General features: G+C 70.8%; 40 protein-coding genes and 1 tRNA gene. 22 read left to right on the top strand and 19 right to left on the bottom strand.

Annotation, left to right across the window (positions count from 1 at the left end):
• The first annotated feature begins 58 nt into the window (after window positions 1-58).
• Entirely contained in the window at window positions 59-850 is a 792-nt protein-coding gene (locus tag AB0D18_RS35325) for an SGNH/GDSL hydrolase family protein (RefSeq protein WP_362428298.1), read from the top strand.
• A 76-nt stretch (window positions 851-926) separates the two neighbouring features.
• Here the strand turns inward: AB0D18_RS35325 and AB0D18_RS35320 are convergent, their stop codons facing one another.
• Window positions 927-1,820, bottom strand: coding sequence for a PfkB family carbohydrate kinase (locus AB0D18_RS35320; RefSeq protein WP_362428392.1), 894 nt, complete (start codon window positions 1,818-1,820; stop codon window positions 927-929).
• 345 nt (window positions 1,821-2,165) lie between these two features.
• Between AB0D18_RS35320 and AB0D18_RS35315 the strand changes: the two genes are divergently transcribed.
• Both AB0D18_RS35315 and AB0D18_RS35310 read left to right on the top strand, forming a co-directional pair.
• Entirely contained in the window at window positions 2,166-2,948 is a 783-nt protein-coding gene (locus AB0D18_RS35315) for an SIMPL domain-containing protein (protein WP_362428295.1), read from the top strand.
• Window positions 2,949-3,178: 230 nt separating this feature from the next.
• Entirely contained in the window at window positions 3,179-4,429 is a 1,251-nt protein-coding gene (locus AB0D18_RS35310; protein WP_362428292.1) for an MBL fold metallo-hydrolase, read from the top strand.
• 219 nt (window positions 4,430-4,648) lie between these two features.
• On the opposite strand, the gene map is transcribed toward AB0D18_RS35310, so the two are convergent.
• Window positions 4,649-5,419 carry a type I methionyl aminopeptidase gene (gene map / locus AB0D18_RS35305; protein WP_362428289.1) on the bottom strand — a complete coding sequence of 257 codons (771 nt, stop codon included), beginning with the start codon at window positions 5,417-5,419 and terminating at the stop codon, window positions 4,649-4,651.
• 368 nt (window positions 5,420-5,787) lie between these two features.
• On the opposite strand from map, the gene AB0D18_RS35300 reads away from it, so the two are divergent.
• Window positions 5,788-9,606: a S8 family serine peptidase gene (locus AB0D18_RS35300; RefSeq protein ID WP_362428286.1), complete on the top strand. Its 3,819-nt coding sequence runs from the start codon at window positions 5,788-5,790 to the stop codon at window positions 9,604-9,606.
• 68 nt (window positions 9,607-9,674) lie between these two features.
• Here AB0D18_RS35300 and AB0D18_RS35295 read toward each other — a convergent pair whose 3' ends face one another.
• Window positions 9,675-10,685: a helix-turn-helix domain-containing protein gene (locus AB0D18_RS35295; RefSeq protein ID WP_362428283.1), complete on the bottom strand. Its 1,011-nt coding sequence runs from the start codon at window positions 10,683-10,685 to the stop codon at window positions 9,675-9,677.
• 337 nt (window positions 10,686-11,022) lie between these two features.
• Between AB0D18_RS35295 and AB0D18_RS35290 the strand changes: the two genes are divergently transcribed.
• From AB0D18_RS35290 to AB0D18_RS35255, 8 genes are all read left to right on the top strand, one after another.
• The gene (locus tag AB0D18_RS35290; protein WP_362428280.1) at window positions 11,023-12,918 is read left to right on the top strand and encodes an ATP-binding protein; all 1,896 of its coding nucleotides are present in this window, start codon (window positions 11,023-11,025) and stop codon (window positions 12,916-12,918) included.
• A 4-nt stretch (window positions 12,919-12,922) separates the two neighbouring features.
• A complete protein-coding gene (locus AB0D18_RS35285) occupies window positions 12,923-13,360 on the top strand; it encodes a roadblock/LC7 domain-containing protein (RefSeq protein WP_362428277.1) in 438 nt (145 codons plus the stop codon).
• A gap of 2 nt (window positions 13,361-13,362) precedes the next feature.
• On the top strand, window positions 13,363-13,734 hold the full coding sequence (locus AB0D18_RS35280) for a DUF742 domain-containing protein (RefSeq protein ID WP_362428274.1): 372 nt from the start codon (window positions 13,363-13,365) through the stop codon (window positions 13,732-13,734).
• The gene (locus AB0D18_RS35275) at window positions 13,712-14,371 is read left to right on the top strand and encodes an ATP/GTP-binding protein (protein WP_362428271.1); all 660 of its coding nucleotides are present in this window, start codon (window positions 13,712-13,714) and stop codon (window positions 14,369-14,371) included. Before AB0D18_RS35280 ends, AB0D18_RS35275 begins: the two co-directional genes overlap by 23 nt.
• Window positions 14,372-14,384: 13 nt before the next feature.
• A complete protein-coding gene (locus tag AB0D18_RS35270) occupies window positions 14,385-14,954 on the top strand; it encodes a GAF domain-containing protein (RefSeq protein WP_362428268.1) in 570 nt (189 codons plus the stop codon).
• A gap of 82 nt (window positions 14,955-15,036) precedes the next feature.
• On the top strand, window positions 15,037-16,242 hold the full coding sequence (locus tag AB0D18_RS35265; RefSeq protein WP_362428265.1) for a Gfo/Idh/MocA family oxidoreductase: 1,206 nt from the start codon (window positions 15,037-15,039) through the stop codon (window positions 16,240-16,242).
• A gap of 81 nt (window positions 16,243-16,323) precedes the next feature.
• The gene (locus AB0D18_RS35260) at window positions 16,324-17,241 is read left to right on the top strand and encodes an alpha/beta hydrolase (protein ID WP_362428262.1); all 918 of its coding nucleotides are present in this window, start codon (window positions 16,324-16,326) and stop codon (window positions 17,239-17,241) included.
• A 74-nt stretch (window positions 17,242-17,315) separates the two neighbouring features.
• The gene (locus AB0D18_RS35255) at window positions 17,316-17,675 is read left to right on the top strand and encodes an MmcQ/YjbR family DNA-binding protein (protein WP_362428259.1); all 360 of its coding nucleotides are present in this window, start codon (window positions 17,316-17,318) and stop codon (window positions 17,673-17,675) included.
• 96 nt (window positions 17,676-17,771) lie between these two features.
• Here AB0D18_RS35255 and AB0D18_RS35250 read toward each other — a convergent pair whose 3' ends face one another.
• Together AB0D18_RS35250 and AB0D18_RS35245 are read right to left on the bottom strand one after the other, a co-directional pair.
• Window positions 17,772-18,668 carry a transketolase gene (locus AB0D18_RS35250; protein ID WP_362428256.1) on the bottom strand — a complete coding sequence of 299 codons (897 nt, stop codon included), beginning with the start codon at window positions 18,666-18,668 and terminating at the stop codon, window positions 17,772-17,774.
• 43 nt (window positions 18,669-18,711) lie between these two features.
• Entirely contained in the window at window positions 18,712-19,359 is a 648-nt protein-coding gene (locus tag AB0D18_RS35245) for a transketolase (protein ID WP_362428390.1), read from the bottom strand.
• 226 nt (window positions 19,360-19,585) lie between these two features.
• On the opposite strand from AB0D18_RS35245, the gene AB0D18_RS35240 reads away from it, so the two are divergent.
• A tRNA-Pro gene (locus AB0D18_RS35240) sits at window positions 19,586-19,659 on the top strand.
• Between the two features lie 192 nt (window positions 19,660-19,851).
• Window positions 19,852-21,042: an acetyl-CoA C-acetyltransferase gene (locus AB0D18_RS35235; protein WP_362428253.1), complete on the top strand. Its 1,191-nt coding sequence runs from the start codon at window positions 19,852-19,854 to the stop codon at window positions 21,040-21,042.
• 39 nt (window positions 21,043-21,081) lie between these two features.
• On the opposite strand, the gene AB0D18_RS35230 is transcribed toward AB0D18_RS35235, so the two are convergent.
• Entirely contained in the window at window positions 21,082-22,557 is a 1,476-nt protein-coding gene (locus AB0D18_RS35230) for an MFS transporter (RefSeq protein WP_362428250.1), read from the bottom strand.
• A gap of 661 nt (window positions 22,558-23,218) precedes the next feature.
• Between AB0D18_RS35230 and AB0D18_RS35225 the strand changes: the two genes are divergently transcribed.
• From AB0D18_RS35225 to AB0D18_RS35205, 5 genes are all read left to right on the top strand, one after another.
• Window positions 23,219-35,350, top strand: a complete 12,132-nt coding sequence (locus AB0D18_RS35225) for an amino acid adenylation domain-containing protein (protein WP_362428247.1) — start codon at window positions 23,219-23,221, stop codon at window positions 35,348-35,350.
• A 6-nt stretch (window positions 35,351-35,356) separates the two neighbouring features.
• Window positions 35,357-36,670 carry a hypothetical protein gene (locus AB0D18_RS35220; protein ID WP_362428244.1) on the top strand — a complete coding sequence of 438 codons (1,314 nt, stop codon included), beginning with the start codon at window positions 35,357-35,359 and terminating at the stop codon, window positions 36,668-36,670.
• A gap of 25 nt (window positions 36,671-36,695) precedes the next feature.
• Window positions 36,696-37,478: an alpha/beta fold hydrolase gene (locus AB0D18_RS35215; protein ID WP_362428241.1), complete on the top strand. Its 783-nt coding sequence runs from the start codon at window positions 36,696-36,698 to the stop codon at window positions 37,476-37,478.
• Window positions 37,479-37,596: 118 nt separating this feature from the next.
• A complete protein-coding gene (locus tag AB0D18_RS35210; RefSeq protein WP_362428238.1) occupies window positions 37,597-38,385 on the top strand; it encodes an alpha/beta hydrolase in 789 nt (262 codons plus the stop codon).
• Window positions 38,382-39,689, top strand: coding sequence for a cation:proton antiporter (locus tag AB0D18_RS35205; RefSeq protein WP_362428236.1), 1,308 nt, complete (start codon window positions 38,382-38,384; stop codon window positions 39,687-39,689). Before AB0D18_RS35210 ends, AB0D18_RS35205 begins: the two co-directional genes overlap by 4 nt.
• Window positions 39,690-39,728: 39 nt before the next feature.
• On the opposite strand, the gene AB0D18_RS35200 is transcribed toward AB0D18_RS35205, so the two are convergent.
• The 8 genes from AB0D18_RS35200 to AB0D18_RS35165 form a co-directional block, all read right to left on the bottom strand.
• Window positions 39,729-41,477 carry an allantoin permease gene (locus AB0D18_RS35200; RefSeq protein WP_362428233.1) on the bottom strand — a complete coding sequence of 583 codons (1,749 nt, stop codon included), beginning with the start codon at window positions 41,475-41,477 and terminating at the stop codon, window positions 39,729-39,731.
• A gap of 153 nt (window positions 41,478-41,630) precedes the next feature.
• Entirely contained in the window at window positions 41,631-42,794 is a 1,164-nt protein-coding gene (locus AB0D18_RS35195; protein ID WP_362428231.1) for an anhydro-N-acetylmuramic acid kinase, read from the bottom strand.
• Window positions 42,791-44,077 carry an MFS transporter gene (locus AB0D18_RS35190; protein WP_362428387.1) on the bottom strand — a complete coding sequence of 429 codons (1,287 nt, stop codon included), beginning with the start codon at window positions 44,075-44,077 and terminating at the stop codon, window positions 42,791-42,793. Before AB0D18_RS35190 ends, AB0D18_RS35195 begins: the two co-directional genes overlap by 4 nt.
• A gap of 198 nt (window positions 44,078-44,275) precedes the next feature.
• Window positions 44,276-45,886 carry an ABC transporter substrate-binding protein gene (locus AB0D18_RS35185; protein ID WP_362428228.1) on the bottom strand — a complete coding sequence of 537 codons (1,611 nt, stop codon included), beginning with the start codon at window positions 45,884-45,886 and terminating at the stop codon, window positions 44,276-44,278.
• Between the two features lie 45 nt (window positions 45,887-45,931).
• A complete protein-coding gene (locus AB0D18_RS35180; protein WP_362428225.1) occupies window positions 45,932-48,034 on the bottom strand; it encodes an ATP-binding protein in 2,103 nt (700 codons plus the stop codon).
• Between the two features lie 95 nt (window positions 48,035-48,129).
• Entirely contained in the window at window positions 48,130-49,092 is a 963-nt protein-coding gene (locus tag AB0D18_RS35175) for a carbohydrate kinase (protein WP_362428223.1), read from the bottom strand.
• 127 nt (window positions 49,093-49,219) lie between these two features.
• Window positions 49,220-50,251, bottom strand: a complete 1,032-nt coding sequence (locus AB0D18_RS35170) for an MBL fold metallo-hydrolase (protein WP_362428384.1) — start codon at window positions 50,249-50,251, stop codon at window positions 49,220-49,222.
• 158 nt (window positions 50,252-50,409) lie between these two features.
• Window positions 50,410-50,802, bottom strand: a complete 393-nt coding sequence (locus AB0D18_RS35165; protein WP_362428220.1) for a hypothetical protein — start codon at window positions 50,800-50,802, stop codon at window positions 50,410-50,412.
• A gap of 209 nt (window positions 50,803-51,011) precedes the next feature.
• Here AB0D18_RS35165 and AB0D18_RS35160 point away from each other — a divergent pair, with 209 nt between their 5' ends.
• From AB0D18_RS35160 to AB0D18_RS35150, 3 genes are all read left to right on the top strand, one after another.
• On the top strand, window positions 51,012-52,727 hold the full coding sequence (locus tag AB0D18_RS35160) for a histidine kinase (RefSeq protein ID WP_362428217.1): 1,716 nt from the start codon (window positions 51,012-51,014) through the stop codon (window positions 52,725-52,727).
• Window positions 52,724-53,374, top strand: a complete 651-nt coding sequence (locus AB0D18_RS35155; RefSeq protein WP_362428381.1) for a response regulator transcription factor — start codon at window positions 52,724-52,726, stop codon at window positions 53,372-53,374. Before AB0D18_RS35160 ends, AB0D18_RS35155 begins: the two co-directional genes overlap by 4 nt.
• Window positions 53,375-53,449: 75 nt before the next feature.
• Window positions 53,450-53,809, top strand: coding sequence for a hypothetical protein (locus tag AB0D18_RS35150; RefSeq protein ID WP_362428214.1), 360 nt, complete (start codon window positions 53,450-53,452; stop codon window positions 53,807-53,809).
• A gap of 117 nt (window positions 53,810-53,926) precedes the next feature.
• Here the strand turns inward: AB0D18_RS35150 and AB0D18_RS35145 are convergent, their stop codons facing one another.
• The 5 genes from AB0D18_RS35145 to AB0D18_RS35125 form a co-directional block, all read right to left on the bottom strand.
• A complete protein-coding gene (locus tag AB0D18_RS35145) occupies window positions 53,927-54,238 on the bottom strand; it encodes an SCO5918 family protein (RefSeq protein WP_362428212.1) in 312 nt (103 codons plus the stop codon).
• A 52-nt stretch (window positions 54,239-54,290) separates the two neighbouring features.
• On the bottom strand, window positions 54,291-54,695 hold the full coding sequence (locus tag AB0D18_RS35140; protein WP_362428209.1) for a CBS domain-containing protein: 405 nt from the start codon (window positions 54,693-54,695) through the stop codon (window positions 54,291-54,293).
• A gap of 45 nt (window positions 54,696-54,740) precedes the next feature.
• Window positions 54,741-56,252, bottom strand: a complete 1,512-nt coding sequence (locus AB0D18_RS35135) for a DEAD/DEAH box helicase (protein WP_362428206.1) — start codon at window positions 56,250-56,252, stop codon at window positions 54,741-54,743.
• A gap of 322 nt (window positions 56,253-56,574) precedes the next feature.
• Window positions 56,575-56,778, bottom strand: a complete 204-nt coding sequence (locus AB0D18_RS35130) for a cold-shock protein (protein ID WP_328398200.1) — start codon at window positions 56,776-56,778, stop codon at window positions 56,575-56,577.
• Window positions 56,779-57,177: 399 nt separating this feature from the next.
• Window positions 57,178-57,516, bottom strand: coding sequence for a MerR family transcriptional regulator (locus AB0D18_RS35125; protein ID WP_362428203.1), 339 nt, complete (start codon window positions 57,514-57,516; stop codon window positions 57,178-57,180).
• Window positions 57,517-57,671: the final 155 nt, after the last annotated feature.

Here is a 57,671-nt window from a genome sequence, read left to right as displayed (position 1 = left end):
CCGTCAACCCCTCCCTACGGTGGCGTAGGTCACTTGCCGAAGTGGAGGATGTGTCGACGTGGCAGACGATTCGAGATCAATCAGCGCAGGCACCATCGGGTCGTACGCGGCGATCGGGGACAGCTTCACCGAAGGGGTCGGAGACCCTGGCCCCGACGGTGCGTTCACCGGGTGGGCCGACCGCCTGGCCGTCCTCCTGGACGACCGGGTACCCGAGCACACCTTCCGATACGCGAACCTCGCCGTACGCGGCAAGCTCCTCGACCAGATCGTGGCCGAGCAGGTCCCGCGGGCCAGGGAACTCGCCCCCGACCTGGTCAGCTTCTGCGCCGGCGGCAACGACATCATCCGGCCGGGCACCGACCCCGACGACGTCGCCGAACGCTTCGAGAAGGCCGTCGCCGACCTCACCTCGGCGGTCGGCACGGTCATGGTGACCACCGGCTTCGACACCCGCGGCGTCCCCGTACTGCGCCACTTGCGCGGCAAGGTCGCCACGTACTCGGCGCACGTACGGGCCATCGCCGACCGCTACGAGTGCCCGGTCCTGGACCTGTGGTCGCTGAAGTCCGTGCAGGACCGGCGGGCTTGGGACTCCGACCGGCTGCACCTCTCGCCCGAGGGGCACACCCGGGTCGCGCTGCGGGCCGGCCAGGTGCTCGGCCTGGACATCCCGGCCGACCCCGACCAGCCGTGGCCGCCGATGGCGCCGCGCGGCAGGCTCGAAGCGCGCCGGGACAACATCGACTGGGCCCGCGAGCACCTGGTGCCGTGGATCGGACGGCGGCTGCGCGGCGAGAGCTCGGGGGACCATGTCGAGGCCAAGAGGCCGGATCTGCTGCCTCTCTGACGGGGCGTCGGGCCTACGGCAGTCTTTGACGGAGGGGCGGGCCGCGTTGACGGAGAGGCGGGCCCGCTGTGACCAGTCAGTTCTGCGGCCCGGCGGCGGGTTCGGCGAGCAGTGCCTCCGGGCCGATCAGGGACGTGTTGCCCGCGACCGTGCAGGCGTACGCCCCGGCCAGTGCGCCGAGACGGGCGCACTCCTCCAGGCTCCGGCCGGCGAGGCGTCCGTACAGGAACCCGGAGACGTACGCGTCGCCCGCGCCGTTGGAGTCCACCACCGGGGCGGGCGGGACGGTGGCCGGGACCGGGCGCGGGGTGCTGCCGCCGTCGCGGGTCAGCAGGTACGAGCCGCCCGCGCCGGCCGTCGCCACGACGGCCCCGGCCCGGCCCTCGCGCAGGATCTCCCGCATCACCTCGCCGATCCGCGTCCCCGCACCGGCCGCGCTGAGGAACACCAGGTCGGCGCGGAGCGCGAAGGCGCGGTGGTGCTCGTCGACCCCGTCCCAGTCGTGCAGATCGGTGGAGAACGGGACGCCGGACGCCACGACGTCGTCCAGGAGGTGGCGGGCGAAGCCCATGATCGAGACGTGCACGTGCCGGGCGCGCCGCACGTGCGGCAGGAAGAAGTCGGCCGGCATCCGCAGGTCCTCGGGGTCACGGGCGTCGTAGAACGACATCCGGCGGCCCGTCGAGTCCACCAGATTGACGGCCCGGCGGGTGCCCGCGGGCGAGATCAGCGGCTCGAAGTCCACACCGCCCTTGGCCAGCCGTTCCCGGACCTGGCCGCCGATCCAGTCGTCGCCGATGACGTCCAGGAACTTCACACCGAGCCCCAGGGCCTGACAGCCCAGTGCCACGTTGCCGCCCGTGTGGCCGGGCCACTCGCCGATGGGGGAGACCCCGACCGAATCCGCGAGGGGCACCGGCAGCGCGTCCACCCGCACCACCGTGTCGACGCCGCTGCCGCCGATCACCAGGACGTCGTACGCGTGGTCCCCGGCCGGGCTCTCCCCGCCGGGACCGTCCTGCTGCTGCCCGTGCTGTCCCTGCTGCCCGTGCTGCCCCTGCTGTGACACCGCGTGCCCCTTCCCGTGGCCCGAATCACGTCGACGCGCCCCAGTATGGCGGCTGGGCCGAACGGGGGAACGGGGTCCGCGCACGCGCGCGGTCGGGCGGTATGAGGTGAATGGGGGCGGCGTGAGGTGAATTTCGGAGCGTCCCAGAGTGGCGCGGCCTGCCGGAGGCCGGGCGGTGCTGGGATGTCCCCGCACTGTCCAGCCGGGCTACCTCGTGCGTCCGGCCTCCGGAAGGATCCCTGCCGCATGTCCGCACTCCCGACCGCAGCACCGTCCCGTACGACACGGCCGTCCGTCACCGCACGGGTCCTCGTCACCACCGCCCTCGCCGGCGGGCTCCTGGTGGCGGGCGCACTGCCCGCCGCCGCACAGAGCTCCGCCCCGGCAGCGGTGGGCGTCGCGCGCCCCGTGCCCTCCACGGTGACCGTCACCGGATCGGGAGCGGCCACCTCGGCTCCCGACATCGCCGTCATCAGCCTCGGCGTCGAGGCGACCAGGCCCACCGCGAAGGCGGCCCTCGCCGCCCAGTCGGCCGCGGCCAAGGCACTGCTCGCCGCGGTCCGGGCCCAGGGCGTCGCGGACCGCGACATCCGCACCGAGAGCCTCTCCCTCAACCCCGTCCACTCCTACGAGAACGGCACAGCCAAGCTGACCGGCTACCAGGCGTCGCAGGGCTTCTCCGTCAAGGTGCGCGTTCTGTCCCGCACCGGCGCCGTCATCCAGGCCGCCATGGACGCGGCGGGCGAAGCGGGCCGTATCAGCGGCGTGACCTTCGACGTCGAGGACTACACCGCGCTGCGCAAGGTGGCGCGCAAGGCGGCCTTCGAGGACGCCCGCAACAAGGCCGCCCAGCACGCGAGGCTCAGCGGCCGCGAGCTCGGCAGGCTGGTCTCGCTCGTGGAGTCCGACGCAGGCCGGCCGACCCCGGTACCCATGCCCCCGGGGGCGGCCGCCGACGAGCCGGTGCCCGTCGCCCCCGGCGAGATCCAGGACCAGGTCACGGTCACCGCGGTCTACGAACTGGACTGACCACACCCCACGGCTCGTACGCCACGTACAGCTCCTACGCCACGTGGGGCCCGTTCGCCACGCACGTCACGCCGCGTCACGACAGAACGGTCCGGGCATACCACCGGGCCCGCGACCGTTCTGTGAGGACCGGAGTCGCCCCGTGCCGTGCGACCCTCCGTAACGGCCCCGTTCCCCGGCCGTCGAACACGGTGCACATAATGGAATGAAGCCGACCCCTTGGAGGTGCCGTGACCAGTGCGGATTCCCCGCAGAAGCCGCTGCGTGCGAAGTTGCGCGGGCTGAGGACCGCGGCGTTCGGAGCCGATCCGGCAGGGGAGCGCATGGAGCGCATCCGCCGTTCGCCGAACTTCGCCGACGGCGTCTTCCAGAATCCCGAGGGCACCGGGGCCGCCCGGCCCTCGTCCGGATCCATGGCCGGCCTCATGAAGACGTACTTCCGCAAGGAGGAGCGCGTCCTGCGCGCCCCGGCGGGGACCGTCCCGGTGTACGCGACCACGCTCGCCGACATCGCCGAGCCACCCGCCTCCGGGCTCCGCCTGACCTGGATGGGCCACTCCACCGTCCTCGCCCAGATCGACGGGCGGCGGGTGCTCTTCGACCCGGTCTGGGGCGAGCGCTGCTCCCCGTTCGACTTCGCGGGCCCCAAACGGCTGCACCCCGTGCCCTTTCCGCTGCGCTCGCTCGGCGAGGTCGACGTCGTCGTCATCTCGCACGACCATTACGACCATCTCGACATGCCCACCATCCGCGCACTGACCGCCGCCGGCACCGTCTTCGCGGTCCCGCTCGGCGTCGGCGCCCACCTGGAGCACTGGGGCGTACCGCAGAGCCGGATCCGCGAACTGGACTGGAACGAGACCACCGAGGTCGCCGGAATCAGCCTCACCGCCACCCCCGCCCGGCACTTCTGCGGCCGGGGACTGCGCAACCAGCAGCACACCCTCTGGGCATCCTGGGCGGTCGCGGGACCCGAACACCGGATCTACCACAGCGGCGACACCGGGTACTTCGACGGCTTCAAGGACATCGGCGCCGCACACGGCCCGTTCGACGCGACCATGATCCAGATCGGTGCGTACAGCCCGTACTGGCCGGAGAGCCACACGGATACCACGCCGCTGCCGGGTGCGTGGCCAGACATTCACATGACGCCTGCCGAGGGGCTTCGTGCCCATCTTGACCTGCAGGGACAGCAGGCCACGGGGGTGCTGCTGCCGATTCACTGGGGCACGTTCAACCTGGCGATGCACGCGTGGGCGGAGCCGGCGGAGTGGACGCGTGATGTTGCCGAGGAGGCGGGGCAGGCGGTTGCTTTCCCGTGCCCGGGCCAGCCTTTTGAGCCTGCAGGCACGCTTCCGGTGGATCCCTGGTGGCGTGGTGTGTCGAGGCCGATCGCGCGGCCGTGGCGTGGTCCTGACGGGGCGCGGGCGGTGGTGCGGGAGGCTCGGGAAGAGCTTGGGCTTGTGGCCGAGCGGTGACGTCGGACGAGGATGATCTGGCCAGGGGGCCGAAGTTTCGCCTGTCGGGTCGGCCGTCTGAACTCCGGGCAGTGGCGGACAGGCCTTCGACCTGGCCGCCACTGCCCCGGGCCTGGGCTCCTTCCAGAGCGCGGCTTTCGACGACACCGCCGTCGACGGTCCAACAACTGACCCAGTGGATCTGCGCGGGAGAGCCCGTGTTGCTGCGCCCACTTGTGTTCAGTTGGGCATGGTGAGGATTTCTGCTCCGTCGTCCGTGATGGCGATGGTGTGTTCGCTGTGTGCCGTCCGGCAGCCTGTCGCGCTTCGGAGTGTCCACCCGTCGGGGTCGGTGACGAGTTCCGCGGTGTCCGCCATGACCCACGGCTCCAGTGCCAGCAACAGCCCGGGGCGCAGCTTGTAGCCGCGGCCGGGCCGTCCGGTGTTCACCACGTGCGGGTCCTGGTGCATCGTTGATCCGATGCCATGGCCGCCGAACTCGGTGTTGATCGGGTACCCCGCCTCGCTGAGGACGGTGCCGATGGCGTGGGAGAGGTCGCCGATGCGGGCTCCGGGTCCGGCGGCGGCGATTCCAGCGGCCAGCGCGCGTTCGGTCGTGCTGATCATCGCGACGCTCTCCGGGGGCTTTGCGTTGCCCACGATGAAGCTGATGGCGGCGTCGGCAGCGATTCCGGCCTGGGAGACCGCGAGGTCGAGGGTCAGCAGATCGCCGTCGGCGAGCGTGTAGTCGTACGGCAGCCCGTGGAGCACGGCGTCGTTGACGGCCGTGCAGATGTAGTGGCCGAACGGGCCGCGTCCGAAGGACGGCGCGTAGTCGACGTAGCAGGACGTCGCTCCCGCCTCGACGATCATCTTCTGGGCCCACCGGTCGATGTCCAGCAGGTTCGTGCCGATGGTGCTGCGGCTCTTCAGCGTCTGCAGGATGTGACCGACCAGGGCGCCGGTGGTCTTTGCCCGGCCCAGCAGGGTGGGGTTGAGGATCTCGATCATGGGGCGTCCTTCTCGTGCAGCCAATAACAATACCGGCATTACTATACCGGTACTTGAATGGGGGTCATGGCCGACCTGCCGCTCACTCCCGCAGAAGCCCCACGCGGTCAGCCCGCGGTGTGCTCCGGGGGGAAGTCGGCGCTGTACGCGACGGCTCAGCGGTGCCGACCCTTCATGCCCGCAGGGCGAGTCCGGGTACCTCCACGTACACGAGCAACTTCTCGAACACGGCCGGGGTGCGGCAAGTCGCGTGTCGTAGAAGCGACATGTCGTAAGCGCGGCACCGAAAAGGCTGGTGCGGCGATCATGGGGGCCCGAGTCTGGAGCCGCACCGCGTGTCCGTTTCCTTGCCCCCTGGAAAGGTTCCGATGCACATACGGCTCAGACCTGCCGCCGTTCTGGCGACAGGCGTCCTCATCGCCACCCTGACCCCCACCTCCTCCGGCGCGAGCGCCGCCCCAGCACCTGCCGCCCCTGGCGGGAGCGCCGCCGACCGCCCGCAGGTCACCTCCGTCACGCTCGTGACCGGTGACCGGGTGCGGCTGGAGACCTTCCGCGGCGGCCAAAAGGCCGTCTCCGTCGAGCCGGCCCCGGGCGCTTCGGAGGCCGACTTCACCCAGCTGGAAATCGACAAGCAGTTGTACGTGCTGCCCCGCGCGGCGCTCCCGTACATCTCCTCGGGCAAGCTGGACCGGCAGCTGTTCAATATCACCTCCCTGGTCAAGCAGGGGTACGACGACGCCCACACCTCCGCCATCCCGCTGATCGCCCGCTACACCGGCGGTACGGACCCCACGTCCAAGACGGCGCCCACCGGTTCGCGCAAGGGCCTGGTCATCAAGAGCCTGCGCGGCTCGGCGCTGAAGGCGGACAAGAAGCAGGCCGGGCGCTTCTGGAAGGCCATCGACGACGACGCGCTCGCCAGCAGCGGCGCCGGGGGCTCTGCGAAGGACGCTGCCAAGAACTCCTCCTTCAAGAACGCCGCCTTCGAAGGTGGCGTCGAGAAGCTGTGGCTGGACGCGAAGGTCTATGCCTCCCTCGATCGCAGCACCGCGCAGATCGGTGCGCCCGAGGCGTGGCAGGCCGGCTACAACGGACAGGGTGCGACCGTCGCCGTCCTGGACACCGGCGTCGACGCCACCCACCCCGACCTGGCCGGGAAACTCGGCGAAGTACGCAACTTCACCGCCGACCCCACCGCGAACGACGGGCACGGCCACGGCACCCACGTCGCCTCCACCATCGCCGGCAGCGGCGCCGCCTCGGGCGGCTCGCGCAAGGGCGTGGCACCGGGAGCGAAGCTGCTGATCGGCAAGGTGCTCGACGACAAGGGCTCCGGCCCGTCCTCCGCCATCATCAGCGGCATGGAGTGGGCCGCCCGCTCGGGCGCCGACATCGTCAGCATGAGCCTGGGCGGCACTCCCACGGACGGCACGGACATACTCAGCCTCGTCCTCGACGGCCTCAGCGAGGAGACCGGCACCCTCTTCGTCGTCGCGGCGGGCAACACGGGCTCCGACTACTCCGTGGGCACCCCGGGCACCGCGGAGCGAGCACTGACCGTGGGCGCCGTCGACCGCAACGACAAGCTGGCCCCCTTCTCCAGCCGCGGCCCGCGCGTCGGGGACAACGGGGCCAAGCCCGACCTCACCGCTCCCGGCGTCGCCATCGCCGCCGCCCGCGCAGCCGGTACGTCCATGGGCAACCCGGTGGACGCGTCCTACACCGCCGCTTCGGGTACGTCCATGGCGACCCCGCACGTAGCGGGCGCGGCGGCGATCCTGGCCGGGCGCCACCCCGGCTGGAGCGCCCAGCAGTTCAAGGACGCGTTGATGAGCACGACGCGCACCGCCCCCGACCAGACGGTCTACGAGCAGGGCACAGGACGGGTGGACGTGGCCCGCTCGGTGCGCCAGCAGGTGCGCGCCACCGGCACCACCACCTTTGGCACCCTGGCGTCGGACACGGGCCCGCGGCAGGTGAAGGTCACCTACACCAACGACGGCGACGCGCCCGTCCCGCTCACCCTGAACACCACCTTCGACAAGCTCTACGGCTCCCCGGCCCCGGCAGGCGCCATAGGCACCCCTCAGCAGGTCACCGTGCCCGCCCACGGCGCTGCCGACGTGGCCGTGACCCTCGACGCGCCCGCGCTGGCGGAGGGCGTCTACGGCGGACGCCTCACCGCCACCTCGGCCGACGGGCAGGCCGCCCTGCACACCGTTCTCTCCGCGACGAAGGACCCCGTCAAGCACAAGGTCACTGTGCGCGGCGTCGACCGCGCCGGGCAGTCGGCGACCGTCTCCCCGCTGATCCTGCTGGGTCCCACGGGCCGCTTCGACGTCATTCAGGACGTGCCGGCGGGGCAGAGCGTGACGGTGGACCTGCCCGAGGGCAACTACTACCTCCACGGCGTCATCACGCAGCACTCGCAGGACAACGTCGTCAACAGCCTGGTGGTCGACCCCCACCTGCGGGTGAGCGGCGCCACGGACCTGGTGCTCGACGCACGCAAGGCGGTCCCCGTGGAGATCCGGACCCCCCAGCGGGCCGAGCAGCGGGGTCCGCTGGTCTTCTCCACCCGCTGGAAGAGGGACGACCGGGAGTTCGTCAGCTACTTCACCAGCGCGCACAGCGGCGGACAGCTCCTCTACGTCACGCCCACCAAGGAGTTCACCGAGGGAACCTTCGAGTTCTCCTCCCGCTGGCAGCTGGCCGCACCGATGCTCGGCGCACGTGCCCTCTCCGCCACCGCCGCGGCCGGTGTCCCCGTCCGTCTGCTCCACAACTCTCCCGCCGTGGAAGGGGTGCGACGCCTGCGGGTGGTGGACGCCGGTCACGGACGCACCGAGGACTACGAGGCGTTGCGCGCACGGGGCGTGGACGTCCGCGGAGCGGCGGTCCTCGTGGAACTGGAAGGCATCGAGTACGACGAGGCGGTGACCGCGGCCGCCCGAGCCGGAGCCGCGGCCGCCGTCACCACCGCCGGAGGCGACAGGTACGCGGCCACGCCCTGGCAGCCGGTGAGCCGGCGGCTGCCGGCGATCGGGCTGTACGCCTCCAGCGCCGCCATGCAGCGGCTGCGCGTGCCGGGCACCAAGTTGGAGTTGAAGGGGACCCCGGAAAGCCCCTACCTCTACGACGTCGTGCAGCTCTCCGAACAGCGCGTCCCCGAGCACGTGGTCCACAAGGTCGAGCCGAAGAACACGGCCACCGTGGCCTCGCGCTACCCGGACACGGGCGGGGCACGCTACGTCGCGGAGAACCGCGAGTCCTGGCGTCCGTGGGAGCAAGTGGCCCTCTCCCTGCGGTCCCGGTACGTCCGCACCGGGCAGGTGCGGACGGAGTACCTGAGCGGTCCCGCCGACACCCGGTGGCTGCACTGGGTCAACCCCCGCAACACCTGGGCGATGCAGGCACTGGGGACGGGCATGTTCGGCCCCCTGCGCACCTACCGGCCCGGTGAGCACACCACGGAGAGCTGGTACGCCCCCGTGGTGCGCCCGGCGATCCCCCGTGGTGTCGAAGGGCTTGCCCAGCGCAAGGGCGACCAACTGACCATCGGGATACTCGAGTTCACCGATACCGGCGCCGGACACTACGGCTACGCCCTGCCCCGTAAGGACGCCGCCACCCCCTACCCCGACGAGACCCGCGCCGTACTGCGTCGCGACGGCAAGGTCCTCGCCGAAGGCCCCCGGGCGTGGGGCACCTTCCCCGCGGGCGGGGACGGCGGCCGCTACCAGCTGGACCTCGACGTGAAGCGCACCAGCCCCGAGGGGACCCTGTCGCGGGCCACCGGCACCCGCTGGTCGTTCACCGCCCCTCGCCCCGCCGAGGGCAAGGAGTCCCTGCTTCCCCTCCTCCAGCTCGACTACGACGTGGCCACCGACCTCCGGGGCTCCGCCCCCGGCTCCAGGTCCTTCGCCTTCGGAGTGAGCGCCCGCCACCAGGACGGTCTGACGGGCCGTTCCGTGAAGGGCATGGAGGTGGCCGTCTCGTACGACGACGGCGTGCACTGGCGGGCGGCGAAAACCTCCGGCCGGGGCGACGGCGCCTACCGTGTCCAGGTCACCCACCCCTCGACCGCCCGCACCAGTGGGTACGTCACGCTCCGGGTCCGTGCCTGGGACGACGCGGGCAATGAGGTGACGCAGGAGATCGAGCGGGCGTACGCGCTGAGGTAGAACGCGAGACCCGGAAGCCGCGACCGGCCCCGGTCGCGGCTTCCGCACGTCCTACGACAAGCAGTCCGCTACGAAAGCCAGTTGCGCCGCGCCGCCTGCCACACCAGCTGCGTACGCGTCGTCGCGCCCGCCCGCTGCATCAGCACGTTGATCCGGCGCTGCACCGTGCGGTGACTGAAGCCCAACTGGGTGGCGATCGCCTTGTCCGCCACGCCCGCGACGATCAGGGAGAGCAGGTAGCGCTCGTCGTCGGCGAGACTGCCACCCGACCCCGTGCCGCCGGCGAAGTCGGCAAGCTCGCCCTCCTCCGTGACGTGCAGCGGGGTCCCCGCCGCCCACTGGATGTCGAACAGGGCGACGAGGGCGTCCAGGAGACTGCTGCTGCGGATGAGGGCGGCGGTCGGTTCGCCCCGGGCGGCGCTCGTGACACCTGGCATCAGCGGGCAGACGGCGACAGAGCTGTCCACGATGACCATGCGCACGGGCAGTGTGCTGGTGGCGCGGGCCGATTCACCGGCGCGGATGCCCTGGGCAACGTTGTCGACCATGCCGGGCTGCTCCAGGCAGGCCCGTTCGTAGATCGCCTCGTAGCGGATGCCCTGGGCGAGCAGCTCGAACTCCTCGTCGTTGTCCTGGGCGCGCAGCGCCACGGGATCGGCCTTGCAGAACCACCGCAGGTCGCTGCGGGCCCCGTAGGCGAGTTGGCGCAGTTGCTGACGGATGGCGCCACTTCCAGTGATCACCTCGACCAGTTGCCCGGCGTCATGGCGCCGGCCACCCGCCCGGTACTCCTCGGCCAGCTGTTCCATGCCGCGCCGCGCCCACTCCAGCGCCTCTTGGCCGCGCGCCAGCAGGGGCTGCAGCGCCACGTCCGGCGGGACGGGTACGTACCGCGTGCCGCCGTCGCCCGGCAGCCGCCCCACCAGACCCTTGTCATGCAGGGTGGACAGAAGTAACGCCGCCTCGCGCTCCGGGATGTGGAGCCGTCGGACGATCTCGTCCAGGCCCGCGTCCCGTACCTCCACCAGGAAGCGGTAGACCCGTTCCTCCGCCGTCCCGATCCCCGCCATCTCCAGCATGCGCCCTCTCCCTCACCACAGCCCACCCCCAGCGGACGCCCACTGTGCCATCCATGATCGCCCAGCGGCAGATCACCGCTTCCCCGATCCAGGGGCGGCCGGTTTTCGTCCGTCCGTACGAAGCCTCATACCAGAGCGGGACCCGGGGCGGGGAAGTTTGGCAACAGCCCCTCACCCGTCGAATGTTGCCGACTACTGTGAGTGCCCGGTGATCAACAGGGGCCCACATCACCCGAGTTGAATTCAGCCCTGCGCGAGTGCTCGGAGAGGTACGCGAGCGCTCAGGCATGGAGAAGGCACACCGAAATCCCGGGGGCCCCACATACCGAGGACGCTGATGTCTCATCTTCGCGCACCTGGCGCGCGAGCAGACCGCCGCGAAGGCGGGCGGCACGGCCGGCCGGGGGCACGTACCCCCGTGGCGTCCACCCCCGAAGCGCACCTGCGCTCCCAGCTGCTGCGCGCCGCCGTGCTTCCGGCGGTCGTCGTCGCACTGAGCGGGGCGGGAGCCGTGCTCCACACGGTCCGTACCACCGGCGCCCGGCCCTCGCAGAGCTTGTGGGCGGGTCTCGCCGTGGCCGCCGCGCTCGCCGCCTTCGCGGTTCTCGTGGCTGCCTTCGCCGCCCACCGCGCCGCCGGTTCGGTGTACGTACGGTGCAACGAACTGCGCCGCACCAGCGCCCGCAGCCAGGACGAACTGCGGGCCGTCGTGGACGGACTGCGGCGTGGCGAGAACCCCGACATACGGCGTACCGTCCCGCCCGGCGTCCCTCGTACGGGTGATGAATTCGACCTCCTGGCGCAGGAAATGGGGCGCGCACACGACACCGCGGTGGCCGCCGTCGTGCAGGCGTCGCAGTTCTCCAGCAGCGCGGGCACCGACCAGAAGGTCGAGGTCTTCGTCAACCTGGCCAGGCGGCTGCAGTCGCTGGTGCACCGCGAGATCCAGCTCCTCGACGAGCTGGAGAACGAGGTCGAGGACCCCGACCTGCTCAAGGGCCTCTTCCATGTCGACCACCTGGCCACCCGCATCCGCCGGCACGCCGAGAACCTCGCCGTGCTCGGCGGGGCGATCTCGCGCCGGCAGTGGAGCAACCCGGTCAGCATGAGCGAGGTGATGCGCTCCTCGATCGCCGAGGTCGAGCAGTACTCGCGGGTCAAGCTCGTGCCGCCGATCGACGGCACCCTGCGCGGCCACGCGGTCGCCGACATCATCCACCTCCTCGCCGAACTCGTCGAGAACGCGACGGTGTTCAGCGCCCCGCACACGACGGTGCTGCTGCGCGCCCAGTTCGTGACCGCAGGGCTCGCCATCGAGGTCGAGGACCGCGGCCTCGGCATGCCGGTCACCGAGCAGAACAAGATGAACTCACTGCTGGCCGACCCCGACCAGGTCAATGTGCAGCATCTGCTGCAGGACGGCCGGATCGGGCTGTTCGTGGTGTCCGCGCTGGCCCGCAGGCACGGTATCGCGGTCCGGCTGCAGAACAACATCTACGGCGGAGTGCAGGCCGTACTTGTGCTCCCCGAGGGCCTGTTGGGCGACGACCACGAGTCCGCGGCCGCCGGTACGGCCACGTCGCGCCGGCCGGCCCCGGTGCCCGCGCAGCAGCGGGGCGACCGGGTGCCGATATCCGGGGCGCCCGCGGCCCCGGAGCCCGAACCGGCGCCCTCGTACGTACGCGAACAGCAGACCGCCCCCAGGCCCGCGGCCCCCGCCGGGACCGTCGGGACAGTCAGGACTGCTGGAACTGCTGGGACCACCGGCAATCATCCGCTCCCCGTCCGCGGCGAGCGCGGCGAACGGCCCAACCCCGCGGCCGCGGTCCCCGGGGTCACCCACGGACTCGCCGCGCCCCCGGAGTTCATCGTTCCGGCCGAGCCGGTGCACAGCACCGCCCGGCCCGCCGCCGAAGGTTCCGTACGCGGGCGGGTCAGTCGTCCCCGGCTGCCCGTGCGGCGCAGCCAGGAGAACCTCGTACCGCAGCTCAAGGACGTTCCGGCGCCCCGCAAGGAGGACGACCAGCCGGTCCTGCACGACCCCGGGCTTATGGCCGCCTTCCAGCGCGGCATCGGCCTGGCCGAGGCGGCGGACGCGCGCACCGAGGACCTTCCCCCGGAAGGACCCCGTACGGAAGCCGCAGAAGGCCGCGCCCTGACCGATCGCCCCGAAGACGCCCGTTCCGACGACGCCCGTTCCGACGACGTGGACTTTCCCACCCCCAAGGAGTAACCCCATGGTGAGCGATGCGCCGACCGGCCAAGCGACCGACCTGGACTGGCTGTTGAGCGGACTGGTCCAACGGGTCCCGTACACCCGCAGTGCCGTGCTGCTCTCCTCCGACGGACTCGTCAAGTCCGTCCACGGCCTCGACACCGACAGCGCCGACCACATGGCGGCCCTCGCCTCCGGCCTCTACTCGCTGGGCCGCAGCGCCGGGATGCGGTTCGGTGACGGCGGCGAGGTCCGGCAGGTGGTGGTCGAGCTCGACTCGACGCTGCTGTTCGTCTCGACGGCCGGGTCCGGCACCTTCCTCGCCGTACTGGCAGGGCGGGAGGCCGACGCCGCCGTCCTCGGGTACGAGATGGCGATGCTGGTCAAGAGCGTACGGCCGTACCTGGCGACGCCCGCGCGGCAGCGGGCGGGCAGCGCGGCGAACGCCCCGGGGTACTGAACGTGGCGGCCCCGCAGGACGGGCCTTGGCTCGACGACGCGGCAGGCCGGCTGATCCGCCCGTACACGGTGAGCAACGGCCGCACCCGCCCCAGCACCGAACTCGACCTGCTGACCATGGTGATGGCCACCGGCGCCGCACTCCCCATGCACCTCGGCCCCGAGCACCTCACGGCGCTCGGCCTGTGCGACGACCCCATGTCGGTGGCGGAGATCGCAGCCCATCTGCGGCTCCCCGCCGTCGTCACCAAGGTCGTGCTGTCCGACCTGGTGGACTGCGGCGCGGTCCTCACGCACGCACCGATCCTCCAACACCCACCGACCGACCGCGACTTGCTGGAGGCAGTGCTCGATGGTCTACGACGACAACTCTGACTACGGCTCCGACGGCTACGAGGGATACGGCGGCGGAGGAACGGGCCCCGGGCCCGAGGTGTTCCCCACCGCGCTCAAGATCCTCGTCGCGGGCGGCTTCGGCGTCGGCAAGACGACCTTCGTCGGAGCGGTCAGCGAGATCGACCCGCTCAGTACGGAGGAACTCCTCACCCAGGCCGGAGTCGCCACCGACAGCCTGGAGGGCGTCGAGAACAAGACCATGACGACCGTCGCCATGGACTTCGGCCGCATGACCCTCGACGAACACCACGTCCTGTACCTCTTCGGCACCCCCGGCCAGGAGCGGTTCTGGTTCATGTGGGACGAGCTCTCCAAAGGAGCGCTCGGCGCGGTCGTCCTCGCCGACACCCGCCGCCTGGAGGACTGCTTCGCCGCCGTCGACTTCTTCGAGACGCGCGGCATCGGATTCGTCGTCGCCGTCAACGAGTTCGACGGCGCCTTCCGGTACGAACCCGAGGAGGTGCGCGGCGCCCTCGACCTCAACCCGGACATCCCGGTGGTGATCTGCGACGCCCGGCTCGCCAGCTCCGGCATCGCCACCCTGGTCACCCTCGTCAAGCACCTCCTCAGCAGCACACCCGTTGTCCCGCCCACGACCCACGGAGCCCACCCATGACGGGAGCCCACATATGACGTACGACAGGATCGGCCATCTGCTGCTCACCCCCGCCGACCGGGAGGGACCCGAACGAGCCCACCGGCTACGGGAGTTGGGCCTCGGTGGGCGGCCCGACCCGGTGCTCGACGCGTTCGCGGTACGGCTCGCGGAGGCGACCGGCGCACCGTACTCCATGGTCAACTTCATTGACGAGAACCGGCAGTTCTTCGCCGGTCTGCACACCCCGCACGGCACCCTCTCCGGCAGCGACCTCGGGGCCGCCGCGGCGGCCGGGCGGATCGGGCGCGCCATGGCCCGCGACCACGGGTACTGCCCGCACGTGGTGGCCCGCAGGAAGGCCCTCGTCCTGGAGGACGTCTGCGACTACCCGCGCTTCGCGGGCAACCCGGTCGTCGACGAGATCGGCATCCGCTCGTACCTGGGCGCCCCGCTCATCGACCGCTCGGGCATCGCACTGGGCGCGATCTGCGTCGTCGACACCCGGCCCCGGCAGTGGGGGAAGGAGGGCCTGGAGACCATCAAGGCGATGGCGGCCGAGCTGATGGCAGAGATAGAGCGCCGGGAGGACGGCGGAATCTGAGCCCATTCCTCGCCGCTTCCCACGTGGGCGTTAACGTCACCTTCCGTACCGCACAGACGACTCTGCCAAGGGAGTACGAACGATGACCGACCTGCCCGAACCGCCCGACCTTCGCATCGGCGTCCTGGGCTACGGGCTGCGCGGCAGCCTCGCCCGTACCGCCCACCGGCCCGGCGCCGGAGCGCGCGTCGTCACCCTCGCCGACCCCGACGACCGTGCCCGCGCGCTTGCGGCGGAGGCCTTTCCCGACGCGGTGATGGCGGCCGGCCCTCGCAAGGTGATCGAGGATCCGTCGGTCGACGCGGTGCTGGTCCTTACTCCTGATCACACGCATGCGGACCTGGCGTGTCAGGCGTTGGTGGCGGGGAAGCCGGTGTGCGTCGAGAAGCCTCTGGAGACGACGGTCGAGGACTGCGACCGGATTCTGCGGGCGGCGTTCGAGTCGGGGACCCGGTTGTACGTGGGGCACAACATGCGGCACATGCCGGTGGTGCGTCTGATGCGTGAGCTGGTCGCGGGTGGTGCGATCGGTGAGGTGAAGACGGTGTGGGTGCGGCACTTCGTCGGTTACGGGGGTGACTGGTACTTCAAGGACTGGCATGCCGAGCGGGAGCACACCACCGGGCTGCTGCTGCAGAAGGCGGCTCATGACATTGACGTTTTGCACTGGCTGGCGGGTGGTTACGCGCGTGAGGTGCAGGCGATGGGTGACCTGATGGTCTACGGCGATATTCCGCACCGTCGTGCGCCGGGGGAGCCGAAGGCGGAGGACTGGTACACGAAGGACGGTCACTGGCCGCCGCACACCCAGCGCGCCCTGAACCCGGTGATCGACGTGGAGGACGTGTCCCTCCTCAACATGCGCCTCGACAACGGGGTGTTGGCCGCTTACCAGCAGTGCCACTTCACCCCCGACTACTGGCGGAACTACACCGTCATCGGTGACGCGGGCCGTCTGGAGAACTTCGGCGACGGACCCGGAGCGGAGGTCAGGGTCTGGAACACCCGCCGCTCCGGATACCGTGCCGACGCCGACGAGATCCATCCGGTGCCCGAGGTGCAGGACAACGCGGGGCACGGCGGCGCCGACCCGCTCCTGGTCGACGAGTTCCTGCGCTTCGTACGGGACGGGGGTACGACCGACACCTCACCGGTAGCCGCCCGGATGGCCGTCGCGGCGGGCTGCCGGGCGACGGACTCGCTGCGCGACGGCGGGACGCCGCGCCGGGTGCCGGAGTTGGACGCGGAGCTGGTGGCGTACTTCGAGCGGGGGCAGACTCCGGCATAACCGTCCGGCACCGGGGGAGGGTCAGCACCGTACGTACCCAAGTCCACGTACCCCCGCCACGGAGAGAGGCAGGCCGACCCCATGACCACCCCCGGCACGGCGACCGCGCACGACGGCGTCCAGATCGCGACGTACACCTGGCTGCCGGAAAGCGGCCGCCCGCGCGCCCTCGTCCAGTTGGCGCACGGCGCCGCCGAACACGCCCTGCGCTACGACCGGTTCGCCCGCCACCTCGTCGCCCACGGCTACGGAGTGATCGCCTCCGACCACCGCGGCCACGGTGCTACCGCCACGGGCACCGGAGGGTTCGGTGTGGCGGGCGACGACGGCTGGCGTTCCACGGTCGCCGACCTGCGCACGGTCGGCGACCAGGCGCGGGCCCTCCACCCGGGTGTCCCCGTGGTGCTGCTCGGCCACAGCCTCGGCGCGATGCTGGCCCGCGATTATGCGCAGGAGTACCCGGACGACCTGGCCGGAGTGATCCTCTCCGGGGTCTTCCGGACGCTGCCCGGCACGGACCTCGAAGCGGCGGTGGCCGAACTGGAGCGAAAGATCGAGGCGGACGGGCGGGACGCGCCCGCCTCGTTCACGGGGGCCCGGTTCGCCTCCTTCAACGACGCGTTCCCCCACCGCACCGGCTTCGAATGGCTCTCCCGGGACGAGGCCGAGGTCGACGCCTACACCGCCGACGAACGCTGCGGCTTCCCCTTCAGCGCGGGCCTTTCCCTCGACTGGGTGCACGGCATCCGCAAGCTCAACGACCCGCGCAACCTCGCCCGCATCCCCGCCGACCTGCCCTTCCACCTCGCGGTCGGCACCGAGGACCCCTGCAACCAGGGCATGACGCTCGTCCACGAACTCCTGGAGGACCTGCGCTACGCGGGCGTCGAGGACCTCACCTGGAAGGGGTACGAGGGGGCCCGCCACGAAATCCTCAACGAGATCAACCGGGACGAGGTCCAGGCCGACCTGACGGCCTGGCTGGACAAGCACGTCTGAGGCGTTCGTACGGGACGTGCGCACGGGGCGGTCGGGCCGAGGCGATTGTCAGTGGTGGCCCGTACGGTTTTCCCATGACCACTTCCGAGGATGTGCGCAGGGTGGCGCTCGCTCTGCCGGACACCGCGGAGAAGCTCGCCTGGGGCAGCCCGACCTTCCGGGTCGCCGGGAAGATCTTCGCCGCGCTGAGTGACGACGACAAGTCGATGGCCTTCAAGTGCCCGAAGGAGGAAAGGCCCGAGCTGATCGAGGCGGAACCGGACAAGTTCTTCGTCCGCGCGGGCCACGACGACAACTACGACTGGCTGCGCGCGCACCTGGCAGCACTGGAGGGCGAAGAGGAACTCCGTGCCATCCTCCTCGACTCCTGGCGCCAGGTCGCGCCGCGCAAACTGCTCGCCCTCCATCCGGACCCGGCCGACCCCGAACCGTAGATGCGGGGCGCTCTCACCGGGCCGGATCCGGGGAGCTCCCACCAGTGGGGCCGGATCCGGGGAGCTCTCACCACCGGGGCCGGATCCGGGGCTCTCTCACCGGTGTCCCAGAAACCCGCCGATCCGGTTCCGCAGTGAGGCCGCGTCGAGGCCGTGCGCCGCCAGGTGCTCGGTCATGTCCCCGTACCGCCGCAGTTCGCGCTGTCCCACGCCCAGACCCAGCACCCGGTGCGGCAGGTCCGCCAGCGCGTCGTTCGCCGCGCCGGTCGAGGTACCCGCCAGATAGGGCTCGACCAGGACGACATCGGCGTGCCCGGCGGCCCGCAGCGCCGCCCCGTCGAAGGGCCGCACCGTGGCCGCGTACAGGACGGTCACGTCCAGCCCTTCCACGGCAGCCGTGACGTTGTCGAGCATCGGCCCGACGGCGACGACGGTCCCGCCGCGCCCCTCCCGTACGGTGACGAACCCGCCGTCGCCCCGTACCTCCCGGGCTCGCACGTTGCTCTGCAGCGACAGCCGTACATAGACCCGCTCGTCCCCGTCCGCGACGGCGTGCCGCAGCAGCGCCTCCGCCTCGTCGGGGTGACCCGGCACATGCACCGTCCATCCGTCGAGCGTGTCAAGGAGGGCCACATCGCCCGGTGCCATGTGGGTGAAGCCCCCGGCGGGCCAGTCGTAGCTTCCTCCCGCACTGACCAGCACACCGCCCACGCCCTGGTGGCCGAAGTCCAGCTTCACCTGCTCGAAGGGCCGCTCCACCAGGAAACTGGCGAAGGTGTGCACCACCGGTCGCATCCCGGCCAGGGCCATCCCGGCACCCGCGCCGACGAGCAACTGCTCCCGGATGCCGACGTTCACCACCCGTTCCGGGTGCTTCTGGCGGGCGGGCGTGAAGCCGTCCGCGCTGATGTCGGCCAGGACGACGGCGACCCGGGGGTCCTCGTCCAGCAGCCGGCCGGTGGTGGCGATGAAACGGTCCCGCATCGTGTCCATGGTGAAATCCCCTCGTGCTGCTCGTCCGTTGACGGTCGTCGTGTCAGTTCTTGGGCTCGACGCGGGCCACGACCACGTGCGGCCGGCCCGGGTGCGGTGCGCTGTACGCCGCGTACAGCGCCTCGTGGTCGCGGCCGTCGACCGTGGTCGCCGACCAGCCGGCGGCCTCGAAGCGGGAGGCGATCCCGCCGGGCCAGCCGTGCGTCGCGGACGAGTTGTCGATGACGACCACGTTCAGCCGACCGAGTCCGGCCGGTCCCGCGTACGCGATCGCCTCGTGGTTGCTGCCTTCGTCCAGCTCCGCGTCCCCGACGAGCACCCACACCGCAGGCTCCGTCAGGCCCTGGGCCCGCAGCCCCAGCGCGGTGCCGACCGCCAGCGGCAGGCCGTGCCCGAGCGAGCCGCTGCCGATTTCGGCGCCCGGCACGAGCAGCCGGTCCGGGTGGTGCCCGAGCGGCGAGTCGTACGACCCGAACCCCGGCAGCACCTCCTCCCCGAAGAACCCCTTCGCGGCGAGCACCGCGTAGTACGCCATCGGGCCGTGCCCCTTGGAGAGCAGGAACCGGTCCCGGCCGGGGTCTTCGGTGGTGCCGGGCGTCACCCGCAGCACCCGGTCGTAGAGCACCCACAGCGCGTCCAGGGTCGAGGTCGCGGCGGGGCCGTGCTTCTCGTCGCCGGTCATCAGGCCCATCAGGCGGGGCAGATCCGGGTATCCGTAGCTGTCCTGGGTGCGGTGGGTGCGGTGGGTGTCGTACGTCGCTGTCCTCGTCTCCGTGTTCATGGAATCGAGGATGCGACCTCAAGCAGACTTGAGGTCAAGCCCGGCAAGCAGGCAAAGACGTTCGCAACCACGTCCTGAAGTGCGGTATCGTTCTCATACGCGCTCAGCCAGGGGAAACCCCAGGTCAGGCGGGTATCGGGACGTGGCGCAGCTTGGTAGCGCACTTGACTGGGGGTCAAGGGGTCGCAGGTTCAAATCCTGTCGTCCCGACAGTGATGTCGGATTTAGTACAACTCAGGGGCCGTCTTCGGACGGCCCCTGAGGCGTTTCCAGGGAGTTCTGCCGGGGCGAGCGGGGGTGTGCCACCTGCTGTGCCGTGCCTCACACCGCCGGACGGCGCTACACAACTCCCGGTTGGGGTAAGGAAGTTACCGACCGTGAACTTCTTCCCATGGAGGACTTGTGTCCGGATCCGTCATCCTCGCCGGGGCTCGTACCCCCACCGGCCGGCTACTCGGTGCGCTCAAGGATTTCTCCGGAGCCCAGTTGGGCGGTATCGCGATCAGGGCGGCGCTGGAGCGGGCGGGAGTGAGGCCCGAGCAGGTCGAGTACACGATCATGGGGCAGGTGCTCACCGCGGGCGCCGGGCAGATTCCGGCCCGGCAGGCCGCGGTGGCCGCCGGGATCCCCATGAGCATCCCGGCGCTGACCGTCAGCAAGGTGTGCCTGTCCGGGATCAATGCGATCGCTCTGGCGGACCAGCTGATCAGGGCCGGTGAGTTCGACCTGGTGGTGGCGGGCGGCCAGGAGTCGATGACGCAGGCGCCGCACCTGCTGGGCAAGTCACGTTCGGGCTTCAAGGCCGGTGACGTACCGCTGGTCGACCACATGATCCACGACGGGCTGTTCTGTCCGTTCGACCAGGTGGGCATGGGCGTCTCGACGGAGAAGTACAACAGTCGCTACCCGGGGCTGACCCGGGAGAAGCAGGACGAGTTCGCCGCCGCCTCGCACCAGAAGGTGGCCGCCGCCATGGCCGCGGGGCGGTTCGACGAGGAGATCGTGCCGGTGAGCGTCCCGCAGCGCAAGGGCGACCCGGTGGTGTTCGATGCCGACGAGGGCGTGCGCCCCGACACCACGGTGGAGGCACTGGCGAAGCTGCGCCCCGTGTACGCCGACGACGGGACCATCACCGCAGGGTCGGCCTCGCAGATCTCCGACGGCGCAGCCGCGGTGGTCGTGGCGAGCAAGGCCAAGGCAGAGGAGCTCGGCCTGTCCTGGATTGCGGAGATCGGTGCGCACGGCGTGGTGGCCGGGCCGGACGCCGGTCTGCACGAGCAGCCGTCGAACGCCATCAAGGCGGCGCTGGCCAAGGCCAAGTTGCAGCCCGGTGATCTGGATCTGGTGGAGATCAACGAGGCGTTCTCCGCGGTCGGCATCGTGTCCACCGAGCAACTGGGCGTCAGCCCGGACCTAGTGAATGTCGACGGCGGAGCGATCGCCCTCGGCCATCCGATCGGTGCTTCCGGTGCCCGGCTCGTCGTGCACCTCGCCTACGAACTGCGGCGCCGTGGTGGCGGACTCGGTGCGGCGGCGCTGTGCGGCGGCGGGGGACAGGGTGATGCGCTGCTGATCCGCGTTCCGAACGTCTGACGGTCGATCGGTCCGGATCATCGGTCCGGATCGACGTATTCACCGGTCGAGGTTGCCGCCCGGTGCGTCGGCGGGGACGGGCGCCTGAGGTGTGTGCACCTCGGGCGCCGACGACGGTCGAAGGGCCGCGAACAGGGCGCACATGAGGAGTGCGCACACGAGGTTGACGGCCATGGCGACGTAGTAGACGGCGTGGAAGGACGCGACGCTTCCGGGCACCGCGCTCGACGCCATGATGGAGGCGAGTCCGGCGACGCCCACCGCGCCACCGACCTGGCGAACCGTCAGCGTCATGCCGAGGCCGCTCGCGAACCTGACCGGCGCCACCGTCCTGGCCGCGAGCGTCGACAGGCACGTAATGGCAAGGCCCAGGCCCCCTCCGCCGAGCAGTGCGGCCGGCAGCCAACCGCCCCAGAAGTTCGGCGTGGATCCGAACAGGCCGGATGCCCAGATCGCGTTGCTGCCCGCGAAGAGCACCGAGCCCAGCACCGCGACCCGCACTTGGTGGGCGGGGCGGGCGAGCCGTCCGGCGGCCAGTGAGCCGGTCATCGAGGAGACGGCGCCGATGCTCAGTGCCGCAGCCGTCTGCAGAACCGACCAGTGCCAGATCGAGGCCGCGAACAGCGGGGCGGCCAGCATCCACGCGAACATCGTCATGTTGAGCAGGCCCAGACCCAGGCTCGCGATCTTGAAAACGGGGCTGCGCCAGACCGGAATGTCGATGGCCGGAGCCTGATGCCCGCGCGAACGCAGGACGGTGGCGACGACGAGCGCGATGCCGACGACGCCGAGCCCGACCGTCCGGGGGTCACCCCAGCCCCAGGTGTCGCCCTGGGTGAGCGCGGTCACCGCACCGGCGATACCCAGGGCGAGGGCGACGCTCCCGATCGGGTCCGGCAGCCTGCCGCCGGCCGCGCGCACGTCCCGGGGCAGTGCGGCCAGGCCGCCGATCAACAGCGCGGCGCACAGGGGCAGGTTGACGTAGAACACCGCACGCCATCCGAACGCGCTCAGCAGCACTCCGCCCGCCGCCGGTCCGATCACCGCCGAGAACCCCGCGACCGCGGACCAGGCGCCCACCGCACGTGCGATGCGTTCCCGGGGCGTGGTCGCCAGAATCAGTCCCAGCGCGGCCGGGATCATGCCGCCGGCCGCCACGCCCTGGACGACCCTGGCGGCAATGAGCCACCAGACGGACGGCGCCACCGCACACACCAGGGAGGCGGCCGAGAAGCCCGTCAGCGACCAGAGGAAAACGGTCCGCCGGCCGATACTGTCCGCGATCCGGCCGAACGGCGCGAGCATGGCGGCCAGCATGACCGAATACCCGCTGAGAACCCATGTCGTGCTGTTGAGCGAAGTGCCCGGAAAATCCTTGAGGATGTCGGGGAAGGCGATACTCACGATGGAGAGGTCGAGGAACGCCAGGAAGCTGGCGCCGCTGCACAACGCAAAGACGCGAGACGTGTTGACCGTGTCCGGCTTGCGCTGCTGATCAACCGATTCGTCGGACACTGACCGATCCCCTCATCCGGGTGTGAGTCGCCAACTCGTGTATGTCACCGGGTGGATGGTCGAGACCACCGGTCAACTTACGTGTCTCTCAGTGCAGTTGTCCCACAACAGGGGCTTTACGTCCTCTGCTTGCAGTTGACGAAGAGGGAGTCTGGGGCACCAACGGGCAGACAGTCAATGCCTGTTGGTGCTCGTGGGGCGGGAAGATGATGGCGCGTGCAGGGTCGGCCAATGCGTGTGATCACAATCACTCGGGCCGTGCCCAGGACTTTCGCGCCACGCCTTGCGGTGGGTCGTCCACATGCCGAGACTTGTGCACGTCCAGCGGGTACCGGCGATTCCCTCGTCCAGTGACTCCCGCCCTTCCGCACCCCTCGCTCTTGGGTGCCCCAGGAAATGATCCAGGACCGTGGAAAAGGCTGTCGGGGAGACAGTGATTTCCGCTGCCGGAACGCATGGCCCGTAAGTGCAACGCGAAGCTCAGTAGCTGCACCGCGCATTGGATTGCGCTGTACGGATTCACCGGAGATGAACTCGGAGTGACGGGGCGATGACTTCTTTGAATTCCATCCTGATCGGCAGCGGAAGCGTGCTCGCGCGCTCCGGCGAAACCCTTCTGGCGAAGGGGCATCGGATCAGGGCTGTCGTGACTGGTGACTCCGTGGCACGTTCTTGGGCAATCAAGGCGGGAATTGCGCACCATGAACTGGACGAGGCCGTAGCGCTCGCCCCGCAATGGACGTGCGACGTTCTGCTGAGCGTCGGCAATTACGCGGTCGTACCCGATTCGTTGCTGAATTGCGCGCGGCGCGCGAGCATCAATTACCACTACGGTCCACTGCCCGAGTACTCGGGACTGCACGCGCCGTCCTGGGCCATCGCCGACGGTGCGAGCGAGTACGCCATCAGCTGGCACCGGATGGACACGCTGGTCGACGGCGGCGACGTACTCAAGCGGATACCGGTGCCGATCGAGCCCGGTGAGAGCGCCCTGTCGCTCGGCCTGAAGTGCGACGAGGCGGCCGTTTCGAGCCTGGCCGAACTGATCGACGAGATCGCGGAAGGCCGCGAGACGGCCACGCCCCAGGACCTCACGACGCGCCGCTACTTCTCCCGGCACACCCAGCCGGCCGCCGAAGGGCTGATCGACTGGCGGCAGGACGCCGAGCGGATCCTCGCCCTGCTCCGCGCCACGGACCACGGACCTTTCGCCAGCCCCCTGGTGTGGCCCAAGGCGAATCTGGGCGGCCGCCTCTTCGCGGTCCGTGAGGCCCGTACCGGCAGTACGGCCGTGCGTGACGCGGCCCCCGGCACGGTCGTCTCCTGTGAGGAGGCCTCCGGCCTGGAGATCACCACGGCCTCCGGCACCGTCTGTCTCACCCGCCTGAGCACCCTGGAGGGCGAACCGCTCGCCGTCGGTGACGTCGTCGCGGCAGCGGGCCTGGAACCCGGCGCCGTGCTGGCCTCGCCGGACGAGGAGGCGGCCGCTCGTATCACCGGGATCGGTGTCAAGGCGTCCAAGGCCGCGGGCTATTGGCGCAAGCGGCTGATCGCGGACGGCGATCCGTACCGCCTTCCCTACGCGCCGCCGCAGGACGGGACGGAGCAGGACGGGTCGGGACAGGGCGGGACGGAGCAGGACGGGTCGGGACAGGATGGGTCTTACGTCGTCGCGCAGTGCCGCGTGCCGGTCCCGGCGGACCAGCAGGACGAGGGCGGATACTTCTCGGCCGCCCGGCTGGCCGGCGCCCTGGGCGTGTTCCTGAGCAGGGCCGGCGGAAAGCAGGACATCCGGCTTGCGATGGCGGCGCCCCGCGACGAAATCGGCCCGGTACACCGGGAGTTGTTCGCCCCGTGGCTTCCTCTTGTGGTTCATGTCGACGGTGACCGGACGGTCTCGGAGAACATCGGCGCGCTGAGCCACGAGTTCGTACACGGCCAAGGGAGGGGATGGCTGCGCCGCGACTCCATCGGTCGCGACGAGACGCTGAGGAACCTCTGGGACAGCGGCGCCCTCACACCCGATGTGCTGATCTCCTGGGGCGGCCCGAGCTCCCCCGTTGACGAGGCCGACGAGGCCGACGAGGCCGGCCAGGCCCACGCACCTGCCTCGCCCGGCGATGCCCACCGGCCGAGGCTGGAGCTGGACGTCCAGGACGAGGCCGGCACGGTCGCCTTCCGCTACGACGCCTCGCGCATCTCCCGCGAGGACGTCGTCCGCCTCGCGGAGCAGTTCAGTGACTGGTGCGAGCGACTGCCCGGGAACGCGGACCAGCCGACGGCTTCCGTCCATGTCGTTCCCACAGCCGAACACCGCGCGCTCATCGAGGAGTTCAACGCCACCGGCGACGGCTCTGCGCTCGGGCACCGCCTGCACCGCCTCTTCGAAGGTTCCGCCGAGAGTCACGCCGGCAGTGCCGCACTGGTCTGCGCGGACACCACCCTCACGTACGAAGAACTCAACTCCCGCGCCAACCGGCTCGCCCACGTCCTGATCGACCGGGGCGTCGGCCGCGGCGACCTGATCGGCGTGGCACTGGACCGCTCCATCGACCTGGTGGTGGCCCTGCTGGCGGTACTGAAGACGGGCGCCGCCTATGTGCCGATCGACCCCGCCTTCCCTGCCGACCGCATCCGGCTGATGATCGACGCCGCCGACCCCAAGCTGATCGTCACGCCCGCTGCGGCGCCCGACGGCCTGCTCGCCTGGGCCACCCGCTGTCTGAGCGTCGAGGAGGTATCGGCGGAATCCGAGGTATCGGCGGACTCCGCCGCCCGGCACCACAACCCCGAAGTCGACGTGTCCGCCGACGACTTGGCGTACGTCATCTACACCTCGGGCTCGACCGGGCACCCCAAGGGCGTCGAGATCAGCCACGGCGCGCTGTGCAACTTCCTGTCCTCGATGCGGCGCAGGCCCGGCTGCGGCGAAGCGGACCGGCTCCTGGCGGTCACCACCATCTCCTTCGACATCGCGGCCCTCGAACTGTTCCTGCCGCTGCTCTGCGGCGCACGCACGGTCATCGCCCAGGGCCGCGAGGTCATCGACGCCAAGGCGCTCCTCGCACTGATGGAGCGGCACGCGATCACCCTGATGCAGGGGACGCCCGCCACCTGGCAGCTGCTGCTCGACTCGGGCTGGCAGGGCACGGCAGGACTGACGAAGATCCTCTGCGGCGGTGAAGCGCTGCCGCGCCGACTGGCGGACCGGCTGCTCGCCGTCGGCGCCGAGGTGTGGAACATGTACGGCCCGACGGAGACCACCGTCTGGTCGAGCATCTGGCAGGTGCGGGAGGGCGGCGAGATCGTCATCGGCGACCCGATCGCCAACACCCAGTTCTACGTACTCGACGAACACCTGGCACCGGTGCCGCTCGGCTTCCCCGGCGAACTGTGCATCGGGGGCGCCTCGGTGGCGCGCGGCTACCACGACGACCCGGAGCAGACCCGGCTGCGCTTCGCGGACAACCCCTTCCACGACGGCACCCTCTACCGCACCGGCGACCTCGCCCGCTTCACCGGACCCGGCAGGATGAGCCTGCTCGGGCGGAGCGACCGCCAGGTCAAACTGCGCGGCCACCGCATCGAGTTGGGCGACATCGAGTCGGCCGTCACCAGCCACGAGGACATCAGCCGCGCGGTCGTGGTCGGCCACGACGAGCAGCTCGTCGCCTACTGCGTACGCGATGCGGCGCGGACGGAAGGACCCGGGCAGGCACAGCAGGACCGCGACACCGCGCTGACGGAGTGGACGGGTGCCTGGGACGTCGCCTACGAGGCCGACGCCGAGGACCCCTCGTTCAACCTGGCGGGCTGGCACAACAGTTACGACGGCCAGCCGTTCTCCCCGGCCGAAATGCGCGACTGGCAGATGAGCTCCGTCAACCGCATCCTGTCGTACGCGCCGCAGAGCGTGTTCGAAGTCGGGTCCGGCAGCGGCCTGATGCTGTTCAGCCTCGCACCGCACTGCACCACCTACCACGCGGTGGACGCCTCCGAGCAGGCCGTCGACCTCACCCGCCGGCACCTGAGCTCCCTGCCGCACGTCACCTGCGAACGCCGTTCGGCCCACGAACTGCCCGAGGTGGCCGAAGGTGCCTTCGACACCGTCGTCATCAACTCGGTGGCCCAGTACTTCCCCGGTGCGGACTACCTGACCTCGGTACTGGAATGGGCGACCAAGGCGGTCGACCGGGGCCGGGTGTTCATCGGCGACGTACGCGACATGTCACTGCTGGACGTGTTCCACGCCGACGTCGCCCACTTCCGCAGCAACGGCGAGATCGCTCCCGAGGAACTGGCCCGCCACACCGAGCGTGCGATGCGCGGGGACCGTGAACTGGCCCTCACCCCCGACTTCTTCGCCCACCTGCCGAGCCTCTTCCCGCAGATCGCCCGCGTCGACATCACCCTGCGCGACGGGCACTACACCAACGAAATGACGCGCTACCGCTTCGACGTCACTCTCCACATGGGTACGGACGCGAAGGTTCCGGCCCCGAGCACCGAGTGCACCTGGCAGGCGGGCACGCTCGACACCGCCCAGAAGCTGCGCGAGCAACTGGACGCGGACAGCGGCCGGCCGCTGCGCCTGAACGACATCCCCAACGGGCGCCTCGGCGAGGTGCACAGCCGAGTCGCGGCAGCCCTGGACAGCACCCCGCAGCCGCCCGCGCAGTGGGTCGACCCGCAGGACCTCAAGGACATCGCGGCCGAAGCCGGCCTGGAAATGGCCCTGCTGCCCAGCCGGTCCCGCAACCGGTGGGCCTTCGACGCCGTGTTCTGGACCCCGGGCCAGACCCCCGACCTCGGTCTGCACCCCGCCGAAGCCATGGACCGGGAATCCCTCGCCCGGTACGCGAACGTCCCCGCCGTCGGCGAAAGCGCAAGGCCCGACCTCGGCCGCGTACTGCGCCCCTGGCTGGCGGAGCGGCTGCCGGACTACATGGTGCCCGCGTTCATCGTCGAGCTGGACGAGCTTCCGCTGACGCCCAACGGGAAGATCGACCACAAGGCGCTGCCGGACCCCGTGGCGGCGATCACCCCCACGGCCAAGCCCGCCAACGAACTCGAACGCGACATCATGGCCGTCTGGTCGGAGGTACTCGGCCACGACCGGATCGGCACCCACGAGAACTTCTTCGAGATCGGCGGCAACTCGCTGCGGGTCGTCCGCGTCCAGATGCGCCTCGAAGAGCTCCTGGGGCGGACCGTCTCCGCGCCCAAACTCTTCGAGCACTTCACCGTCAAGGCCCTCGCCGCGCACCTGGCCGGCGACGACAGAACCAGCCGGGAGATCGTCCCTTCCCACCGCCGCGCCGTCCACGACGAGCCCATCGCCATCGTCTCGATGGCCTGCCGGCTCCCCGGCGACGCGAACACCCCGGACGAGTTCTGGGAGCTGCTCGCCCGCGGCGGCGACGGCATCGTGGAGGTGCCCAAGGACCGCTGGGACGCCGACGCGCTGTACGACGCGGACCCGGAGACGCCCGGCACGTCGTACTGCTCCAGCGGCGGATTCGTCACCCCCATCGACCGGTTCGACGCCCCCTTCTTCGGCATCTCGCCGCGCGAGGCACGGTCGCTCGACCCGATGCAGCGCATGGCGCTGGAAACGACCTGGGAGGCGTTCGAGCGCGCGGGCTACACCGTGGACCAGCTGCGCGGCAGCCTGACCGGCGCGTTCATCGGCGTCGGGAAGAGCTCCGCCTACCACGAGTACGGACTCACCATGGCCGGCGGCCTGGCCGACCTGGACGGCTATGTGGGCCCCGGCTCCGCGGGCGGCACCATGTCAGGCCGCGTGTCCTACGTGTTCGGCCTCGAAGGCCCCACCCTCACCCTGGACACCGCCTGCTCCTCCTCACTGGTCACCACCCACCTGGCCTGCAACGCGCTGCGCAACGGCGAATGCGACCTGGCGGTGTCCGCCGGTATCAGCCTGATGCTCTCGCCCGAACTCCACGTGGAGTTCAGCCGCCTGCGGGGCATGTCCCCCGACGGCCGCTGCCGGTCCTTCTCCGCCGACACCGAGGGCACCGGCTGGAGCGAGGGCGCCACGGCGGTCGTCCTCAAGCGGCTGTCCGACGCGGAACGCGACGGCGACACCGTCCTGGCCGTGCTGCGCGGCACCGCAATCAACCACGACGGCCATGCCGCCAGCCTCACCACGCCCAGCGGCCCCGCCCAGCAGCGGGTCATCCGCGCGGCCCTCGCCGCCTCCGGGCTGCAGCCGGGCGACATCGACTACGTGGAGGCCCACGGCACCGGCACCAAGCTGGGCGACCCCATCGAAGGCACCGCCCTCGCGGAGGTCTTCGACGGCAGCCACTCGGACGAGAGCCCCCTGTGGGTCGGATCGGCCAAGTCCAACCTGGGCCACACCCAGGCGGCCGCAGGCCTCGCGGGCGTGATGAAGGTCGTGCTCGCCATGCAGCACGACACCCTGCCCCGCACCCTGCACGTCACGGAGCCCACCCCGGCGGTGGACTGGAAGGGCGCCAGGATGGCGCTGGTGAAGGAGGAGCGCCCCTGGCCGGCGAAGGACACACCGCGCCGGGCCGGCGTCAGCTCCTTCGGCATCGGCGGCACCAACGCCCACGTCATCGTCGAGGAACCGCCGCTGCGCACCGCCCGGGACGCCGAGGCCGAGCCGCCGGCCCCGCTGCCGTCCGTGCTGCCGTTCCTGGTGTCGGGACACACCGACGCCGCCCTGCGGGAGCAGGCGGAGAACCTGCACCGGCACATGGGCATGAACATCCACGACCGCGTCGGTGACGTGGCCGCCTCCCTGGCGACCACCCGCAGCCACTTCCGCAAGCGCCTCGTCCTGACGGCCAAGGACAAGGCCGAACTCCTCGACAAGCTGGCCTCGTTCGCCCGTACCGGCGAACTCCCCGCCGATTCCGTACGCAGCGGGGAACGCGCCGGGGACTCCCGGGTGGCCCTTCTGTTCACCGGCCAGGGCAGCCAGCTGCCGGGCATGGGCAAGGACGTGTACGACGCCCATCCCGTCTTCCGGGACGCGCTGGACGACATCGCGGCCCGGTTCACCGGTCTGGAGAAGCCGCTGCTCGACGTGATGTGGGCCGAGCCCGACAGCGAGACCGCGGCCCTGCTCCACCGCACCGACTTCACCCAGCCCGCCCTGTTCGCCCTCGAAGTGGCCCTCTGGCGGCTGTGGGAGAGCTGGGGGGTCAAGGCGGACCTGCTGCTCGGCCACAGCATCGGCGAGTTCGCGGCAGCCCACGTGGCCGGGGTGTTCGACCTGTCCGACGCCTGCCGGCTCGTGGAGGCGCGCGGCCGGCTGATGCAGGCCCTGCCGAGCCGGGGCGCCATGGCCTCGCTGGAGGCCAGTGATACGGAGGCGGAAGAGGCCCTCGACGCACTGGGGCTGCACGGCAAGGCCGACATCTCGGGCCTGAACACGCCGACCCAGACCGTCGTCTCCGGTGACACCGACGCCGTCGAGGCACTGGTGGCCCACTTCGTGGACCGCGGCCGCAAGGCCAAGAAGCTGACGGTGTCCCACGCCTTCCACTCGCACCACATGGACGGCATGCTGGCGGCCTTCAAGGCCGTGGCCGAGACCGTACGGTTTAACCCGCCGCAGCTCACCGTGGTCAGCGGTGCGACCGGCGAGCAGGCCGCACCGGGCGCACTGGAGCGGCCCGACTACTGGGTCCGCCAGACCCGCCGCGCGGTCCGCTTCAGCGACGCCGTGCGCACCCTCCACCAGCAGGGCGTGGACACCTTCCTGGAGCTCGGCCCGCAAGCCGTGCTCTCCGGCATGGGTGCGGCCTGTCTGGCCGACGAATCCCCCCGCACCTGGGTGCCGTCGCTCGTCCCGGGCAAGAATGGCGCCGCGGTCATGCTGCGCGGCCTTGCCGAGCTGCACGTACGGGAAGTGCCGGTCGACTGGCGCGGCTGGTTCGCGCCCTTCGGCGGCGCGCGCGTCGCCCTGCCGACCTACGCCTTCCAGCGGGAGCGCTTCTGGTTCGAGCCGCCGGCCTCCCGGCAGATCGGCGCCGGTCTGAACGACGCCCAGCACGTGCTCCTCGGCGGCGGGATGGACGTCGCGGGCACCGACATCTCCGTGTTCACCACCCTGGTGGCGGCGGACGAACCGGTCTGGGTGCAGGAACACCGGGTCATGGACGCCGTACTCATGCCGGGCACCGCGTTCTTCGAGGCCATGAGCGCCGCGGGGAACGCCGGTGGCGACGGCGAGTGGGACCTCGCCGACGTCGTCATCGCCGCGCCCCTGGTGTTCGCCTCGGACGCCTTGGTCCGGCTCCAGGTCACGGTGGGCCCGCCCGTCGGCGACGCCCGCCCGGTCCAGGTCTACAGCTCGCCGGAGGGCGAGAACGACACCTGGCAACTGCACGCGCAGGGCCGCCTGGTGCCCGCGCAGAACGAGGCGGGGCAGAGCGACAGGGCAGAGCGCGGGGCCCCCGCCGTGACCCTGCCGCCCGCAGGTGCACAACCCCTCGACGCCTCCGCCCTCTACAGCGACCTGACCGCACTGGGATACGGCTACGGCCCGACCTTCCAGGGCATCAAGGACGCCTGGCACGTGGGCGACGAGGTATGGGCCAGGGCGAAGCTGCCCGAGAGCGCGGAGCAGTCCGCCGTCCACTACGGCCTGCACCCGGCCCTGCTGGACTCGGCCATGCACTCGCTGCTGCTGACCCAGCGGCTGCAGAAGAAGACCGGCGACGACCTGTTCGTCCCGTTCGAGGTCGAGCGGCTGACGCTGCGGGAGAAGGGCCTCTCCGAGATCTGGGTCCACGTCGCCGAATTCGAGCTGGGCGAGGGAGAGTTCTGGGCCTCGCTCGACATCTACAACTCTGCCGGGGAGAACGTCGGCCGGCTGCACCGTCTGCACGCGCGGCGGGTGGACCGGGCGGTACTGCGCCGCCTCGCCGCGGCCGGAGTGGAACGCTTCCAGTTCGCCGTCGACTGGCGGCAGACCGACATCGCCGACGTCGAGCTGGGCGGTTCCTGGGGCATGCTCTGCCCGGACGGCGACGTGCCGTGGGCACGGGAGGTCAAGACCACCCTGGGCCGGGCCGGCATCCAGGTCCTCAAGGTCACCGACCTTCAGGACGCCGAGGACCTGGACGGCCTGATCTGCCTGTGGGGCTCCGAGGGCGACGTACCGTCCCAGGCGCACGCGCTGTCCGCGAAGGCGCTGGACCAGCTCCAGGAAGCCGTCAAGACCGAGTTCCGGGCGCCCCTGGTGTGGGTCACCCGCAACGCGGTGGGCACCAGCGCCGACGACCCGGTCTCCGGAATCGGGGCAGGACCCCTGTGGGGCCTGATGCGCACCGCCCGCAGCGAACACCCCGAACTGGCCCTGCGCATGATCGACCTGGGCGGGGAAGAGGCGGACCGGGGCGTACTCGCCGCCGCACTGATGCTGGAGGCCGAACCCGAGTGCGCGCTGCGCCACGGCGAGGTGCTCGTACCGCAGCTCCAGCGGGTGGGCTCGGGCAGCGAACTGGAGATCCCGGCCGACGGCAACTGGCAGCTGGAGATCGCCGCCAAGGGCCGGCTGGACGAGCCGCTCAAGGTGAAGGCCGTGCCGCGGGCGGCGCTGGCCGCCGGTGAGATCCGCGCCGACGTGAAGGCCACCGGGGTGAACTTCCTCGATGTGCTCAACGCCCTCGGCATGGTGGAGATCCCCGCCTTCGGCCTCGAATTCGCCGGTGTCGTCACCGAGGCCGGGACCGACGTCACCCATGTGAAGGTGGGCGATCCGGTACTCGGTCTGGCCCGCGGCTCCTTCGCCTCCGAGGTCGTCATGGACGCCCGCCAGGTGGTCCGCATGCCGGAGAACCTCGGCTTCGACGAGGCCGCCACCATCCCCATGACGTACCTCACGGCCTGGTACGGCCTGCACGAACTGGGCGCCCTGCAACCGGGGGAGCGGGTACTGGTGCACGCCGCCGCCGGTGGCGTGGGCATGGCCGCCGTACAGCTCGCCAAGCTCCACGGCTGCGAGGTGTACGGAACGGCCAGCGAGCCGAAGTGGCCCGCGCTGCGGGAGTCCGGCCTGGCCGACGACCGCATCGCCTCCTCGCGCGACCTCGGCTTCGTCGAGCAATTCGGCGCCACCCTGCCCGAGGGGCGCTTCGACGTCGTACTGAACTCGCTGGCCACGGAGTTCATCGACGCCGGCCTCTCCATGCTGGGCAGCGGCGGCCGGTTCCTGGAAATGGGCAAGATCGACCTGCGGGAACAGTCCTGGGTCGACGAGTTCCACCCCGGTGTCAGCTACACGGTCTACAACCTGCCCGAGGCGGGCCCCGACCTCATCCACAAGATGCTCCTCTCCCTCGCGGACCTGCTCGCCGACGGCAGCCTCACACCGCTGCCGCTGCGCACCTTCCCGATGACGCACACGTCCGAGGCCCTGCGCTTCATGGCCCAGGCACGGCACGTCGGCAAGGTCGTACTGATCCCCTCGGAGCAGCGGCAGTTCATCGGGCCGGACGGGGCGGTGCTGGTCTCCGGCGGCCTCGGCGACCTCGGCCGGCGCGTGGCCACCTGGCTGGCGCGCACCCACGGCGTCCGCGACCTGGTGCTGACCTCGCGCCGCGGCAAGGACACGCCAGGCGCCCAGTCCCTCGTGGACGAGCTGGCCGAACTCGGCGCCACGGCCACCGTGGTGGCCTGCGACTCGGCGGACTTCGACAGCGTCAAGTCGGTCATGGCCCTGTTCGGCGACGACCGGCCGCTGCGAGGTGTGGTCCACGCGGCCGGTGTCCTCGACGACGGCGCCCTGACCACCCTGACGCAGGAACGCTTCGACGGGGTCTACCTGCCCAAGCTGGACGGAGCCTGGCACCTGCACCGGCTGACCCAGGACATGGAGCTGGACTTCTTCCTGATGTTCTCCTCCATCGCGAGCGTCATGGGCGCACCCGGCCAGGGCAACTACGCGGCGGCCAACTCCTTCCTCGACGCGCTCGCCCACCTGCGGCGCGCCACGGGCCTGCCGGCCACCTCGGTGGCCTTCGGCCCCTGGGAGGGCGAGGGCATGGCGGCCGGCCTCAGCGAGATCGACCGCGTCCGCTTCGCCCAGCTCGGCCTGGACCGGCTCGCACCGGAGGAAGGCCTGGAACTGTTCGAGCTGGCGGTGCAGAGCGGCCGGGCGCTGACGATGTCCGCCGCGCTCGACCTCGGCCGCGTACAGCGCTACTTCGAGGAGCGGGGCGGCATACCGCCGCTGATGCGCACGCTGCTGAGCAACAACGGGGGCGGCCGCTCCCGGAGCGGCGGCGGGGGCACGGACCTGCGCAAGCTGCTGGCCGAAGCCGCACCCGAGGAGTACCCGGCCGTGGTGCTGGGCGTGGTCAGGGAACAGGTGGCGAAAACCCTCGGGTTCGCCTCGCCTGACGACGTGGACGTCAACCTGGCGCTGCAGGACATCGGCATCGACTCGCTGACCGCGGTCCTGATGCGCAACCAGCTTGCGGACCTGACCGGTCTCGCACTGCCCGCCAAGATCGCCTTCGACCACCCGAACCTGAAGGCGCTCGGCGCGTTCCTGCTGGAGAAGCTGCTCGAAGCAGGCATCGACGCCTCGGCCGCACCGGTTCCGGCCCCGGCAGCCAGGGCCGAGGATCCGGGCCTGGACCTGACGGGGGCGAGGAAGGGCTGTCTCGACCCGGACCTCCGCTTCGAGAACGCCAAGGGGCCGCAGACCGCCCCGGAGTCGGTCTTCCTCACGGGCGCGACCGGTTTCGTCGGCGCCTTCCTCCTGCACGAGCAGCTGGAGCGGGGGATCGTCTCCTACTGCCTGGTGCGCGCCGAGGACCAGAGCACGGCGATGCGGCGCCTCGTCGCCGCGCTCGACGGCTACGGCCTGTGGAAGGAGGAGTACGCGCCCCTGGTCAACCCGGTGGTGGGCGACCTGTCCCGCCCCCTGTTCGGACTCGACGAGGAAGCCTTCGACGAGCTCGCGGACGAGGTCGACGCCATCTGCCACGCCGGCGCTCTGGTGGACTGGATGCGGCCGCTGGACGACTACACAGGGCCCAACGTGGTCGGCACGCACGAGGCCCTGCGACTGGCCTCGCGTGGCCGCGGCAAGACGGTGCACCTCATCTCGACCTTCGCCACACTGCCCAAGTACCTGGGGTACGAAGTCAGCGAGGACGACCGCGAGTACGGCTACCTCACCTCCAAGTGGCAGGCCGAACAGATGGTCGCCGCGGCGCGCTGGCGCGGGGCGAAGGCGTCGGTGTACCGGCTGCCGTTCGTCGCGGCCTCGACCCGCACGGGGCACTTCAGGCTCGACCGCGGTGACTTCCTCCACAACCTGATCGTCGGCGGCCTCACCCTGGGCAGCTTCCCGTCGCTGGACGTCGACCTCACGGCCGTACTGCCGGTCGACTACCTGTGCCGGACCATCGCCGAGGCAATGACCGAGGACCTGGCGCGTACGGGCAAGGACTACGACTTCATCAACGCGCAGGCACCCACCTTCGACAGCTTCTTCGAGAGGGTCGGCGCCGCCGGCGGCGGAGCGGAGATCGTGCCGTTCGACGTGTGGCGGGAGCAGGCGCTGGCCGGCGCCGCCGCGGATCCGACGGGCCCCCTGGCCCGGATCGCCGCCCTGGTGGACGGCCTCACGGAGGACGGCCTGGCGGGCATGTTCGCGGCGTTTCCCGTCGGTGAGGCCGTGTTCGGCGGCGACGCGTACCCGTCCCCGCCCGTCGACGAGAAATTCGTAGCGAACTACGTGGCCCGCATCCAGGCGGCGTACCGAGGAGAAGGAGAGTAGACGGCCATGAACGACGCAACAGCCGAAGCAGAGACCCCGGTGACGGGCACCTACCAGAAGACCGGAACCTTCCTCCACACCTCCGCGGCCGCCCACGCCCAGCAGTTGGCCCCCGTGCTCGACAAGTACACCGTGGACAAAGGGGAGATGGCCTCCCGGCTGCCACCCGGCCGGGCACTCAACCCGAGCTGCTTCTACCCCGAGGTGACCCCCACCGAGGTCGTCCCGATGAACCTGGACGACGACCTCGCCGACAACCTGGCACGCCAACTGCGGTGCCAGGCAGTCATCCAGGAGAGCTTCGCAGCCGCCTCGATCGGCAGCTACTTCCCCGTCTCCACCATGTTCGAGAACTGCGTCCTGTTCGTGCCCTCGGCCAAGCGCTTCTACGACCTCAACCAGGACATCGTGCAGGAGCACTTCCCGGAGGTCGAAACCGCGGTGGTCAACGCGTTCATCGTGCCGGCCAACAAGAAGCCGTACGGCACCCACGCGGCCAGCAGCATCGGGCTGCAGGTCCCGTCACTGGTGAAGAAGCGGCTCGGGTTCCCCACCGAGTACCGCAGCTTCCACACCGCGCTCACCCCGACGCCGCTCGACCGCCAGCCCTTCGTGATCTTCGAGGAGGCCGAGGTCGAGGCGCCGAACCTGCAGTACGTCTACGAGAAGATGCTGGAGTACGGCCTGGCGGGCGAGGAGAAGGCCGCGGTCGACAAGGCGCTGTTCCTCTTCCTGGAAGGGAACCTCTCCGAGATCGATCTGCCCTCGGTGCGCGACTTCCTCATGGCGAAGTACTGGGAGATGCGCTACGCCGACACGCCGTCCCCCGGCTACTACTGCGACAGCAGGGTGGGCGACGCGCTGGTCTTCGACAACTACCGCGTTCACGCGGACGGCACGCTGCCGATGACGTCGAAGGACCGGCTCACCATCGACCTGCGCTGCTTCAACCGGGTCCACTATCCGCGCGGCATGTCCAGCGGACTCGACTTCATCGTCGACCCGGACGAGCGCGCGTACCAGACCAGGCGCAAGTGGGCGTCGATCGAGTTCCTGCTCGCCACGCTCGGCTACGAGAGCGTGGACGAATTCCTGCGCCTCGTGTTCGGCTCCAAGGTGCGCGCGGATTCCATGGATCCGTTCCGGCTCATGACCGACCTCCAGTACGGGATCTACAACAAGTCCGACTACCACCTCCTGGACCAGAATCTCGATGACCACTACGAGCGCGTGGAGCGCCTGTACGAGCGCATCGTGAAGGACGGGGAGTACGTGCTCCCGGACCGGGCGAAGGACTGCCTCAAGGCGTTCTCGAACTAGCCCGGAACCGGAAGGGGTTCGCTCCATGATCCACACCGACGCCCTGCCCCCGCTGGTGCAGGAGTTCTGCAAGGTCACCAGACTTCCGCACGATCCGTTCGCGAAGGCATTCCTCAATCGGTGCCGCTCGCGCACGATCAAGGTGAACGGAAGGTTCTACAAGTACTTCCAGAGCGGCAGCGGTCCGACCGTGCTTCTGGTGCACGGTCTCCACGCCAATCTGGGAAGCATGGTGACCCTTGCTGAGGAGCTGCTGAGGCAGGGCTTCCGGGTGGTGCTGTTCGATGTGACGGGTCACGGGGAGGCCCTTGGGGAGACGGCCGATCCGGTCGGGATACGTGCGCTGATGCGCGGCATGTACGACCGGATCACCGATCTCCACGCGGTGATCTGCCATTCCCTGGGCGGGCTGTGGGCCCTGTCGGCGTGGCACGGCGGAATGAACGCGCGGGCGCTGATCTCGATTTCGTCGCCGTCCAGCATGCTGTTCATCGCCGAGAAGTTCGCCGAACTGACCGGACTGACGGTCAATCAGTTCCAGGAGCTGAGCGGACAGTTGGAGGCCAGCTTCGGAACGGACCTGTGGACCGCGTACTCGCCGAGGGAAGTCGTCAAGGCCATCGACGTACCGGGGCTGATCATCCACGGGAGCGACGACGAGTACGTACCTCCCGGGCATGCCGGGGAACTTCAAGCCGGCTGGTCGCGGTCGAGGCTCGAACTGGTCGAAGGCGGCGGGCATTTCGAGATCATGGAGTCGCCCCAGGTACGGAGCATCGTCACCGCGTACCTGCGTGAGGTGATATAGACACCTGCGCGAAGCGAAGCAGGTACCCCACCATGCGAAGCAGGTACCTGCCTGGAGTGAAGCAGGAGAGCGGTCCGGCCGGTCGGCCGGCCGGTGCACCGAGGAGCGAGAAGGCCACATGGACACGACGGAAAAGCTGCGGCGGATGGCGTTCACGCCGATGCGCACCCCCCTTCCCCGCGGAACCAAGGAGATCCTCGACCGGGCCTCGACCGAGGTAGAGGTCGTCGACGGCGACAAGGTGGTCCACTACGTCTGGGGCGACGGAGAACGCCGGGTTCTCCTGGTGCACGGCTGGGCCGGCAACGCCGGGCACGTGGCCGCCTTGGCCGAAGCGCTCGTGGCGGAAGGGTTCACCGTGGTCGCGGTGGACCTGCCCGGCCACGGCGAGTCGGAGGGCAAGGAGTCGTCGGTCATCCACTTCGCCAGGGCCATCGAGGCGGCGAACGAGCGGTTCGGCCCCTTCCACGCCCTCGTCGCCCACTCGATGGGCGCCCTCGGCGCGACCCGTGCGATGTCCCGCGGCGTCGGCCCGGAGAAGGTCGTCTTCTTCAACCCGATCGCCAGCTATACGAGCCTGTGGCGGCGCTCCGGGGAACTGTTGCAGGTGTCGCCGGAGGCGATCGCCCTGGTCCGTGCGCGTGCGGAGGACTGGCTGGGGGTGCTGTTCGACGACATCGAACCGCTCGCCGCCGCGCCGGACTTCTCCAGCAAGCTGCTGATCATCCATGACGCCCACGACCCGGAGTCCCCGCTGCCCGACAGCGAGGCGCTGGTGGCCGCCTGGCCGGCCGCCGAACTCATCGAGGTGGAGAACCTGGGCCACACCCGGGTCCTGCGCGACGACGACATGGTCCGGCGCGTGGTGGGCTTCGTCACGGATGCGCAAGACGCGCCGAGAACATGACCGCCGCGCTCGCACCCGCCGAGAACATGACCGCCGCGCTCGCACCCGCCGCGGCCGGCCATCTGCTCGCCGCACTCGCCGTCGTGCTGGGGATCGCGTATCTCGGCCGGTGGCTGGCCCGCCGGGCCGGGCAGCCCGCGGTCGTCGGAGAGATAGCCGTGGGCATGCTGCTCGGGCCCGCCGTGCTCGGCTGGCTCTGGCCGCACGCACAGCAGGTCCTGCTGCCGGCCCCCGTACTCGAACCGCTGCGCGCGCTCGGACACGCGGGGCTGGTGTTCTTCCTGGTCGGCGTCGCCCACGAGCTGCGGCTCGACTCCGCCCGGCTGCGGGACCGGGCGGTCGGCTGGACGGTCGTGGGCACCCTGGTGCCCTCCCTGGCGGCCGGTGCGGCCTTCGCCGGCTTCCTCGTCTGGTACGACAGGCCGGAGCTGCGCGGCGACGGCCCCACCCTCGCCTTCGTACTGCTCCTGACGATCGCGATGGCGGTCACGGCCGTACCCGTGCTCGCCAGGATCCTCGCCGACCGGGGCCTGACCAGCACGCGCGCGGGCGGGCTCGCGCTGACGTCGGCCGTGATCGTCGACGCCTTCGCGTGGCTGGTGCTCGCGGTGGTGATCGGTATCTCCAGGGGCGGCACGGAAGGCATCGCGACCGCGGCCGGGACACTGGTGCTCGGACTGGTGGCGACCACGCTCGTCCGCCGGCTGCTTAGGCTCGGGCCGGCCGACCGGTTCTGTGCGCGGTACCCCTGGGTGGTGGCCGTGCTGCTGGGCGGCTGCGCGCTCGGGTCGGCGTCGGCGGCGGAGGCCTGGGGGCTCACGGCGATCTTCGGCGCGTTCGTGGTGGGGCTGGCGGTCCCGACCGGTTCGGTGCACTGGGACGCGCCGGTCCGCCGGGTGTCGACGCTGGGCCTCTGGCTGGTGCCGGTCTTCTTCGTCACCACCGGACTCAAGATCTGGACGGGATCGGTCGGCATACCGTGGCTCGTGGCGATCGGAGTGACGGCACTTGCCGCGCTCGCCAAGATCGGTGGCGGCTACGTCTTCTCGCGCCGGGGCGGGGAGGAACGCACCGGGGCGCTCCGGCTGGGCGTCCTGCTCAACACCCGGGGACTCACCGAGATCGTTCTGCTGCAGGCCGGGTACAGCGCCGGAGTGCTCACCCCCGCGCTGTACCTCGCCCTGCTGGTGATGGCGCTGGTCACCACCGCCATGACCGGCCCGTTGCTGACACTGCTCGACAACCGGTTCCCGGCCGCCGACGACCGGCCCGTACGCGACAAGGAGGCCGCGTCCGAGAGTTGATGGCCCCACCCCTCACGCGAAACCTCGCCCCTTACCTCCTCACGCGGAAGCCGACGGCTGCGCCGGCAGGACGTGCGTACCCGGCCGGTCGGTCGTGAGGCACAGCGAGCAGATGATGCCGCCCGAGGCACTGGCCAGCACGTCCGGGCGCTCGAAGGGCTGGGCGCAGACACCGCAGTCGTACGTCACGGCGCTCGGATTGCCGTCCGCGTTGAGCATCGGCTCCTCGATGCCGTCGTCCGTGCGGCGCAGGTAGTAGCGGCCCTTGGTGGCCACCGCCACGGCCGGGGTCAGAAGTACGGCGACGACGACGGCGACCAGCGGCGAGTACGGCTGGACCGCGTCCCCGAACAGGCCGAAGTAGACGGCGATGGACAGGAGCGAGGAGGCCAGGAAGGAGACCACGCCGACCGGGTTGACCGCGTAGAGCATGCCGCGGCGGAACTCCGGCTGCTTCGGGGAGAGCTTCAGGACGTACTTGTTGACGCCGATGTCGGTGGCGACCGTCACGACCCACGCCATCGCGCAGTTCGAGTAGAAGCTCAGCACGCTGTTGAGGAAGGCGAACATGTTCGCCTCCATCAGGATCAGCGAGATCGCGAGGTTGACCAGGACGAAGACGATGCGGCCCGGGTAGTGCTTCGTCACCCGGGTGTACGAGTTCGTCCAGGCGAGGGAACCGGAGTAGGAATTGGTGACGTTGATCTTGACCTGGCTGAGGACGACGAGCAGGAGCGCGAGCGGCACGACCAGCCAGCTGGGCATCAACTGCTTGAAGGCGGCGGTGAATTGCTCGATCGGCTCCACCGCGGAAGCGACGCCGACGGCGTCCACCACGTACACGGCGAGGAAGACGCCGATGGTCTGCTTCAGCGCTCCGAAGACCACCCAGCCGGGGCCGGCGAGGAGGGTCGCGGCCCACCAGGAGCGCTTGTTCTCCTCGGTCTTGGGCGGCATGAAGCGCAGGTAGTCGATCTGCTCGCCGATCTGGCCCATCAGCGAGAGACAGACGCCGGCGCCCAGCATCACCGCGGCCGTCGAGATCCCGGCGCCGCCCGAGCTCCCCCCGTACGAGAGGAACCGGCTCACCGAGTCGGGCTCGGTGGCGACGACGTACACCAGCGGCGCGACGATCAGGACGATCCACAGCGGGTTCGTCCACGACTGGAGCTTGGTGAGCGCCTTCATGCCGTAGATGACGAGGGGGATGATGAGGAAGGTGGAGAGGGCGTACCCGGCCCAAAGGGGCATCCCCAGCGCGAACTTGAGGCCCTGCGCCATGATGGCGCCCTCGGTGGCGAAGAAGATGAACGTGAAGCTGGCGAAGATGACGCTGGTGATCACCGAGCCGTAGTAGCCGAAGCCCGAGCCGCGGGTGATCAGGTCCAGGTCGAGGTTGTAGCGGGCCGCGTAGTACGCGAGCGGGATGCCGGAGACGAAGATGACGGCCGCGGCGAGCAGGATCGAGAGCAGCGCGTTGCCGGTGCCGTGGGTCATGCCGATGCCCGCGCCGATGGAGAAGTCCGCCATGTACGCGATGCCGCCGAGCGCGGACGCGCCGACCACGGCGGGGGTCCAGCGGCGGTAACTGCGGGGCGCGAAGCGGAGGGTGTAGTCCTCCAGCGTCTCCTTCGCGGCACGGCCCGCGCCGTCGGGGTCCGGGGCACTGCCCGTGCTGTCGGGGTCCGGGGAGGGGCCGGGGGAGAGGTCCGGGGAGAGGTCGGGGGAGAGGTCCGGGGCGGGGGCCGCCTTCCGGGGCTCGACGGCGGGCGACTGGTCGACCGTCACGGGGGCCTCCAATGAGGTGGGGGTACGTGATCGGCGACAGTAGGCAGCGGGTGTTTCCGGCCCCCGTCCCGTGCGTAACGCACGTATTTCGGCACGGGTGGGGGCGCGTGGGGTCTCAGGAGCCTCGGGTGCGCCGGTATACGGGGGAGTGCTTCAGCGCAGTACGAGCCGTTCGACCGGACCACCCGGCTCCGGCAGCCGCAGCCCTTCGCGCCCGGGAGTGATCGTCCCGAGGACGCGCGGCCCGGCGGCCCCGGTGCACTCCGGCACGTTGCCGGGCAGTCCGTGCCAGGTCAGAAACCCCAGCACCGCGAAGGCGTACGCCTCCTTCGCGTCGGACGGCAGCCCGAGCTCGTCCGAGGACCGCACCGGCACCCCGCCGCCCAACTCATCCCGGAGCGCCGCCAGTAGGACCGGATTGCGAGTGCCGCCGCCCGAGGCGATCACTTCGGTCGCGCCCAGCGGCCGTACCGCATCGGCGACCGTCCGTGCGGTGAGCCGGGTCAGCGTGGCCAGGACGTCGGCGGCGGACAGCGCGGCGAACCCCTCCAGAGCGGCCCGCAGATAGGGCAGATGGAACAGCTCCTTGCCCGTCGTCTTCGGGGCGGGCAAGGAGTAGTACGGATCCGCCAACAGCCGTCGCAACAAAGGCTCGTGGACCTCTCCGGCCGCTGCGAGCGCGCCCTCCGCGTCGTACGCGAGCCGCCCGTCCGTCAGGTCCTGGACGGCCGCGTCGAGGAGGGCATTGGCCGGGCCGGTGTCGAAGGCGAGCGGGGAGCCGGGGGAGGGGACGGTGATGTTGGCGATCCCGCCCAGATTCAGGGTGACCGGCACCCCGGGCCACCCGCGCAGCCACAGCAGGTCCAGCAGGCTCACCAGGGGCGCGCCCTGCCCGCCCGCGGCGAGGTCGCGCGGCCGGAAGTCGGACACCACCGGGCGGCCCGTCGCCTCCGCGATCCAGGCGCTCTGCCCGATCTGCAGGGTGCCGTACGCCCGGCCGTCCGCCACCCAGTGGTAGACGGTCTGCCCGTGTGAGGCGATCAACTCGGCCTGTCCTGCGCAGAGTTCACAGTCCGCGCGGACCGCGAGGGCGGCGAAGGCCTGCCCGATCAGGGTGTCCAGGCGGCACACCTCGGCCATGGTGGTGCGGGACGGCGGCAGTGCGCCGGCGAGCGCGGCCCGCAGCCCGTCGTCGTACCGCGCGCTGACCATCCCGAGCGGAGTCATCGTCAACACGCCTTTGTGCAGGGTGAGTTCCGCTGCCGCTGCGTCGATCGCGTCGTACGACGTCCCCGATATCAGCCCGACGACCCTCATCGCAGCGGCTGCCGGTGGTCGTCGCCGCGCAGCGTCAGCAGGGCGAGCGCGCTGACGGCGCATGCCCCGGCCGCGTAATAGGCGGGGATGTCGGCGTCCCCGGTCCGTTTGATCAGTTCGGTGATGATGAGGCCCGCGCAGCCGGAGAACACCGTGTTCGACAGGGCGTACGCGAGGCCGAGGCCGGTGCAGCGGACGGACGTCGGGAACATCTCGGCAAGCATCGCGGGCCCAGGCCCCGCCATCAGCCCGACCACCGCACCCGCGACGAACACGGCAGCGCCCTTCCCTACCGTCGAAGTCTCCTGATCCTGAAGGATGTTGATCAGAGGAAGGGAGAGTGCGGCAACCAGGAGCGCCCCGGTCAGCATGACCGCACGGCGCCCGATCCGGTCGCTCAGCAGGCCCGCCGGGACGATCGATGCCGCGAAGCCGAGATTGGCGAGCACGGTGGCCACGAGCGCCTCCCGGAAGGAGGCGTGGAGGGTGGACTGGAGATACGAGGGCAGGACGACCAGGAAGGTGTACCCGGCGGCGGCCCATCCCATGATCCGTCCGGCGCCCAGCACGATCGCCCGCAGCACGTCCGCGGCGCGCGGCGCCGCGGTATAAATGGCTTTCTCCGTACGGAAGTTGGGCGTCTCCTCCAGTCGCAGGCGCAGCCACAGCGCGACCAGCCCCAGCGGGAGGGTCAGCAGGAACGGCACCCGCCAGCCCCAGTCGTTCAGCGCGTCCGCGGTCAGCAGGGTGGCGAGCAGCGCCGCCACGCCCGCGCCGCCGAGCAGTCCGAGCGCCACGGTGAAGGACTGCCACGACCCGTAGAGCCCGCGCCGCCCGGCCGGTGCGAACTCCGTCAGCAGCGACACCGCACCGCCGAACTCCCCACCCGCGGACAGGCCTTGGAGGATCCGCAGCAGGGTCAGCAACCAGGGTGCCGCCGCACCGATCGTGGCGTACGTCGGCAGCAGGCCGATCAGCGTCGTCGCGGCGGTCATCAGCACGATGACCACGATCAGCGTCGGCCGCCGCCCGATCCGGTCGCCGAGCCGGCCGAACAGCGCGGCCCCCACCGGCCGGAAGAAGAACGCCAGCGCGAACGACGCGTACGTCTTGACCAGCGCCTCGGCGTCGCCACCGCCCTCGGGGGTGAAGAAGTTCGCCGCGATGACCGTCGCGAAGTAGCCGTAGACGCCGAACTCGTACCACTCGACGAAGTTCCCGACCGACCCCGCGACCAGCGCCCGCCGGGAGCGGACGGGCGGCGGCGACGCGCCGCCGGACATGGCGCTGGGCACGCCGTCGGGCGAGCCGTCCGGCGGGGTCGGTGGGACGGACGGGGCGGGATGTTCGGCCGGGGGAGTCACCCTTCCTCTCTGCCCGGTGGGCGCGCCGGGGAAGCACCGGATGCGTCAGCGGCCGGGCGTTCTGGGGAAGCACCGGATGCGTCAGCGGCCGGGCGCTTGGGGGAAGCGCCCTGCCTGTTACGTCAGTGGCTTTCCGCCCCGTGCCGAGACCGCGAGAGTGTGGACCGTGCCGCTGGCGTCGATCTCGATGATCGGGATCGCCTTCTGTTCGGGGGAGCCGTCGTTTTTGAACGAGATCACCCCGCTGGCGCCGTGCACCGCCTCCGTGCCGCTCAGGGAACCCCAGATCTGGATGACGTCCGAGCCGGTCACCGTGCCGTTGGTCTCGGAGTTGGCGGCGGCGAGACGGATCCCGGCGACCGCCGTGAGTACCGCGTCGTGGCCCATGATGGCCTGCCCGTCGTCCAGCGCCTCCCCCTTGAACGACGTACGGAACCGGCCGCCGGGGCCGAACGACGACAGCGCCGGGCCCCCGTACGCGTCCGGCCGCAGGGTCCAGCTCCCCGGGTGCGCGAGGCCCGTGTAGACCAGCCGTACGTTGCCGTGCCGCAGCGTGTCCTTGATGTCCTGGAAGCCTGCCGCCTGCGCGGTCTGCGAGGCGTCGTCGCCGGAGATCACCAGCACCTGGCGGTCCTTCGCACAGGGACGGTCCTTGAGCGGGGCGAGGAAGCGCGGCAGGTCGATGCCGCGGCCCGCGAAGTAGATGACGTCCGGCTTCGCCGCGCAGATGGTCGACATCCGGGTCTTGAACGCGGTCGCGACCCCGGCCCGCGACGAGTCGTACATCTCGGGTTCCGCGGCGGCCAGCCGGTTCTTGGGGAAGGCGGCCAGGAACCTGTCGCCCAACGTCTTCGTGTACTGGTCGTCCTTCCGCTTGTCCTGGACGACCAGCACCCGCTTCTTCGCGTACTCCTTCTGCTGGAGGAAAGCGGCGGCGGCGAACGCCTCGTCCGAGTTGACCGGCGCCACCCGGACAAGACCCGGCACCCCGCTGAGCGTGTCGGCGGTCAGCACCGAACCCACGGCGCCCAGGTCGAGACCGGGCACTGCGGGCTTCTCCGTGGACCCCTCCGGGGGCTTCTTCTCCGCCGTGATCCTGCGGATCAGGCCCTCGGTGGCGTCCGTGCTGGTGCCCAGGCCCGCGACCGCGACGATGCGGTCCTTGGGCGTACGCAGCCGGATCTGCTCCAGCGTCGCGGAGGCCTGTGCGGCGCCGTTGCCGATGTGCGCGAGCAACAGTTTGATCTTCGGGAGGTCGCCGTACTTGTTGGACCGGTTGGCCTCCATCTGCGCGGTGTACGCGCCCTGTATCTCGTGCCGCACCGAATCGGGGGTGTTGGAGTCCTTCTCGCCCGGGACCATCGACATCAGATAGACGACGCTGACGCGGCTGTTCGGCCGGTCGCTCTTCGTCGACTGGGCCTCGACCGCGGTGTTCTCCTGGCGGATCTTGGCGAACAGGCTGCCGAGGTTCTTCTTGTCGAAGACGTAACTGCCGTCCGTGACCCCGACGCAGACGCCCCCGACCCGCTCGACGCCCGTCGCGCACGAGGTGTCCGCCACGGGCTTCGGCGGGTCGGGCCGCAGCAGCCAGTAGAGCCCGCCGGCCAGCACCGCGAGCGCCACGACGACGGCCACCACTCTGCTCCGCCTCCGCCGCCACCAGGGCGGCAGTACGACACCCCAGTCGTCGGGCCGGGGGCGGGACCTGCTCCAGGGCCGCTGCATGTGCGAGGCTCCTCTGCTCGGTGGTCGGTCCGGTGGTTTGCCCGGTCAGTCCGTGTAGCGGACGGCTTCGGCCAGCAGTGACGCGGCGTCCGCGTCGGCCACCATGGCCACCTGCCGGAACATCGCGCCGATCTTGTGGTTGAGCTCCGGCGCACCGGCCGGCAGCCGGCGGCGCGGGTCGCCCGCCAGCCACAGCGCGGCACAGAGTTCGGCGAGCGGACGGCCCCTGGCCGGGTCGGCGTACGCACGCGGCGCGTAGTCGTGAGCGAGCTCGCCCGCCAGCCGCTGCGGCGAGGCGTCGGACAGGTGCACGGTGTACATGGGCGCGGCGGTCACGTGGTACAGCTCGCGCAGCCAGGGCACCAGATCACCCGCGTTGAGCTGTGCCAGGAAGTGGCCGACGACGGTGTCGAGTTGATTGTTCGCCAGCAGGTGGTAGAGCTCGTCGAGCGGCTGGTGCTGGTCCTTGTGCCACCGCGCGAGGTCGCCGTGCAGCCTGTTCCAGCGGTCCACGGAGCCGCCCGGCACTTCGGCGAGCTCGTCGAGGAGCAGCAGCCGCAGCCAGGGGTGCAGGACCGGCTGTTCGTCGTAGGTGTGATCGGTGGCGCGGGAGGAATCCGGGCGGCGGGAGGGCAGCAAGTAGCCCGAGGGGCCGCGGCCGCCCCGGGTGTGGGCGTCCTCGGGCACCCGCGCCGACAGCCACAGCCGGTCCCGCAGCTCCCGCATCAGGGTGTCCCTGGCGTGCTCGGGCCGGTCGTTCAGCAGCCCCGCGTTGACGGCGGCCCGCGGGGTGCGGGCCGCCGCCACGAACGTGGCGGCCTGCCGCTGGTCGGAGGTGAACCCGGACAGCAGCCGGCGGCGGATGACCTCGGCCAGCGACGGGTCGGGCGGCGCCCCCTGCGGGTGTGCCTGGAGCAGGCCGCGCAGGTCCTCGTCGGTCGGGCCCCCCTCACGTATGCCCGCCAGGAACGCGTGCAGCGTGCTGACGCTCCACGGGTGGCCGTACGTCAGCCGGTGGACCAGCGGAGCCGTGCTCCGCAGTACGCGCGCCGCCGGGCGGCCCGTCGCGTCGTGCCGCGCCGCCTCGTACTCGCCCGCCTCCCGTGCGACCTCGGTCTCCGTCAGGTCGCGCAGCAGCACCGGACACCACCAGCTGGGCGGCGGGGCTTCGGGCCTGGGCCGCCATGCGCCGTACGACAGCTGGCCGGGGGCGAAGAGCCGCAGGCCCGTGCCGTTGCCGTTGCCACTGCCGTCGGCGGACTCCGGAAGGACGCGGGTGGTGGCGCCGGTGGCGACGACGAGCAGCGGGTCGTACGCCCCCCGGGACGCGCGCTCCTGACGGAGGTCGCAGAGCAGTTCGAGGAACGGGGTGCCGTGCGGGGAACCGATGTTGTCGAGCAGGACCAGACAGTTGTAGAGCCGGTCGCCGCCGGCGAAGGCGGCGCCGAGGTCGTCGAGGAACGCCTTGCACAGAATGCGGTCGACGTCCCTCGCATCGTCCGGGATGTCGCTGTGGTGCAGGTGGTTGAGGTCGATCAGGGCGTCGAAACCCGCCTGCGCGCTGTCGTTGCCGAAGGACTTCAGCGCGCTCTTGAGGAAGGGGTTGAAGGCGGCCGACGACGGGAGCCGCCGGACGCCGCGCAGCAGCAGACCGGCCAGCAGCGGCAGCGGAACAGGTATCCCCGACGGGACAAGGCCGAGGGACTCGATGGCCTCCGCGGCGCTCTCCGCGGTCTGGGCCAGTTCGCCGGAGCGGGCCGAGTTCAGCGCTTCCTTGAGCTCGCGGCGCGCGACGACGCGGCTGTCCCGGGACAGCGGCGCGATACTGACCGCGAGCAGCCCGAGCATCAGCCGGGGGAACCGCGGCGCGTGCACACTGTCGTGCTTGCGGGCGAGCAGGAACGCCAGATGCCTGGCGGTCTCGTACGGGCGCTGCGCACCGCGCGGCCCGAAGTCGACCCGGGCGGTCAGGAACCGGGCTCCCTGCCGGGCCAGATGATCGAGCGCATGCGTCTTGCCGCTGCCGGGGCGTCCGAGGAGGACGACCACGGGCAGCGGCCTGGCCGCCCTCGTACGCTGCCAGCAGTCGCGTACGAAAGCGGTGATCTCCGCCTGACCGGCGGGGGGAGTGCTCGAACTCTGGGACATCCGGTCTCCCTGGGACAGGAGTGATCGCGGAGGCAGCATCGTTTCACGAACTCACCGGCACGGCACAGGGAATTGACCTCTTGGCCGTCTTTGCGTCAACTGCTCCGGCCGGGGGAGGAAAGAGGACCGGGACGGTCCACCAGCTCGTGTGCGTACGGAGGTTCGGCGCCCGCCCGCGAGCAGGACAGCGCCGCCGCACGGGCGGCGAGACCCAGCACCTCGCGCCAGCCGTCTCCGTCCAGCGCGGCCATCGCCTCCGGGGTCAGCGGGCCGCGTGCGGACAGGGCGTGCAGAAGCGCCGCGGTCACGGTGTCCCCCGCCCCGATGGTGTCGACGACGTCGACCGGCACGCCGGGCACGGAGTGCTCCCCGCCCCATGCTTCCCCTGCTCCCCTCACGAACACGGTCAGCCCGTCCGCGCCCCGGGTGACGACGACCGCCGCCGGGCCTGCCGCGAGCCAGCCCTCGACGTCGTACCCCAGCCAGTCGGCGTCCTCCTCGCTCAGCTTCAGCAGCGAGACGTGCGGGAGCCAGCCGAGGAACCGGGCCCGGTAGGCGTCCGCGTCGGGGATCAGCCCGGCCCGGACGTTCGGGTCGAGCACGACGAAGGTGCCGCGCGCCGCCTCCCGCCGCATCAGCTGCTCGTACGCGGAGGCCCCCGGTTCGAGCACCAGCGAGCAGGTGCCGACCGACAACGCTCGTACGGTGTCCGGTAGTTGGGTGGGCATCTCGAAGAGCCGGTCCGCGCAGCCGTCGACGTAGAAGTGGTACGACGCCGAGCCGTCGGTGCCGATCGAGGTAACGGCGAGCGAGGTCGGCTCGGGTCCGCGCTGGAGCAGGGCGGTGGACACCTTCTCCCGGTGCAGCCGCTCGACGAGCGAGGCGCCGAAGGCGTCGGTCGAGATCCGCGAGCAGAAGGCGACGTCCGCGCCGAGCCGGCCCAGCGCCACGGCGGTGTTGTACGGGCCGCCGCCGCGCGCGGGAAGCAGCGGGGCCAGGGCGTCGCCCCCGGCCTTCGGTACGAGGTCGATCAGGGCCTCACCGGCGACGACGATCACGGAAATGTCCTTTCGGGGGCGGTACGGGCGGCCGGAGCATAACCGGTCCCGCGCCCTGCCCCCGCACAGCAGTACTGTCCTACCCCCGCACAGCAGTACCGTCCTACCCCCGCGCAGCAGTACCGTCCTACCCCCGCGCGGCGAAGTGCCGTACCCCCTCGATCCGCACCCAGGACACCACACCCACCTCGGCCAGTACCTCCAGGTGCGCGTCGATCTCCAGGACCGCCAGCATCCGGTGCTGGTCGGGAAGGTCGTCGAGGCGGCGGAGCCTGCGGGTCCACGGCAGCTCCTGTGCCACGGCGAGCGCCGTGGCCGCTCCGGCCCGCACCTCGCGGAGCACCGCCTCCAGCCGCTCCTCGTGATGGGCGAGGAGTTCGTCGACGCGAGTGTGCACGCTGGCGGTCACCCTGCCGTGTGCGGGCAGCAGGAATGCGTCCGGCAACTCCCGCACCAGGCGCAGGGATTGCTGGAAGGAACGCAGCGGGGACCTCTCCGGTACGCACTCGAAGCCCAGGGACGGCGTGATGTGCGGCAGCACGTGGTCGCCCGCGAACAGCAGGCCCGCCGCCGGATCGCCGAACACCACGTGCCCCCGGGTATGACCCGGTGTCGCCACCACCGAAAGACGGCGGTCGGCGAGCTGGACCTGTTCGCCGTCGTCGAGCCAGGCGTCCGGCGGGCCGAACGGCATCGCCCACTCCTCGGGCGTGACCGGCCACGCGTCGACCCGGTCCGCCAACTCCCCTGCGCCACAAGCCCGTAGCTGGGCCGACTGCCGGGGGTGCGGGCTCCGGGTCAGGTCGAGCCCCTCGATGGAGTGCCGCTCGCCGCGCCCGATGCGTACCCGGGAGCCCAGGGAGTCGCGCAGAGCCAGCGCCTGGGTGTAGTGGTCCCAGTGGGCGTGGGTCACCAGGATCTGGGAGATGTCGCCGAGCCCGTACCCGAGCCCGGACAGTGCCTTGGCGAGGGCCTTCTCGGTCTCCGGGCGCGCCCAGCCGGAGTCGATCAGGACCAGTCCCTCCGGGTCCTCGATCACGTAGACGTTGACGGCGGCGAGGCTGTCCAGGGGGAGTGGCAGCGGTATGCGGTGGACACGGTCGCTCACGGCGTGGGCGCCGGGTTCGGTCCAGTCGTCGGGCTGGTCCGGCAGGGGCATCGGCACGGCTCGCTCCGATTCCATGGCGGGTGCAAGGAGTTTTGAGCGTAGCGCTGATTCGCTGAAGTGGGCGGATTCCCGGGCACGTTGAGGATCACAGGCCGCGGGGGTGGACCTGGAGCGGGTCGCGACCCGTGCCGCGTCGGCCCCCGAGCCCGTCAGGCCTTCCTGTCGCTGCGGCCGCACACCCAGGACAGGGCGTCCCGCACGCCCTGTACGTACTCCCGGGGGATGTCGCGGCGCACCGGGTTGCTCAGCTGCTCCTCGGCGGCGTCCAGTTCGGCTTCCAGCTGGGCGGGACTCGGTGCGACCGAGCTTCGGGAGCCGGTGACGGGGGTGGTGTCCCCGCTGCCCAGGGCCCAGACGTACCCTGCCAGCGCACCCCTGCTGATCTGGGTCTGCCGGTCGGGAGCGGCGGTCGCGGCCTCCAGCTCGTGGAGAACCGCCTCGGCCTCGGCCCGCGACCGTGCGCCCACGGAATCGGGCGGCGGAGATCCAATGTGTGTGTCTGCGTCTGTGGGTGTGTCCGCGTGCGTGTCGTGGAGGTTCATGCCTTCCGTGTGTCCCGATGCCCCGGGCTGATGTGCGGAGCGACGCCCGGGGCCGTCCTCGCCGTCGAACTGGAAGGTGCCCTGGACATATATCGGATCCACTCCCGCGCCTGATCGGTTTGTGACCCCGATGGCCTACCGTGTGGGCCGTGGAACGGCACAGACAGAGACCCTCCGGCACCCCCCGGACCGGCACCCTCCGGATACGCATGGCCGCGGCAGCACTCGCCGCGGCCCTCTCCGCATCCGTGGGCAGCTGGGCGTACGGGCGCGCGGGCGGCTCCGCCGGAGACGTCGTCCGTGACCTGGCCGTCGGCCTCGCCTACGCGGGCGGCGGCCTCACCGCCTGGTGGCACCGGCCCGCCAACCGCACAGGCCAGTTGATGATCGCCGAGGGCATCACCTGGTTCATCGGCAACCTGCAGGGCACCGGAGTGCCCGCCCTGTTCGCGCTGGGCGCCTGGTGGGAGGCGCTCAACATGGCCGTCCTCGTCCACCTCGTGCTCTCCTTCCCCGACGGCCGGCTCGGCTCCGCGCTCGCCCGCCGCCTCGTCGTCTTCTCCTACGGCCTGGTCGCCGTCGGCGGTCTGCTGCGCGCCCTGACCTACGACCCCGCCGTCGTCGCCGTCGAGGCCACGTACCTGTCCTGCAACGACTGCGGGCCCAACCTGCTGCACGTCCCCGCCCTCGCGGACCTCTTCACCCCCGTCGACACTGTCTACCGCATGCTCGGCTGGGTGCTCTCGATCGTGCTCGTCGTCGCGATCCTGCGGCGCTGGCACCAGGCGTCGGTGGCCCGCCGCAGGGCCCTGCTGCCCGCCTGGATCGCGATCGCGCTCGCCTCCGCGTTCCTCCTGTGGGACCTCCTGGTACTGCTGCTGCCCACACCCCCGGCCGGCGCCTTCCAGGAAGGCGTCTTCCTGCTCTCCGACCTCACTCAGGTCGCCGTCCCCGTCGCCTTCCTCGTGGGGCTGCTGCGGATGCGCCTGCAGCGCGCCGAGGTAGGCGACCTCGTCATCGACCTCGGCACCGACCCCGACCAGGACCGGCTGCGCGACGTGCTCGGCCGGGTGCTCGGCGACCCCGGGCTGCGGCTCGGCCTCTGGCAGGAGGAGAAGGAGGCGTACGCCGACGGGGCGGGCGAGAGCGTACGCGGCGAGGGCGCGGGGCGGACCCGCGTCGACTCCTCCCGGGGCACCCCGCTCGCCCTCCTGCACCACGACCCCGCGCTCGACGAGGATCCCGAACTCCTCGAAGCCGTCGGCGCGGCGCTGCGGCTCGCCCTGGAGAACGTATGGCTGCGGACCCAGGCCAAGGAGGTCACGTCGCGGATCGTACGGGCGGCCGACGCCGAGAGGGGACGCCTGGAGCGGGATCTGCACGACGGTGCGCAGGCCCGCCTCGTCTTCGCGCTGATGGCGCTGCGCCGCGTCGACAAGGGCCTCGCCGACCACCCCGACCCCTCGCTGCGCCGCTCCGTCGGCGAGGTCGAGGAGAGCCTCACCCTCGCCCTCGAAGAGCTGCGCGGCATCGCCCACGGCATCCACCCCGCCGTCCTCACCCGCGAGGGCCTCGGCCCCGCGCTCACCGCCCTCGCCCAGCAGGCCGCCGTGCCCGTCGTGGTCTCCGCCGAACCCCGGCGCTACGACCCGGTGGTGGAGTCCACCGCGTACTTCACCGTCTGCGAGGCCCTCGCCAACGCGGCCAAGCACGCCCGCGCCAAGGCCGTCAGCGTCTCCGCCCGGCAGTCCGGGGACCGGCTCGTCGTCGAGACCGTCGACGACGGCATCGGCGGCGCGGACACCTCGCGCGGCAGCGGGCTGCGGGGCCTGGCGGACCGGCTGGCCGCCGTGGACGGGATACTGCACGTGGAATCTCCCGCAGGCGGCGGGACCAGAATCAGGGCGGAGCTGCCGTGCGGGTGATTGTCGCCGAGGACACGGCGATCCTCAGGCAGGGGATCGTACGGCTCCTCACCGACGCGGGATTCGACGTCGCCGCCGCACTCGGCGAGGCGACGAGACTGCCCGCACTGGTCGCCGAACACCGCCCGGACGCCGTCCTCCTCGACATCCGGATGCCGCCCACCCACACCGACGAGGGCCTGCGGGCCGCCGCCGAAATCCGCGCCCTGCATCCGGGCACGGGCGTCCTGCTGCTGTCCCAGTACGTCGAGACGACCGACACCGTACGGGCCCTGGCCGAGAATCCGCGCGGCTTCGGCTACCTCCTCAAGGAGCGGGTCGCCGACATCGACGAACTCGGCGGCGCCCTCAGGCGCGTCGCAGCAGGAGGCAGCGTCCTGGACCCGCAGGTGGTGGACCGGCTGCTGAACACCCCGCGCGCCCCGGGCCCGCTCGACGAACTCACCGCCAGGGAACGCGAAGTGCTGGGCCTGATGGCCGAGGGCCGGAGCAATGACGCCATCGCCCGTTCCCTGGTCATCGGCGCGAAGACGGTCGAGACGCACGTCCGCAACATCTTCGCCAAACTGGCGCTGGAGACCGACCTGCACGACCACCGCAGGGTGCGGGCCGTGCTCACGTACCTGAGCCACCGGGCCGCCTTCTGACCCGCGGCAAGCAAGGACGTGCCACCGGAGGCACCGCGTCCACCACGGGACGGACGCCTATTAGAATCGCTTGTCATGTCGAAGCTTGACGAGTTGCTCGTTGATGTCGTCGCCCTGGTGGAGTCCGGGCACAGCAATCAGATGTCTCTGACCGTGGTCGCCGGAGGTGCCGTCATCACGGGGCGGCTGGCTCCCGAAGCCGTCTGGAGGCAGCGGGTGTCGGAGGTCCTGGCGGACTCGGCCCGCCTGAGTGATTTCTCCGCCGTCTTCACCGCTGCGGCGCGCGGGGAAGGGCCGCCCACCCATCTGCACTTCCATGTCGCGCGGATTCTGCAGGGCTCGGTGGGTATCCCGGAGACGGGCGGGATGTACCGCGTGGCGATCGAGGACGTCAGCGCCTGGACCGTGGGCGACTTCAGCTACTCCGACCACTGAACGTTCACCCACCCACGACCGCGCCGAAGCCCCCTGGCACGCGGTGAGGGGTCCGACCGGTGCTTCCCGGTCGGACCCCTCACTGCTGGTGCGGGGCGGCTTGCGCCGGCCCGTCGGTCAGGCGGCCGCGGGAGCGCCGAGCGTCGCGGAAGCCCGTGCCAACGGGGTGAGGGCACGCGCGGGTACGGCGGCCCGGGGGAGGTCGCGGCAGGTGAAGCCGAGTCGGGACATGGCCCGGAGGACTTCCCCTGCGCTGAAGTCGCGGCGGTCCTGGCGGGTGATGATCTGCCCGACCTGCTTGAGCGGGTAGGTGCGGCGGCCGATGATCACGGACTCGCCGAAGACCTGCTCGGGCTTGATGCCCTTCATCGTCTCCAGGACGCCGCTCTTGGTGAGGTCGAACGGGAAGCGGGCGATGACACAGCGCATGATGCCTCACAGGGAGAGGAGCGAAGAGGGGGTCGTACCGCGGCGAGGTCGTTCAGTGCGTCAGGGCGAGGACGCCCAGAGCGCTGCCGTGTGCGTCGACGACGGGCAGCGCGTCGAGCCGGCGGCTGTGCATCGCGTGCGCGGCTTCGGCGATCGGGGTCACGGGTGAGGTGCACGGCTCGCGGTCGCCGAGGATGTCGCGCAGTCGGACGCGGTCCGTGTACGTGGGGCTGCTGCGGGTGGCGGCGAGCTGGGCCCGGGTGACCAGCCCGGTGCACACGCCGTCGTCGTCGCAGACGAGCAGGCGTCCGGTGCGGGCGCCGGCCATGACGGCCAGGGCGACCTCGACGGTCATGTCGTCACAGACCTGCGGTCCGGTCGCGTCCATCGCCTCGGCCACCGTCCGTGGCGCGGTGGTGGTGTGCGGTGAGCGGGGCTGCATCTGAACCAGCGTCAAAAGGTGCCTCCTGCAGAGATGGGTCAGCTTTCGGATCACGAAGGGTCAGGCCGCCGCATTGAAGGAGGACTGACGCACGTTCACGCGCCGGGCAGCCGAAGCGGGGCTGCGACGACCGCGCGAGGCCGCGGTGCGGGTGCGCCGCTCGGCCACCGGCGCGGTGATCGTCACGGGGATCCCGGACGGGGCCTGGGCGCCGGTGATCCGGCTGAGTGCCTCCTCGCCGGAGCGGACCTGGGTGGTCTGGGGCACGATGCCGGCCGCCGTCATGAGGCGGCTCATGTCACGGCGCTGGTTCGGGGTCACCAGGGTGACGACGCTGCCGGACTCACCGGCCCTGGCGGTGCGGCCGCCGCGGTGGAGGTAGTCCTTGTGGTCGGTCGGCGGGTCGACGTTGACGACGAGGTCGAGGTTGTCGACGTGGATGCCGCGCGCCGCGACGTTCGTCGCGACGAGCACGGTGACGTGACCGGTCTTGAACTGGGCCAGGGTCCGGGTCCGCTGCGGCTGCGACTTCCCGCCGTGCAGGGCGGCGGCCCGCACCCCACTGGTCAGCAGGTCCTGGGTGAGCCGGTCGACAGCGTGCTTGGTGTCCAGGAACATGATCACCCGGCCCTCGCGTGCCGCGATCTCTGTCGTCGTCCGGTGCTTGTCGGCGCCGTGGACGTGCAGTACGTGGTGTTCCATCGTGGTGACCGCGCCGGCGGACGGGTCGACGGAGTGGACCACCGGGTCGGTGAGGTAGCGGCGGACCAGAAGATCGACGTTGCGGTCGAGGGTGGCGGAGAACAGCATCCGCTGACCCTCGGGGCGTACCTGGTCCAGGAGCGCGGTGACCTGCGGCATGAAGCCCATGTCGGCCATCTGGTCGGCCTCGTCCAGGACAGTGATCGCCACCTGGTTCAGCCGGCAGTCACCACGGTCGATGAGGTCCTTGAGGCGGCCCGGCGTCGCGACGACGACCTCGGCGCCGGCGCGCAGCGCGTTGGCCTGCCTGCCGATCGACATTCCGCCGACAACCGTGGTCAGGCGCAGCCGCAGCGAGCGGGCGTACGGAGTGAGCGCGTCGGTCACCTGCTGAGCCAGTTCACGGGTGGGTACGAGGACCAGGGCGAGCGGCTGGCGGGGCTCGGCACGCTGTCCGGAGGTGCGTGCCAGCAGTGCCAGGCCGAAGGCGAGGGTCTTGCCGGAGCCGGTGCGCCCGCGGCCCAGTACGTCACGGCCCGCGAGGGTGTTGGGCAGTGTCGCGCCCTGGATCGGGAACGGGACGCTCACGCCTTGCGCGGTGAGCGCGGCCAGCAGCTGCACGGGCATGTCGAGGTCGGCGAACGCCTCGACGGCGGGCAGCGCGGGGGTGAGGGTCTTCGGCACGGCGAACTCGCCCTGGACCGCGGTTCGACGGCTGGGGCCGCCCGAACGACGCGGGCTCCCCGAACGGGTCGGGGCGGGCGAGCCGAAGCGGCTGCCCCGGCCCGAACCCGAACCGGAGCCGAATGCGGGGCCGCCGGTGCGGCTGCGAGTGCGGGCGGAGCGGTCGTTCGTACGTGTGGGGTTCATGAGGAACCTTCCTTGACGCGGCACGTATCAAGGAATTCCCGCAGCAGGAAAGCAGCGCGGGGAACCACGAGAACGGGCCGAACGGAAATGCGAAAGAATCGGACTGCAATCCGCTAATGGATTGCGGGCGATGAAAATGATGACGTCACGCACAAATGGAATGAGGACGTCGATGGAGCAGAAATCCGCAGGAGCGAGTACCCCCGGGAAAGGGGCTGCGTGCGGCGGTGGCCCCACAGGGCGGAATCACTGTGGAAAATGCCCGCAGCTGGGGCCCGCACCCCGAGGGATGCGGGCCCCAGCTGCAAAATGTGCGTCAGTGTCAGGCGGGAACGATGTTCTCGGCCGTCGGACCCTTCTGGCCCGTCGCGATGTCGAAGGTGACCTTCTGGCCTTCGAGCAGTTCACGGAAGCCCTGGGCGGCGATGTTCGAGAAGTGGGCGAACACGTCGGCGCCGCCACCGTCCTGCTCGATGAAGCCGAAACCCTTGGCCGCGTTGAACCACTTCACAGTGCCTGATGCCATGTCTTATCTCCTCTGGGGCAGTACACCGGGACCCGCGATGTGCGGATGCCGGGTCGCCGCGATGATGCCCCGACCGGAAAATGACCGGCAATTCAAAAGCTTCCAGCGGATATCAATTCCGACGAAAGGCTTCAAGTTTTGGGAACCACAACTGCAACTGAGATCGACAGTAGCACGCAGCAACAGCCTGCGTGCGGCAAATAATTGCACTCTGCCGGGCAGGAGAAAAACACTCCCCACCGGAAGCGTTAAAGCCTCCCTGCGCGATTACAGATATTGACTCCCGTGGAGCGAAGCGTTCAGGAAAGTCGACCGTCCGTACGCAGCCCCGGCGTGGGCCGACTCCGCGCGGAACCGGGACCTGTAGCCGGAAGGCGGCCGACTGCTCCGTCGTTTTCGTCAGAGGGCATCCGCAGGGTTCGGCGACTCGGATGCACGGCGGTATTCGGCGTTGAGACGCTGGGCTTCTTCGAGCTGGTCTTCGAGGATGACGATGCGGCAGGCAGCCTCGATCGGGGTGCCCTGGTCGACGAGTTCCCGCGCGCGGGCGGCGATGCGCAGCTGGTAGCGGGAGTAGCGGCGGTGGCCGCCCTCGGACCGGAGCGGGGTGATGAGGCGGGCTTCGCCGAGGGAGCGCAGGAAGCCCTGGGTGGCGCCGATCATCTCGGCGGCCCGGCCCATCGTGTAGGCGGGGTAGTCGTCGTCATCGAGACGCCCGAACGAGTCGTCTGCTGTCATTTGCACCTCTCTGTTCTGTGAACGCACGGGTGTGAACGCACGGGAGGGGCCCGGGTGCCATGTGGCACCCGGGCCCCGAAGGAACTGCTACACCATCTGCCGGCCCTGGTACTGCGCCGGCCCTCTGTATCCGCCGACCCGACCTGGATGCTGTC

This window comes from Streptomyces sp. NPDC048442, from assembly GCF_040651475.1.
Taxonomy (GTDB): Bacteria; Actinomycetota; Actinomycetes; order Streptomycetales; family Streptomycetaceae; genus Streptomyces.
The sequence above is the reverse complement of the archived record's forward strand: the minus strand, read 5'-3'. Positions and strand labels throughout refer to the sequence as shown.

Coding starts and splice junctions, on each gene's coding strand:
- map (WP_362428289.1), bottom strand. CDS start 5,419: ATGATCGAGATCCTCAACCCCACCCTGCTGGGCCGGGCAAAGACCACC.
- AB0D18_RS35195 (WP_362428231.1), bottom strand. CDS start 42,794: ATGAGGGTCGTCGGGCTGATATCGGGGACGTCGTACGACGCGATCGAC.
- AB0D18_RS35260 (WP_362428262.1), top strand. CDS start 16,324: ATGACCACCCCCGGCACGGCGACCGCGCACGACGGCGTCCAGATCGCG.
- AB0D18_RS35145 (WP_362428212.1), bottom strand. CDS start 54,238: ATGCGCTGTGTCATCGCCCGCTTCCCGTTCGACCTCACCAAGAGCGGC.
- AB0D18_RS35270 (WP_362428268.1), top strand. CDS start 14,385: ATGACGTACGACAGGATCGGCCATCTGCTGCTCACCCCCGCCGACCGG.
- AB0D18_RS35180 (WP_362428225.1), bottom strand. CDS start 48,034: ATGTCCCAGAGTTCGAGCACTCCCCCCGCCGGTCAGGCGGAGATCACC.
- AB0D18_RS35315 (WP_362428295.1), top strand. CDS start 2,166: ATGTCCGCACTCCCGACCGCAGCACCGTCCCGTACGACACGGCCGTCC.
- AB0D18_RS35205 (WP_362428236.1), top strand. CDS start 38,382: ATGACCGCCGCGCTCGCACCCGCCGAGAACATGACCGCCGCGCTCGCA.
- AB0D18_RS35125 (WP_362428203.1), bottom strand. CDS start 57,516: ATGACAGCAGACGACTCGTTCGGGCGTCTCGATGACGACGACTACCCC.
- AB0D18_RS35130 (WP_328398200.1), bottom strand. CDS start 56,778: ATGGCATCAGGCACTGTGAAGTGGTTCAACGCGGCCAAGGGTTTCGGC.
- AB0D18_RS35185 (WP_362428228.1), bottom strand. CDS start 45,886: ATGCAGCGGCCCTGGAGCAGGTCCCGCCCCCGGCCCGACGACTGGGGT.
- AB0D18_RS35245 (WP_362428390.1), bottom strand. CDS start 19,359: ATGGGCCTGATGACCGGCGACGAGAAGCACGGCCCCGCCGCGACCTCG.
- AB0D18_RS35135 (WP_362428206.1), bottom strand. CDS start 56,252: ATGAACCCCACACGTACGAACGACCGCTCCGCCCGCACTCGCAGCCGC.
- AB0D18_RS35250 (WP_362428256.1), bottom strand. CDS start 18,668: ATGGACACGATGCGGGACCGTTTCATCGCCACCACCGGCCGGCTGCTG.
- AB0D18_RS35210 (WP_362428238.1), top strand. CDS start 37,597: ATGGACACGACGGAAAAGCTGCGGCGGATGGCGTTCACGCCGATGCGC.
- AB0D18_RS35290 (WP_362428280.1), top strand. CDS start 11,023: ATGTCTCATCTTCGCGCACCTGGCGCGCGAGCAGACCGCCGCGAAGGC.
- AB0D18_RS35170 (WP_362428384.1), bottom strand. CDS start 50,251: ATGCCCCTGCCGGACCAGCCCGACGACTGGACCGAACCCGGCGCCCAC.
- AB0D18_RS35255 (WP_362428259.1), top strand. CDS start 17,316: ATGACCACTTCCGAGGATGTGCGCAGGGTGGCGCTCGCTCTGCCGGAC.
- AB0D18_RS35275 (WP_362428271.1), top strand. CDS start 13,712: ATGGTCTACGACGACAACTCTGACTACGGCTCCGACGGCTACGAGGGA.
- AB0D18_RS35215 (WP_362428241.1), top strand. CDS start 36,696: ATGATCCACACCGACGCCCTGCCCCCGCTGGTGCAGGAGTTCTGCAAG.
- AB0D18_RS35150 (WP_362428214.1), top strand. CDS start 53,450: ATGTCGAAGCTTGACGAGTTGCTCGTTGATGTCGTCGCCCTGGTGGAG.
- AB0D18_RS35160 (WP_362428217.1), top strand. CDS start 51,012: ATGGCCGCGGCAGCACTCGCCGCGGCCCTCTCCGCATCCGTGGGCAGC.
- AB0D18_RS35265 (WP_362428265.1), top strand. CDS start 15,037: ATGACCGACCTGCCCGAACCGCCCGACCTTCGCATCGGCGTCCTGGGC.
- AB0D18_RS35165 (WP_362428220.1), bottom strand. CDS start 50,802: ATGAACCTCCACGACACGCACGCGGACACACCCACAGACGCAGACACA.
- AB0D18_RS35300 (WP_362428286.1), top strand. CDS start 5,788: ATGCACATACGGCTCAGACCTGCCGCCGTTCTGGCGACAGGCGTCCTC.
- AB0D18_RS35285 (WP_362428277.1), top strand. CDS start 12,923: ATGGTGAGCGATGCGCCGACCGGCCAAGCGACCGACCTGGACTGGCTG.
- AB0D18_RS35190 (WP_362428387.1), bottom strand. CDS start 44,077: ATGTCCGGCGGCGCGTCGCCGCCGCCCGTCCGCTCCCGGCGGGCGCTG.
- AB0D18_RS35295 (WP_362428283.1), bottom strand. CDS start 10,685: ATGCTGGAGATGGCGGGGATCGGGACGGCGGAGGAACGGGTCTACCGC.
- AB0D18_RS35220 (WP_362428244.1), top strand. CDS start 35,357: ATGAACGACGCAACAGCCGAAGCAGAGACCCCGGTGACGGGCACCTAC.